Here is a 57,671-nt window from a genome sequence, read left to right on the forward strand (position 1 = left end):
GAAATGGTCAAAACCGATCCATAGTTGGAGAGCTGCCATGAATCGGTTTATAATAGAGTTTGAAGACCGCTTGAAAAAACATCTGTAAAAATGGTAATTACACAGAATTATTTACAGGGTCTATTCTCTAATAGAGTCGTCTGTCATACCATTTGCTTTTGCATCAGCTTCACACTCTTCTTCTGTTTCAAAGTTCTGTGTAGATGCACCTAACATACGACCACTTTTAGCCGTTTTATACCAACACCATTTGTTTCGAGAATCTTTATAGAGTTTCCATTTATCTGACATATTATTAAATCCTTTTTTTGAGAATAGCAGTCATATTATTAACCATAAAACTGATATAAATAAATTAGTAAAAATAATGATAGTCCAAAAAATGAATAATTTTTGGCTTCCCTATAAATAATATTAAATATTTCTTAAAACCAAACAAAACACACATTTTAAGTAGATTTATATTGCCAACCAGTCATGCAATATTATAGCTACCGGTTAAACCGAAGAAGTTATCAACTAAGTGTTTATTTAGCCTCACTCTCTAATATTTACTGTAGAATGTTATCTTCATAAAAAGCATAAAACGATAAATGCTTAAAAATAGGAATAAGATGAAATTAAGTTTTAACTTTGAAGATGCTAGCCAGATATTCGTCGGTGCTTTTGCGCTTGCAGTGCCCATTTCTTTTTCTGAAGAAGCTTGGCGCTTAGGAGAAACCTTACCCGTACAAAACTTATTAATGCTACTTACTCTTTCAGTAGTATTTTTGACTGTTTATACTTATCAAAGTGTTTTTCAAAAAGAAATTAAATCACGAAAAGTGGTTTTTGTTTCACGTATTGTCATTGCTTACTTAATGACAGCCTTGGTGGTTGCATTGGTACTTTTTTGTTTAGATAAACTTCCCTTCGCAGAAGACCCTTTTGTTGCGATAAAGCGAATTATTGTGATCACTATGCTGCATCAATGGGAGCAATTGTTGTAGATAGTTTTGATAAAGAATAATTAAACATATGTGCGACGAAAAGATAAAACTTATTTTATCCATTCCATGACATCAGGTTTTGTAGGAAAACTGATGTTAACAATTAAATCCCTTAGATTATAAATCAAGGGATTTAATATTAATTAACACAATTGCATGGCGGTATCTTAATAGGAGACGCCCTATTCCAATATATACACTGAAATAGCAATAATAGTGTCTAGTTTAATAAATGAGAGTTCTACTTTTTCTTTACCAGTTTTACTATGAGTAATACCTGTCTCTTCTTTTAAAATTAAGACTTCGTTAGTTTTTTGTACATATTCACCAACGATCGTACCATTCTCGGTAGTAACACTAATATCTTTATAACCAGATTCTTGTGCGGCTAAAATACTTTGCTCAATGGCATCGTTGAAATTTAAATCCGCAGCGTATTTTTTTGAAACTGTCATAATATTCCTTAATTGAACTTAGGTAACAAATACTATCGCATTGTTTTTTGCGCTAAATATTCTTGATAAAAAGCATTTGCATCAAAATCGTCAGGTCGGTCTGATTTTGTTAAGTTAGCGCGTTGATCAATACCAGGTGCAAATAAAGTTAGATTATCAAAATCACTCCATGAACTTGTGCTTTGAATTGTCCACCATTTAGCTTTTCCAGGTATTTCTTTAGTTTCCATTACATAGCTACTACAGCGAGTATCATGACACTTTGTTTCATGGAAATAAATTTGACCATCAAAGTCATTATCTACACCATCAACTTTAATTAAGAATGTTTTATCGTCCGCATCACCTATACGTAACATAGTTACTTTGTAATCGCTAGTTTTATATATTTGTGGATATTTACCTAATTTAACATCACTCACGCTTTATTCCTTTGCATCTATAAATTTATATTAGAACAAACTATCACATCATTAATACCATGTTCTAATACTTTTTGATTCGTTAATTAAAGAAGTTAAATGTAGTTTCAACTTTATATAAATTAATAACAGTGTATTGAGTCAATGAATAGATTAACTAGTTCACTTTGATTTAACTGTTAAGCAGATTGTGACCAAAGGAGCTTAACGCATAATGTCAAATGCATTATCCTTAAAAGTGCTATGATTGAAATTATATTTATTCAACTTTTCAAAGGTTTGCTATGCAAGCAAAAAATCAACACAGCAATCTCATCCCAGTATGGTTATTTGCCCAGTTTGAATTAACACGATTATTTTTCACTAAACGAGGTCTATTTTTAGTTGCCTCATTGGCTATTGTCTGGTTTTTCATTTTAGATTTTTTAATCTATGAATCAGTTCAATTACTGCGAGATCCTCTATTACGTGATCAAATTTCTTCGTGGTTTGGTGAGGTTCAATTAGATTACCTATTACAATGGCCCTATTCCGAATTAGCTGTTTATTGGATTATTAGTGTTTTTATCTTTCCATTTATTGCTATTTTAATCTCTTCAGATCAAATCGCTTCAGATATCAAACGTGGCACTGTTCGTTTTTTATTATTACGAAGTACACGTAGTCAATTGCTACTTGGCCGCTTCCTTGGTAAAACGTTAATCGTTACAATACTGATTTTTTTATCTATATTAGCAACTTTTCTAATGGGAATAAATCGCGATGCCACTCAAATAGTGAACTCAATTCCTCAGCTCATATTAATACTATTTAACTTAATACTATTATGTTTACCTTATATTGCATTGATGTCACTACTAAATGCACATTTTCAATCATCAAAAATAAGCCTCTTAATCGCGTTTATAATCGTCCCGGTAATATCAAGTTTGATTGGGTATATCGCAACCTATATTGAACCTGCTGACTATCTACTTTACGCGTTACCCGGTGTACAGTTAACCGATACATTACAATTAGCTGATTTTCAACTTTCTTCATTGTTAATTCCTTTGATTCAAACCATTGGCTATTTATTCTTAACGCAACAAGTACTAGTAAGGAAGTCACTATGAGTACATTAATTAGTTGCCAACAACTTAATAAATACTTCGGCAACAAACAGGTTTTAAAGGATATAAGCTTTGAAATACAAGCAGGTGAAATAACCGCTTTAGTAGGCCCTAACGGTGCAGGGAAAACGACTTTATTTAGCATTTTATGTAATTATCTTTATCCTACTTCAGGAAATGTCACTGTATTTGGCGAAAAACCAGGAAGTAGCCAATTATTTGGAAAAGTAGGAGCTTTGCCGCAGGATGCCCAACTAGATCCTAACTTTACTATTAAAACGCAACTTGAGATGTATGCCAAGCTACAAGGCTTTAATAACCAACAAGCAAAGAATGAATGTTTAAGGGTATTAGAATGTGTGGATTTGCTTGATGTCGTTAACCAAAGGCCATCAACATTAAGCCACGGTATGAGCAAACGAGTTTCCATTGCTCAAGCACTAATTGGTACGCCTAAGCTTGTTTTATTAGATGAGCCGACAGCAGGCTTAGATCCTGCTAATGCACGTAGTATTAGACAACTTGTTATGAACTTATCTGGTGAAACTAGTTTTATTATTAGCTCACATAATTTAGATGAGCTGGAACGACTTTGCTCTAGCGTCTTATTGCTTGATCATGGCGAACTATCGCAACAGGTTATCGGTAAACAAGCACAACAGAGCCAGCAAACCTTAACTTTATTACTTGAAAACTCAACAACATCAACCCTAGCGCTACTGAGTGAGCTACAAGGAATGACTAAGGTTGAAAATATTAACAAGCAAGAATTTATTTTAAAATACAATCTGCTACTGGCAGCTGACTTTGATATTAAACTGATTCAAACTCTGCAGCAGCATGGATTAGAGTATCGCCAAATAAGCAAAGGCTTATCCTTAGAGCAACAACTATTTTCTTAACAATCCACTTATTTTTGGCTCTTTATCCTTATCTTTTTTATTAAAAACAATGAAATAGATAAGGATGTTATTTACCAAGGAATTGATTTACCTTGCCAATCTAAAAAACTAGCTTCACCATCAACAGCTGTTTTATTAACTATTTGTAAAAGTTGAGAGGCAACAAACTCACTCGTAAATAACTTATGAGCAGGGACATTTTTTTGAAACGGTTTAGATAACGGCGTATCAGTGGTACCTGGATGAAATGAAATAAGCTTAATGTTTTTAGCTGATCGTTTAAATTCAATCGCCGCAGATTTAATTAACATATTAGCCGCTGCTTTCGACGTTCTATAGCTGTACCAACCACCAATTTCATTATCACTAATGCTGCCAACACGAGCTGTAAAAATGATCACTTTACAGTCGACTTTACTCTTTAATAGTGGCGTTAAATGTTTTAGCCATAATATAGGCGTCATCGCATTCGCTTTCATCACTTCTAAAAAAGCCTGCTCTGAAAATTCCTGTAAGCGTTTTTCCGGTGTAATATGAGCATTATGTAATAAACCATGGCACAAAAATACTGCTGATATAGCTGTTTGATTATTACTCTCAATATCTTTTACCACTAGGCTTATGGTTCTTTCTTGATAATCATCAACGGCAATGATCTGACATTTTTCAAATACGGCTTGTTGATAAAAACTGATATCTCTCGTTATCACGATCAACTGAGATTGCTCTTCTTCAACCACTTGTAAAGCTAACGCCTTTGCTATATCGCTATTGGCTCCGATGATTATCTTTGTCGTTTGACTGGTTGTTTGACTTAACATAGCAAGTTCCTTGTTCACAATAGTTGGCTTTGATGCCGAAACATTTAGCAATAAAAGAAGAAATAGGATAACGATACTTGGCTAACACTAAATAACATAAATGAGAGAGCTGCTTTATCACTGGCCATTGTAATGGCGCAACTAACCACCCTTTACCGACTAAAGTCCAAGCTCGATGCGTTACATCCAAACCTAATAAACGCTTTCCTTGGAAGGTTCCATGTAAAATCGCGAGGGCTTTATCGACATTAATATCTGGAAAATTTGTCTTAAAATCTGCTTGATGCAAGTCTATTAAGTTGATTTTATTGTGTGAGTCATGACGTTTCAGCTTTTGCATTTCTAAACTACATAATGGACATTTTCCGTCATAAAAAATAATCAGCTGTTCGCTATTAACCTGTTGCTGTAAAACCTCACTCATTATTAATCCCTCTATCGTCACTAAATGAATAGTTCTTTAGCTCAACGTTAGGTTTAGCATAATTTAAACGCGTTAAAGATTGAGTTCGATGATAACCATCCAAACCAGAAACACTGACTGTTTCTAATGCTTCAATGTCAATATAGCCATCACTTTTCATTGCTTCTTCTTCACACATAACATGTACAATTTCACCAATAATAAATTGCGTATTATTTAAAGAAATTGGCATAATTTGTTGAAGTTTTACCGCATATTTAAGCTGACTTTCTTTTACAAAGGGAACATTAAACCCATCTATATAAAAAGGAGATAAATTCGTTTCTTCAAATTCACTTTGGTGTTTTGAATAACGAGCAGATGTTTGATGTGCTTGCCTATAAAATTCACAAGAAACTTGATTAATTGAGTAATAGCCAGTTTCAATTATATTATTTAGCGTATGTCTTTGATCGTTATCAGGTCGCATAATAAATCCCACTAAAGCAGGTGACGCCCCTAAATGAACAACAGAACTAAACATAGCAAGATTGGTTTGCGCTTGTTTGTTTTGAGTTGCAATCAAGTTAGCGCTTTTAAAGCCTGACAAACTGTTAATAAACATGGCACGCTTTCGATCTGGCATTGCTTTGATTTCATTGAAGTCAACATGTTTTAAATTGATAACGATCTCCTTAATAAGCACAAACACATAGAAATTTTATTTACTAAAACTAATACGAGTCAACTTCAATTAAAGATCTTCAAAAAGTACATTAAAGAATCTATCAGTCAGTTTCTTAAAATAAAATGGAGATTCGATTTATGAATGAAGATGTTTAATAGTTGCGCAATTAAAGGAGTAAATAAATGAGTGATCCTCATGAAAAAGCTTATTTTCTAGTGTTTTATCTCTGACAATATTTACTCCATCAATATTTTCAGGGAAGTAATTGACTAGAAAAAAGCGTTCACAAATACGCGCAGAATCCTTAGCAGCAAACATAATTGAACGCCAAATAGATTGATATTGAGTTTGGTTCGCGTAGGAGGAGAAATCAGAAATTGAAAAAGCATCTATTGCGTTTTTATTACGATTCAAATAACTATCAATTGGCATTGTCACTATTTCAAGAATATCAAGTCGCTCCTTAATCATACTAAAATGTCTTTCTTGTAAATGTAACGGCAAGCAATCTTCAGTGTATTTACCAAAAATAATTAAATTCAAAAATGGATTATTTTTCGCTTTTTGATGGCTTATTACATGCGCTAATCGCTCATGAAGATAACGACCAATATGTAAATTAGAATCAATTAAATCAATTCCTGGTTCTTTGAGTAAAACCTTCCAGATCCAACGTACATTCAAGAGTTTGATAAACTGTTTCCAGAAAAAACCATTCCATTTTTTATCGAAAATAGTTTTTTGCTGTTCAATTGTTTCTGCATCAAACAGTTGTTTAACCACTTTAGTTCTAAATCGGGTTAAGCATGACAACTTTAATAGGTAGGTTTCCCATACTCCACAATATAAGATGCCAGATTTAATTTTATCAGCCTCTTGATCCCAATAATTTTTAGCTCTTTCGTTTAAATCTGATCTTAGTTTCTGATAAATTGATAACCGGTCATCGTAAGTGGTAATACCTAAGAATTGCTGAAATTCAGGGTAACTCAGATTTTTATAAGCACTGCATTTTAATGATAATAGGAAATTTTGCTTGTCGTTCATATCAATACTGATTACTTTTTTAGGGTTAGCAATCAATAGATCCAAGGCTCTTGCACCACTTCCTGTGATAGTTAACACAGTGTCATTAGGCGTTAACTTTAAAGCCGCCAGCTCTGAACTTGGATCTTCATTGGCGGCAGAGTAAATAATGGTAGAAAAAAAGTTCTTCATAAAATTAAAGCTTTAATGATGTGCGATGGACCGATGAAATTAAACCAAGGCTTGGTTGTTTCGTTTTTGCTTGTTCACGTAATAGTTTTACTTGATAGCTATAAAGGTCATAGTCAATAAAATCGCCTTTGAACTGGGATAGTTTTGACGGGTTGTTAAACTGTAAAGCAACTATATTCTTATCTTGCTTCAACACTAGCGGTAAAAACAGTTTAAGACCGAGGCGAATCAAAGGATTAAATAAGCGAAATTGACAACTTATTTTAAAAAATGCTCGCGTTTTATTGTGATCAATAGGACACATTATAATTTGAGTTCTAAAGTTAGTTTTATCCTTTTCAAATTGATATTGGATATCAACCTGTGAAGGTGCAATAAACATGTCTTGATGATGTGTTGGATTTTTACTTGGATTAATAAACCAATTAAAAGGCCCTAATGTTTCATCACTTGGTAAATGATCTACCATTAATTTTTGCTGCGCATCTAAATAAATGGCTATCTCTCGGGTTTTAAGTTGTTTAGGTTTTCGGATCAAACCTGAATGAATAAAATTGGTATGCGGCGAGTCCATAAAATTTTCTATCAATGCTTGTTCGTCGCAGTCAAACTCTTCTGTTTTAACAATATCGCCAGTTAACGTCTGCCAATCGTGATAAGTTGGTTTATCTTTTTCATTGTTCTCAAGCGCCTGATCACCAGGGAAAAACCAAATAATACCGCCGCTATTTTTGGAACCAAGCTTCACAAGGGATTTTTTATCGCAATCTGATGGCTCAGTACTATAAGGAATATTGGAACAGTCTCCTTGATGATCAAATTGCCAGCCATGATAAGGACAGCTTAATTGATTTTGCAATAATCGACCTTGACTTAATGGCGCTTGTTTATGGCAACAAGTATCCAAAAAAACGCTTACCTCACCTTGTTTATTTTTCCATACAAGGTAATTGAAATTAAAGGCTTTCACTTTAATCATAGCGTTTTTAGCTAAACAATTCGTTTCAACTAAAGGATACCAATAGTCAGCGAGATGTCCCCACTCAGCTTGTATTTGCTGCTGATAAGCTTTTTTAATGTCCATGCGCTTCAACCTGCGACGTTCCGTAGAGATTCACAACACGTCTTCTTTTACTATTTAAATCCCAGACAGGTGCCGGTTTTGTAATAAACAAGGTTTTTTCAATCCCCTGCTTACTTAACAGCTTTGATAACGCTTCTTTTATTTCAACAGGAAATTGATCGGTTTCTATTTCAATGGAGTTAGATGCCACCTGAGTGATCTTGTAATCAATTAATTGCTCACTGATATAACTTACGGTGCGATAAATTAAATCAGGTAATACACTTACCGTTTTATTTTCATAGGTTAAGCGCAACATATCTCCGCACCGACCACTGATACTTTTGATCGATTCATACAGTCCTTCTTCATTTCCCACTTCAATGATGTCATCGAGTAAATAACGAATAATTGGCTGCGTTTTACGTCGAAAATCAGTAATGATAGGAGAGAAATGAGTTTTCTCTTCGTTTAACCAATAATGCTCGATATAAACCGTATCTTCATTCCAACGCATTACGTTGTTGGTATCACTACAGGCTAAAAAACCTTCCGTGCATTGATAAACTTGTTTCACCGGTTGATTGAATGCCTGGGAAATGAAAGCGCTATCTTCTTCTGTTAATACTTCAGCAGCAGAAATTATTGTGTTCGGCGCTAAGCCTTGATGATGTTGAGCACAAAGGTGGATCGCTTGTGCACTACCAATAATAAGAGTTGGATTAAACTCCACCAATGACGCTAACCATTGTTCAACAGGTTGAGTGATATCGGCATAATGAAATTGAATACGCCCTTTATTAGCGGTTTGGTATAAAGGGCTATCAGCTCTTAGCAATAAAGCAATACGATGCTTTTGTTTGAGACTTGGCAGTAGTTTCGCAAAAATAGTCCCAGCCCAAATACTACGTTCTTTTTTCGATGCTAAAAATAAACCTCGTTGTCCCGATGTACCCGTTGATAAACCAACGGCGATATTGTTAATGATAGATTGGTCAAACTGCCTTGTTTCTTCTGCTGTTAAAGCCAATTTGAACAGTTCATCTTTATCTAATTGAGCGGTATTAAGTTGGTTGAATTTTTCCATCATGATTTTTTTATTCATGATTGGAAATTCACTTAATGGTTTGTTTTTATAGTCTTTATAAAAAGGAGAATGCTCACAAACCCATTGCAAATGGCGCTTAACTTGTTTCTCCTGCCATTTATTTAGTTGTTCTCGAGATGAAAATCGACGGCATTTAGTTTGCAAAAAATAAAATAAGATCCTTAGCTTTTCTAACGTTTTATCCATTAGCTCATCCAGCCTTTAGCCATTAAATTAGCAATCGTTTCTTCACAATGAGAGGGAACAAACTTAACTGAATCATCGCACAGTTCATAACAACGTCTTAGTTTTTGTAATGTGTCTTTATAGGCATGGTGATCATCACTTAAAATATTAGCTATCCAATGTTGGTCAATATGCTTGGCTAAACTGTCTTTTAACCAGCAGGCATCGGCGAGCAAAAAGACAAAACTATTTTCAAGACGAATTAAAAGTCCTATATGTCCTGCAGCATGACCGGGTAAATTTACGACGTAGAGTGATTGATCATGAAACCAGTCCTGCGCATATAAACCTATTTGTTCTTTTAAATCCAGTATATTCGCGATATCGATAGTGAAGGAATCAAAAAATGAAAACTGTTGATTAGCTTTTTCTGGAACAAGGTTTTTTAGGTACCCTTTTCTTACGCGATTAATGCGATTAGCTGTGTTGATATAATCTAAACCTGCTTGATGGCAGTGAATAGTTGCATCAGGAAAATCAACTAATCCTGCAATATGATCCGCATGAAAATGCGACAACAGTAAATGTTTAATGGCAGAGTGATGAATATCTAATGTTTGTAATTGCTCAGCAATATTTTCACCATGATCTAAATGGCAAGGTGTAACCATGGCATAAAAACGTTCAGGAAAGCTTCTTGTGCTTTTATGAAAATCAGGATGGTAGCCAGTATCAAATAAAACGTAGCCTGCTTTAGGATGTTCAATCAAAGCAATGCCTGCAGGAAATTTTTTAGGTTTAATACCGCTGCCCGGTAACACAATAAACCCAGGATGCGTGCAAAAACCAGCTTTAAATAGTCGGATTTTTATGCCAGTTTGCATAACGTTTTATCCCTTCCTTAATGCTAACTTTAGGTTGATAATCCAATATTTCCTGCGCTTTTGAAATATCTAAGGTCTGATCATAATGCAGTAAAGCAGCACTGTAATTGGTTAACCTAGGTTCTTTATGATTCAATAAATATTGATGAATCCATTGATTCCATTTTACCAGAATCCTAACCCATTTATAATTTAACCCTTTGATTTGAGTATTAGGCGCTAATTCACTTAGTAAGTCTGTCAGTAATGATTTGATATGTCCGGGTTGCCCGTTGCTAATATTAAATATATTGCCACTTTCACAATCCGACTCAACTGCCAATATAATCGCATCGGCGACATTATCCACATAGGTTAAATCAACGAGCGGATCTCTCGATGACGGTAGCAATAGATTTTTGTTTTTTATAAAACCTAATAACCTAGGCGCAATAGCTCGATCTTGAGGACCAAAAAGTCCACGTGGCCTTAAAATAAAACTATGCAAATTACTACTTAATACCAATTTTTCTGCTTGTGCTTTGGTTGTTGCGTATTCATTACAAAAAGAAGGCGGCAAAGGCGATGATTCTTTAATGTTTATTTGGCTTTTAAAATCAAAATATAAGCTTGGTGTTGAGATATGAACAAAACGCGGTACCTTAGCTTTTTCTGCCGCTAATAGAATATGTTCAGTCCCCTTTACATTTGCAGAGATAAAGTCAGATTCTTTCCCCCAAGGACTTGATAACGCAGCACAATGCACAACTGCATAAGCATCAGAACAAGCAAGATCTAAACTTTTTAATGAGTTAGAATTAGATAAATCAATTGGATGAAAAACAGCTTGGTACCGCTGAGCTATTTTATCACCTAAAGCTTGGTCTCTTCCAATAAAATGGATTTCATATTGTAGATGGTACAAACGGATCAGCGCTTGACCTAACATGCCCGTTCCACCAGTGATCAGTAATTTTTTCAAAGTGACAATACCGCCATCCCTAAAGAAAGTCCTGCGCCAGTGCCTAGTAACATGATTTTATCTTGTTTTTTAAGATCGTGATTTTTTAATAAATAATCTAAGGCGATGGGGGTTGATGCTGCTATTTGATTCCCCATGGTTGCGATAATATTAACCATATGACTATTATCAAAGCCTAATCGTGTTTCAATATGTTTAAGCCCTAAATGGCTGGCTTGATGTGGCACTATATATCGGATATCGCTTTTATTCACTTTAGCTTTATCTAACCCCTCTTCGACAAAACCTGCAATTAAAGAAGCCACTTGTTTGAATACCTTTTTGCCATCCATAGTAAAATAACTGCCAGCTAAGAAAGTTTCCATATCTGTTTTTGATGGGTGCAAAAAACTACCGCCCGAACGAATTTGGCAATGTTCATATCCTTTAGGGTAAGTTTTAAAAGAGCTTGAAATAAGCCCCAAAGAATCATTATCAGCTTCTAAAATAAAGGCTGCAGCACCATCTGCAAATAGCGAAGATATTTCAGGATTATCGTAAGTGATCCCAACACGAGAGACTTCACTAGAAACGATCAAAATACGTTGATAACGTCCGCTTGAAATAGCACAGTGAGCCATTTCTAATGCAGATAAAAAGGATAAGCAACTGCTATTAATATCCATACTAGCGATATGATGAGGGTCATCGAGCTCAGCTAATAAACTCGCCGCATTATAAGGTAAAACTTGATGACTAGTAGCGCTTGCACTGATTAATAAATCAATATCACTTAGTCCTAACTTTGCTTCTGTTAACGATTTTTTTATCGCTTCACAGCCCATAAAAACAGCCGTTTCTTTATCAGACGCAAAATGACGATACTCAACACCATAACGTTTAAAACAGGTGCCATGTTTAAGGTTAAGTCGATCATCTAATTGCGCCGCAGTGATCCTAGACTCAGGTAAATAAGTCGCACTAGACACTATTCTAAATGCCATAATCTTTCTCTTTATATCAAGTGATAGTAAATAGTATCAATCAGTTAACTAATATGGAACCACTTAAATCTAAGCTTGTTAACCATAATGCAGATTTACCATTGCTTAATAAATAGGTAGACTGCGCACAAATAATTTTTAGGAAAATTAATTACATGCCGATACTTATTGCAGTCACCCTACTTTGGGCTTTTTCATTTAGCTTAATTGGTGTTTATCTCGCCGGACAAGTTGATGCTTGGTTTTCGGTCTTAATGCGCGTTTCTTTAGCAACCTTGGTTTTTTTACCCTTTTTAAAACTTCGTCAGATTGAAGCTAGTGTCGCCTTTAAGTTAATGATTTGTGGTGCTCTGCAATTGGGTATTATGTATGGTTTTTACTATCAATCATTCTTATATTTATCGGTACCTGAAGTTTTATTATTCACAGTAATGACTCCTCTATATGTCACCTTGATAAACGACATGTTAGATTGCCGACTTAATATCGGCTTTGCAATTAGCTCACTTATTGCGATTTGTGGTGCTGTTGCAATACGTTATCAAGGAGTTGATGATGGTTTTATAAAAGGTTTGATCATCGTGCAATGCGCTAATGTTTGTTTTGCTGCTGGCCAAGTTGGTTATAAACGAGTTATCGAGAAAAACTATCCTGATATTGCACAACGTACCGTATTTGGCTGGTTCTTTCTTGGTGCGCTAGCTGTTGTTATCCCTTGTTATATCTTTATGGGAAATCCAGACAAATTACCAACAACGAACTTACAATGGGGAATTTTAATTTACCTCGGGTTAATTGCTTCAGGCTTAGGTTACTTTGCATGGAATAAAGGAGCGACTATGGTCAACATAGGTACTTTAGCCGTTGCTAATAATTTATTGATCCCTGCTGGTATTATAGTCAATGTTGTATTTTGGAACCGAGATGCAGATATTTTACGCTTAGCGATTGGTGGCGGTATTATCTTACTTGCGCTTTGGGTAAACGATAAATTCAACCAAAAATGGGCTAAAGCAAACCTTAATAAATAACTTTATCAATGATTTTATTACTGCCATATTAACCATGCAGTAATAAAATCATCAAGCATTTCAAACTTCCATATTTTTATATGTTCAATGCGATAACGTTCCGCAGCCTAAATATTCTTTCAGTTAGTTATAAATAGACAATTTAGCCCCTTTTGTAATTCTCGTTTAATCACCATTAAACTCGTATCGCTATCTACGTGATAGTTAACTCAATTTAAATAACATTGTGTGGGCTTAAACGGGTTGATAAATTATGCTTGTCATCATAAAAACTATCACCTCAACTTCTTAAATTGGTACTCAACATGATTAGAAAAATAGCGTTACTCTCAATGTTAACTGTTTTTAATAGCTTAAATAGTTCGCCAATCTATGCAGCTGACAATTTATTTTCTCAATCCCTTGATTATGCGCAAGTTGAACATGTGAATGGCAAACAAAGCAAGGATGGAAGCTGGTGTTTTAGTACGCAGGTTAGACATAATGACCAAGGTTGGGTGCATTATGCAGATGGCTGGCTGGTTCATGATTTAGAAGGTAACTTATTAGCAGAAAGAACGCTCTTGCACCCACACGATAATGAGCAGCCTTTCACACGTAGCCAATGCGGTATTAAAATACCTAAGTCATTAACTCATGTTGTTGTCAGTGCGAAGTGTAACCAACATGGTACGGGCGGCCATCCTGTAAAGTTAAACATGAATAAAACTAGTGGAGAAGGTTTTACTCTAACTCCCTATCAACTATAAAGTAGATTTTGTAAATATCGCCCCTATTTTAAAATAATCAAAAATCTTTGTCATTTAACAAGTTTATTCACCAACTATTACTTTAATTCCTTTCATACTAGGATAAAATGACGACCTAAAATTTATCAAGGAGTTATAGAATGAATATGCAGGATGAGGTGATAAGGATCCTTACGTTTTACCATGGGGATAACAACTTTAATATGAACCCTCATGTGCCGGCTGAAATCGAGCATTATGCCCGAGCTGCATTAGATATTGCAGATGATGATATTGTTCTAGCTGCGATACGTTTATCATTCACTAAATTTCATCGTGGATTGGTCATTACTCGTGATGGTCTTTTCTGGCGTAATGGACCTAAAATAGAAACAACAGTTAATCATTTAACTTGGCGAGAACTCAGTCTTCGTAAATCAAATTTCCGTCCGAAACCTAAATCAATTGATCTAGGTGATGGAGATGCGATCGATAATACTGGTTCAATTAATAAAAGTAGCGCCGTGATTAACTTACTTGATTTATTAATAGACAAATATAGCGAACAAGCATTAGAAAGTGATGGTTTTGTTTTTGAAAGTGGCAAAGACGAACTTGCTCGTAACATACCAACAAATAAAGCAGAATTAAAACAAGAGAATACGCAAAGTGCAGCTGAAGCCAATGATGGCAAAAGCTTTCTTGGCGATTGGTTTAAAAGCCTACTTAGTAAATAGAAACAGCAGCAAATGAATACAAAACCTAACGTTACTAGTTTTTGTATTCATTTTTCAAGCTACCTTCACCGCTTACTCTACTCTGTCATAAACACGTAATATAAAGTCACTATATTAACTAAACCTATTAAGATTAATATATGATTTTTTATGCTCAACTTAAAAGACTTGTCACTTAGCGTCATTATCGAAAACCAAAATCTATCCGTCGTTTTCCAACCTATAGTAGATAATAGTGAGCGAAACATACTAGGGTATGAAGCACTAATTCGAGGCCCCTTAAATAGCCCTTTGCACTCACCTATTGCCTTATTTTCAGAAGCTAAAAAACAAGGTCGTTTAGTTGAATTAGAATTCTTATGCCGAGAACTTTCCATATTAAAATTCAAAGCACTAAACCTACCGGGGAAACTGTTTTTAAACGCAAGCCCAGAGACTTTATTCCAACCTAATTTTCGCTCTGGTTACACATTAAAATTATTAGAGAAAATAGGCTTATCTCCCTGCCGAGTTGTTATTGAATTAACTGAGCATAGCCCATTAGAGAATTATGAATTAGTACGTGATGCCTTAAAGCATTACAAAGAAATGGGCTTTGAAATAGCGATGGACGATTTAGGCTCTGGTTATTCAGGTCTGCGTATGTGGTATGAACTACGCCCTGACTTTGTAAAAATTGATAGGCACTTTATCTGTAATATCCATAACGATAAAGTAAAACAGCAATTTGTACGCTCTATCAAAAACATCGCTAAAGAGCTTGACTGTAAGGTGATCGCCGAAGGAATAGAAACCCAAGATGAATATGAATTCATAGAAGAAATAGGCTTACAGTATTTCCAAGGTTATTACTTTGCCCACCCTCAGCAGAAACCATTAACCCAAGTAACAGATCATTTATTCGGTGATAAACGCTTAATTAAGCGACCAAAAATTCGCTTTCAGCCTTCTACAAAAATCAATGACTTATTGCAACCAATAGAGGCAATTGATGCTTCAGAAACCATTGAATATTGTGCTGATTTATTTAATAAAATCCCTGATTTAGATAGCATTCCCGTACTTGAAAATAATATTCCCATTGGTTTGATACTTAGAAACAGCTTAACCAATTTATTCTTTTCAAAATATGGACGCGAGTTATCAGGGCAAAATAAAATAGAATCACTTGTTGATCGTCAAATATTAGTTTTGGAGCATGATTTATCAATTGAACAAGCCAGTGCGTTGATAAGCAAAAAGGTAAGAAGTAAAAAAGCATTAGAATTTATTATTGTTAAGGATCAAAAATACCAAGGTGTAGGCTCAATTATTGATTTATTGACCGAAGTGAGTAACTTACAAATTGACAATGCCCGTTATGCCAACCCACTTACACTTCTGCCCGGCAATGTACCTATCAGTAAAAAATTAGACTTCTTATTAAAAACACAAAATCCTTTTACTGTTTGCTATATTGATTTAGATAACTTTAAACCCTATAACGATTGCTACGGTTATGAAAAAGGCGATCAAATTATTCTTGGTTTAGCTGACATTTTAAAAGAATGTATTACTGATAAAAGTGACTTTATAGGTCATATCGGTGGAGATGATTTTATTTTAATCTCCTCTTCTAAACACTGGAAGAAGCAGTGTGAAAAAATATTAGAAAAGTTCGCTGAGTGGGTACAGCATCGTTATTCACAAGAAGATCGTAATAAAGAAGGTATTTCTGCGGAAGATCGCACTGGTAATATGCAGTTTTATCCTTTACTTAGTTTATCTATTGGATGTATCTGTTTACCGCCGCCAATATGCACAAGCCATCATGATGTTGCCGTTTTAGCTACTTACGCAAAATCAATGGCGAAAAAAATGAAAGGAAATTCACTTTTCGTTTCCGATAAAAAGTAACACGCGAAGACAATATGCCTTCGCTTATTTTATAAAAATTAACCTTCGTATGTGCCACGAATAGGATAATTATTTTCAGGATCACGCACAAAAGCTAACCCTTGAGCAATCACAGCTAATTCAGGACGAACGGCTGGAGAGTTTGACGTGCTAGCAATTTGTACTTTACCTTCGCCATTTATAATGAACAGGCCTGGTTCAGCAAAAAGACTATCGGTTTCCGCTGCAGAGCGTGGCTCAGAAATATACAAACCTAACGCTTTCATTTGTTCAACACTTAAACCATAAGCCACTTCAAAATTTAATTTAAGTTCACTTAAATGTGCATCTGCTTTTTCTAATGTATCGGCAGAAACTGCAACTACATCTACTCCTAATTGATTAAAATCAGGCACTAAATCATTTAATGCATTAAGATATCTTGTACAAAGAGGACAATGTTTACCACGGTAAACAACGACCAAACGCCAATCGTTACCTTCTCCTTGTGGAGTTGATAAGGTAACTTCACTACCACTGATAGTAGGTAATGTAATAGTGGGAAAAATAGCACCTGCACTTAATTTAGTTGATTGCATAGTATTAACTCGACTTTTGTAATGAATGTTAATAAAGTATATGCACCTAATTTTTAACTTGCAATAGGTTTTGTAACAAATGACACAAAAAAAGATTGGACGCCCTCGTGCCTTTGATAAAAACGAAGCGCTAACAGCTGCGATGAAAGTTTTTTGGATCAAAGGTTATGATGGTGCCTCAATGAAAGATCTCACAAGCGCCATGAAGATTAATAGCCCAAGTCTCTATTCGGTTTTTGGGGATAAGCATGCGTTATATTTAGCCTCAATTGATAACTATACGAAAAATAATCCAGCATCACCTTTAGTGATATTTGAAAGTGAACCCAATATCGAAAAAGCAATTCGTGCTTTTATGAAAGCAGCATTAGATTCAGCAACCAAAAATGAGTTTGGCACACTTGGCTGCTTTCTAAGTTCAAGTGTTGCAACCACAGCAGGCGTTGTAGATGGCGTACAAGAAAAGTTAAAAACTGCGATTCTAGAAGCTGATGCTAGACTAGTAAAACGCTTTGAATTTGAAAAGCAAAATGGCGTATTAGCAAGCGACTTTCCATCGGAAGAGCGAGCTCGTTTAATGTTTGATCTTCGCCAAGGCTATACTTTTAGAGCAAGAGCAGGATTAAAAAGTGACAGTATGGAAAATGATCTTAGTTTTAGAGTAAAAATGGTGCTTGGTGAATAAAAATCTATTTAAAATCATGCTATAACATCATCTATTCATTAAAACGCTAAATAATAGTAATTCAGTATTTAAACGTTTATTTGATGTGATTATTGCAAACAAAAATAAACAACCTATAAGTGGAGCTTTACAATGAAAAGTCATAAAGAAATAGCATTAGACGCAATCGATTTAGTCACCCCTTCAATACTTAAGTTATTTGAACGCACAAATCGCAAAGAGCTACATATTGTTGTAATGGACCCAACTATCAAACCTTGGGAAGCAGATTTTAAAGATGCAATTTTAGTTGAACAATCTATGGGTAAACCAGATGAATGGACAATAAAATTTGATGATTTAGCTAGAAATAAAGCACAGCAAGCATGGCGTAGCGGCTCTGCAAATATGAATCACCAAACAGCCCATCCATCTTCATTAAGAGAAGGCGATGTTTTATTTTACGGTTCATTTGTTTATGGTGACATTGTCGTTGGTTGCAGCGGTGTTCAACCCTATTATGACATGTTGATCAGTAGCTGGGTTGCGCTTGCTTTTGAACAGTTATCCGTTGCAGAATATCAACGATCTAAAGATGAAACACCAACCAGAGCCTTCAGATAACATTAAATGATATTCGGTGTTAATAACTGATTTTTTTTCAAAAAACAGTCAGAATTGACATCGAATTTATTTACCCATTTCCTTTAAATCCATATACCTCTCCTCTAAATAATAAAAAAATTTAAAAATCTGAAATTAAATTAAAACAAGCTCGGTCTTGTTATATGCAATATTTTTTTAATCTATTGTATTTATTTAACTTATATTAATTTATCTAAGGAATTTTTAATGTCACAAGCTCTATCAGCAGACTTGAAGAACCGCCTTCAATGGTCACTTTTGTCGTTACGTGTAGGTGTATTCATTGTATTAGGTATGTGGGTACTAGATAAACTCGTTAACCCTTCACATACAGCGGCAGTGTTAAATGCCTTTTACGGTATTGGTGATGCGAGCACTTCAGTAGTCACTATTATGGGGGTTTTACAATTAGTATTAGTACTTGCATTCCTTGCTGGGATTAAAAAACGCATAACTTACGGACTTGTTTTCGTTATGCATGCCATTTCAACTTTTGCAACTTACGAAAGATATATTGACGGCTTAAATAACCTACTATTTTTTGCTGCTTGGCCTATGCTTGCTGCTTGTTTAGCACTTTATCTTCTTCGTGATGAAGATGTGAAATTTACAGTTAAGTAATATCAATCACAATAAGTAGATTATTTGTTTTATTTACTAAAACAGATAACATATTAATGTTATCGATATAATTGATATTATAAACCCTGCATGATAATCAATATTATGCAGGGTTCTTCATAAAAAATAATCTTATTGAGATTTATAACCGCCCGCCTTTCAAGGCTTGTTTGATGCAATATTTAGTCAACATTTGATGTAAAGGTTGAATGCATCTCATATATATTCTACCTTTCTTATTTTTAAAATTGGTCAACGTCGAAATAATAAATCGAGTATCAGTTACTCTTAATACAGAGACCCAAATGTCCATATTTTTCTCATAGGCAACAACAACTAATTCTGCTTCAGATATTTTATCGAAGGTTAATAATCCTATTTTCCTGCCTTGATAAATATCATTATATTGAAAATACACTGGAAAAGTTAACTCTGAAAAATTGAATCGTTTAGCAATATTATTTCTAAATTTGTAAAGGCGATAAATAAAGTTAGGTAAATAAGCAAAAACACTATGATAAACATATTTTGCAGCTAAATGTCTTCTGCTCGTATTCACAAGAAATGAGTCTCTATAATAGGATTCATTCTCTTTACCATTGAGTAACGTTTGAGGAGGAAAGTTTGCTTCTGAAACCATACTTAGTTTATCCTTTGTACACTTTAAATGCATAAAACCAATTAGTTAGCTTTATAAATTTATTTTAACACAGTAAATAATTAATTAATGCGATACAGGTTTTAGGGTCATTTAAAAGTTTTTCACTCAAATCTCTAAGTGCTTTTAGAGCCTAATATAATAACTAACATACCTAACAACACGATAAGCCCACCGATGATATCCGTACTGACAGGTTTGATACCATCTACAATCCAAAGCCACAATAATGAAACAAAAACATACATACCTCCATAGGCGGCATAAACACGACCAGATGCAGCTGGATGAAGTGATAACAACCAAACAAATAAGGTAAGGCTGATAGTTGCAGGAATAAGTAAGAAAATACTTTTGCCTTGTTTCAACCAAAGATAAGGCAAATAACAACCAATAATTTCTGCAAATGCTGTCAAAGCAAATAATGTAATCGTTTTTAGTTCAAACATTTGAATCCCAATTACATAGATATTTATTCAGGAAACTCGTTAAATTGTATTGCTTTTAACGCATCATCATACCATTTCGCTTTTTCAGAGCAGAATATATTGTCTTGGGGCATCAATGTTGCCGTTGAATCCAAGCTTCCAGCAGGAAAAATTAATGCTTCACCAGATAGAGAAAGATAAGGCACAGCACTGCCACATTCCGTACAAAAAGCTGTACTAATCGTTCTACCAGGTACATCGAAACGTTTAACAAATTCAAGGCCTGTTAGCCATTTTATATTTTGTGGAGAAGTAAATAAATTAGAAGCATGTGCAGAGCCCGTTACTTTTTGGCACTGAATGCAATGGCATAGATGAAACTGTTCAAATTCATCATTACATTCAAAAGAAACTTTACTACATAAGCAACTTCCTAATAATACTGACATTTACTTTCCTTTTTGTTTTACCCTACTTCATAACATTAACAAATTTTATATTAACAAGCAGATTATAAGTTTGAGTGGCTATTTTAACCATATAAAAGATGAATAAGATAACTATTCAACATAAATTTAATACCACTCCATATTTAGCAATGATAAAGTGCTAGAGCATCATAATCACTTTTTCGTTGAATATGATGATAAATATGCTTAAAAAGAAGCGTTATTGTTTGCTTTAGAAACAAAAAACGACAATTTTCCATTACTCTCGTTATGAGGAAAAAAAGATGCATAAAAGACTACCCGTAATAATCAGTTTAGCCTGTGCTTCAATTACAATAAATGCCGCACCACAAGTCACTGATTTTATTGCTCCAGAGCTCACTTCCAAAGTCGTTGATAAACAAAGTGTCGATGCACAAGAATTCATGGTCTCTGCAGCCACCCCCCTAGCCGTAAAGGCTGGTTACAATGTGCTAAAAAATGGCGGTAATGCAGTCGATGCATTAGTCGCAGTACAAACTATTTTAGGGCTAGTAGAGCCGCAATCATCTGGCTTAGGAGGCGGTGGTTTTCTTGTTTATTATGACGCTCAAGCTAAAAAATTAACCACCTTCGATTTTAGAGAAACCGCCCCATTGGCAGCAACGCCTGAGCTTTTCCAAGATGCACAAGGAAAACCCTTAAAGTTTTACGATGCAGTTGTGGGTGGCCGTTCAGTAGGGACACCGGGGACAGTTAAGCTACTTGATACCGTGCATCAAAAGTACGGTAATCAAGACTGGGCTCAATTACTTAACCCCGCTATTAAACTGGCTTCAAATGGTTTTAACGTATCAGAGCGCTTAGCTTCTGCAATCGCTAACGACAAAGAAAGGTTAGCTCGTTACCCGGGTACTAAAGCTTACTTCTTTACAAGTGAAGGAGAACCTCTTGCAGAAGGAACATTACTTAAAAACCAAGCCTATGCAGAAACATTAAAATTAATCGCCAAAGAAAGATCTGATGGATTTTATTTTGGAAAAATAGCTAAAAATATTGTTAATAAAGTTAATAATATTGAAGATAACCCAGGTGTTTTAAGCCTTAAAGATTTTGAAAACTATCAAGTAATAGAAAGAGATCCAGTCTGTGCACCTTATCATCAATATGATGTGTGTGGCATGGGTCCTCCAAGCTCAGGGGCTTTAACAGTTGGACAAATTCTAGGCATATCTTCTCACTTCGATCTCAAATCAATGGGCCCTAATGACCCAACGTCTTGGCAAGTTATTGGTGATGCATCTAGATTAGCCTTTGCTGATCGTGGTCGTTATATGGCAGATACAGACTTTGTACCTATGCCTCAAGGTCTATTAGATAAAGACTACCTGGCTTCACGTGCGGCATTAATAACCAAAGGAAAAGCATTAGAAAACGTGTCAGCAGGATCACCGCCATGGGATGGTAAAATTGCATTAGCAGATGATATTGCGATCGAATTCCCATCTACAAGTCATATTACCATTGTTGATAAAAGTGGGAATATCATTTCCATGACTACCACTGTTGAAAATGGATTTGGTTCACGCGTAATGAGTAATGGTTTCTTACTAAATAACGAATTGACTGATTTCTCGTTCGCTTCTGCTAAAGATGGTTACCCAATAGCGAATCGTGTTGAACCAGGAAAACGTCCTCGTTCTTCTATGTCACCGACCATTGTTATGAAAGATAACAAACCTTATATTGCGATTGGCTCACCTGGTGGTTCTCGTATTATCGGTTATGTTGCTCAAGCCATTATTGCCCAACTAGATTGGGGAATGGATATTCAAGATGCGATTTCAATGCCGCATTTAGTGAACCGTTTTGGGACTTTTGATTTAGAAGCAGGCACTGAAGCAGAAAAATTTAAAGCGCCACTTGAAGCAATGGGTTTTAAGGTATCAATAAGAGATTTAAACTCTGGTATTCACGGTATTATTTTAAACAACGGAAAATTAACCGGTGGTGCAGATCCTAGACGTGAAGGTATTGTTTTAGGCGATTAATAACTAATTTATTGATTAAATAAAAGCCCGTATTAACTGGTTTATAACCAAGTTAATACGGGCTTTATATTCGCTTTAAAATACTAAAAAGTGATTAAAATAGCGCTTTAATTGGCTCAACAAAGTCAGAAGCACTACGTGTCATTCTGTGGCCTGATTCAATCGTGATTTCAGTTCCATCAATAGAAAACTCGCTTTTTGAATCATCAAATTTTGCTTTAGGTTTAACAACAATTGAAGTGATATTAGCAAGCTCTTCTTTATAATCCGCATCGTCATTGCAAATAGTAGACATTGCTTCCAAAGCAGCGACTGTACGCTCACCTGTATGGCCAAGAACCCATACGTTTTCATAGCTATCAGATGCTAAAGCGTCAGTGTTTTCACTGATCATTTGGCCTACAGCATTCCAATCAACAGTAACGCTTAACTCTGTGCTACCTGCATCAGCTTTAAGTTTTTCAACTTGAGTTGCAATATTTTCATCAGCAGCTCGAATTGCTTTTTTTTCTACCATTGCGAATTTTACTTGTTCCATTGTCTTTCCTTAATTTATTACTTAATTGAGTTAATAGTGCCTAATTCATCTAACTAGGCATCAAATTTTTAAACAACGCTTGATTACAGATCATTTATAATCTGAACCAATGTTTTAAGCAGATTATTTGATAGGAATAACATTTTTTAAATTATATTTTAATAATGTTTAACGCAGTACTTCTATGTGATATTTAATCTAAATAGACAGGCATCTATATCTTATTAAATACTTAAACCGACAGAAGAGTACCGATCGGTTCAAAGGTATTCTAACAGGTATTTATTATTTTAAAACTCTTTTTAATATCAAAATTAATATTTATTGAGCATGATTAATAAATAAAGCTTCAAGACCTGGTTTATTAATGTCTGCACCAGGAATATACAAATAACAACTAATCCGTGCATAATTGTCTAAGTCACTACCCCATAAGCAAGATTCTTCATAGCGAATATTATTCTCTTGAAAACGAATACGCAGAGCCTTACTCTCACCACTTAAAACAGATTCGAAGCTAGCAACACCGACTATACTTTGACCATCAATTATTCTTTTTACTTTTAATTTTCTTTCTTCTAAATAAATAGAAACCTTGCCGCTATAAGTCTGCTGGGTATCTATTCCTTCTCCAATTAATAAATAATCTCCAACAACAAATTTTTCCACAAAATTATCTTCAGCTCTCACAGCCAATGAAAAAAAAGCAAATATAATAATGAAAACCCTACTCATATAAATAACGATCCTATGAATGAAATGATTTTAAGCGCTGGAGTAAAGTAAAAGTTATCATTAAAGCAGCTATTACAGATTTAAATAGCTGTCATTTAAGTCACTAATACGATTTGCATTAAATACAAACCATATAAATACTTTATATTTAATGCGTTAAGTTAAAAATAAAACCGAGGAGAGACAGTTAATCAACACGATATGACATTTTATCTAACTGAATACGATATGATTCGCTAAGAATGATAATGCCCCAAGCGATACCATAGGCGAGTAAATCAAACCAATCGAAGGTTGAACCTAAAACAATGCGAGCAATTTGATTATCTTGCAATCCTAATATATTGATCAGTTGATAAAACTGTCCAATTTCAACGGCAAATGCAAATAAAAGAACATAATGAGCAAGTTCGTAGTTTGACGCTTTAATAAAGATTTTAAGACCGAAATATACCCAGAAAACAGCTAAAACATCACCAACAAACGGTCTAATGAGCTCGTCGTTGACAAACATCGCAATAAATACGAGTACAGCAAGTAAAAGGAGATTTATAAAAAGATATTTTATATTAAACTGAAACATTTAACTTTTCCCTTAAGTCAGAAATAACTGATAATGCTTAGTATTCTTTATATCAACAAAAAATTAAAGCACTTTATGTTGAAAACACTTGATTAAGTTTAAAAATATTCTTGCAGTTAAAATTTCAAATGGATTATTAAAAACAGCCACAGCTCATTTGAAAGAGAACAAATAAACTAACCTTATAGGGTTAGTTTCGTTATTAATTTTGACTTTATCCCCTCTGCGAGGCTTCTACTAAGGTTAAATATTAGAAAAATAGAGCATAAATATCATCATTGAATTATAACCTTCTGTTACAATATTACTTAACTTAATACAAAGTGATTATCAGTCTCCTTCCCTTGAATAGGTTGAATAACTTTATTCTGTAATTGACTATAATATTGCGTACTTACTCTAAGTTACTTCAGCTGTGCTTTTATATTTCCGGATATAGCTTTAACTTTAACTAAAACTTTCATTAAGAGAATGTGGATTATGATTAAAAAACTACTAGTAGGTGTATTGGTTTTAACAACAACCGCCTGTACAACATTACAGCATGAACTAAAAAACTACCTCAACAAACCAGTAGTCAATTACAAATCAATTTCAGTTGGTAAATTAGCCATTGATGCAATCGAATTAAATCCAACTTTCAACGTACAAAATAAAAATGCTTTTCCTATACCTATTAATGAAGCAACTTATGAGCTGTATTTAAATAATGATAAAGTCTTAGATGGCACCACTAACGCGATTGGTACCTTGCCTGCAAACCAAGACAAAGATGTCACATTATCGCTTAACCTAACTCAAGAGACATTAATCTCATTACAACATATATTGCTAAGAGATAAACAACTTAATTATCGAGTTAAAGGTAATGTTAATGCAATGGGCCTAACCCTACCTTTTGAAAAATCAGATACGCTCTATGTTCCTGATTTAAAAGTGGTTGACATGCAAGTGGTCAACGCGAGTTTTACAAAATTAGATATTATGCTAAAACTCGAAGTCACTAATACGAATAACTTTAATTTACCGCTAGAAAATATTCATTATTCGGTATCTTCTAATCGTAACATTTTGTTTAACGGTGATCTTAAAGATCAAAACGTAGCAAAAGGCAGCAATACTATTCAACTCCCTTTAACCATTAAACCTAATACATTATTTACTAATATATTTGCACTATTGAATAATCCAGTATTACCGCTGCATTTTGAAATAAATACACCTTTGTTTAATAAATCTTATGATCACTCGTTAAATTTAAGCTCTTTCTTCTTTGCTAAAGAAAAGCTTAATACATTTAACCTATAGGGAAAACAGAATAACAATTCGGTTATGCTTAAAAATAAACGAATAGCCTAGCCGAATTGTTAACTAAATAGTTTGAGGAATTAAAAGAAATAGCGAACTGATAATTGTAATTGTTTTTCAACTAAATCAATATCTTGATTTTCATAAGCGCGAGCAGGTCTTGTACTATCGATAACGTTCGCTTCTGCTGCAACAAACCAATTTTTATTGACGCGATAAGTATGATTAAGCGTTAAAGCTATACCGTCCTCATTATTATCATCACCCACAGTATTATCATGATCGTCGACTGAAAATTCCTCAACGCGTACTGTACTCTTATGCTTTTTATTTCCTAATAGAGAGAACCAACGATAACTTAATGCGATGAAGCCACTTTGATAACTATTATTCACCACATCTTCTCTAGATGTATTTTGCATTAAGGTCTCACCCGCTAGATATTGTGCGACTAAGGATATATTTTGCGATAACCGCCATTTTGCCCCTAGATGATAAAACCGAGTATCCCAACCATATTGACCATTAACCACTTTATAAGGGGTCGCTCTATTATCATAATAACCAGCTGAAATTTCACCTTGATGATGTAATTTCCATTCAACATTTAAATGATAGCCAATATTATTATCCAGTTCCAAAAATGGGTCAGTGTCACGAGCTTGGTTTTCTAGCACTCCACCTTCATCGAGAGCATCAAACCAAGGGATTGTTCGTCTTTCTGTCCATAGCGTTTGTCTACTGCTACTTGTCCAACCATGCCAAGCAAGTAATGCCCCTGTCGGATCATTATTCACAAATGCCGATGCAGAAAACGAAAGGTCAAACTTATTATTATTGAGTCTACCTAACCGAGTGGCTTTAAAATCAGTCCCCAACACACGTACTTCTTCACCAATCCACGTATTAATCATTGATGAGTTCAATGTGTCCTTACTTGCCCAAGCAAAAGCATCATTTTCTAATGAAATTTCAGGGTAATAAATACCTGATTTAATTTGAAAACGATAACCTGCTTGATTTGGGATAGTTCGATATTTTAGATAGGTTTCGGTCATACCGATTTTACTATCATTATTACTTTCAGTATTGGCATAAGCATTAATAACAGAATGCAGGCTTAACCCATTATCCCAAGTTGCAGAGAGTTGAGTTGCAGCTTGCGCAATAGAAGCATGAGCGCCATTGTTAAGCCCAAATTTGCCTTGTCCTGCTGCGAGATAGCTTTTCTCCAAAGAGTCAACTGCATTCAATCTAAGGTCAGCAATACCATGTACGCCATATTCAACAGCCATCACATTAGGTAGGTAAGTAAACCCAGCCACTAATGAAAATGAAAGTAGAATATATTTAGGTTTCACTGCAATTCCTTTACTTTGTTTGATAAGCATTAAATTTTGGTGGGTTTAATAACCAAGGCGTTAATTCTGCCGCTGGTTTTGGTTTGCTTATAAAGTACCCTTGAGCTAATTCACACTTATGTTTTGCTAACCAAAATAGAGAAAACTCATCTTCAATACCTTCGGCAACTACAGATAATCCCATATTATGAGCAAGGTCGATAGTTGATCGAACAATGATTTGATCATCACTATCATGTTCGAGACGCTGTACAAAAGACTTATCTATTTTCAACTCATGTACAGGAAGTTGTTTTAATTGTGCTAATGCAGAGTAACCCGTTCCATAATCATCAATAGAGATTTTTAAACCATGTTTTTTAAATTTACCTAACAGAGAAATAGCTGATTCAGGATCTTCTACCACTGAACTTTCAGTGATTTCTAGTGTAATTTTTTCAGGCGCTATATTTAATTCAGTCATTGAACGGCAGATAAATTCATAGAAATCTGATTCTTTTAAATTCTCCGCTGAAATATTAATCGCAATATTAATATCTAACCCAAGCGCATCCCATTGTTTTGATTGAGCTAACGCCACTAAAAACACCCAACGTGTTAACGCTTTAATCTGCCCTGTTTGTTCGGCAATATGAATAAAATCATCAGGAGGAACCATACCTAAAGTAGGATGATGCCAACGTACTAACGCTTCTGCATGAGTAACTTGCCATGTTAATAAACATAACTTAGGTTGGAAGTGTAACTCTAACTGGTCAGCAGCAATTGCATTTTTTAAATCATTAATCAGATTCAATCTTTCAAAAGTATTCACATCTAATTCTGATTGATAAGTTTGTACTAATTCGTTTTTCTTTCTCGTATGGTGTAAAGCAGTATCTGCCATTTGCACTAGTTTAACAGCATCATTAGTATGTTCTGGATATAATGAAGCACCAATACGAACTTGTAATTGTAAGCTTAAACCTTGGAAGGAAAACATCGGCTCTATATTTTTATTGATTTCATCCACAACGTCACAAACTTTAACTTTGCCCTGCTCACCTCGATCAACTACTAAGATAAATTCATCAGCACCAAGATGTACTAATAATAAAACATCATCTTGCTTTGAAAGTAATTTTAAACGGCGAGCTAACTCTTTGATCACTTCATCACCAACGTCATGCCCTACTGTCGCATTAACATCTTTCACTCGACTCAAATTTAAGTGTAATAAAACAAAGTGTTTTTTTTGCTTCATTATTTCAGCAAGTTTGTTGTTGAGGCTATTACGGTTAGGTAAATCGGTTAGTGAATCATGGTTTGCAAAATGTGTGATCGCATTTTCACGTTGTAACACCGCCGATTGCATATGGTTAAATTCATCTGCAAGTTGTCCAATTTCATTTTGCTCTGCAAATTCAATCGTCTCTTTATAATTACCGTTCGCAATGGTTTTTGCCTGTTCCACTAAGCGTTTAATTGGCTTAGTGATTGATGCGGCAATTAAATAAGCGCCCATTAAAGAAACAAAAAGCGTTAAGAAAGCAAGAATTAAGAATTGTAGCCACTGTCTTTGTAACAAAGAAACAATATTCGCACGCAACCCATACATATAAACATCAAGCTCTTGTTCATCAAACTCAGTGATCGAAATATGCGTTGCAATATATTGCTCCGGCGTATTATCGTCCCTAACAAGCATAGATAATGCTAATTTTTGTTTTGCTGTAGATTGTTGGTCTGACGTTGCAATCAACTGCCATTGTTCACTGCCTTTTAAAATAAAGTCAGTTTGTAAATTCGTAATACTTTTAAATTCATCAGCTAAGCGATGATCAATTTGAAAACCAAAGGCAATCCAACCTATGGTTTGAGTACCCACATTTACTGGGGAAAGGCTTAATTGATATAAAGCATTGTCAATAATATACAAATGCGCTGTTTGATCTGAATGAAACCAGTGAACGTAACGAAACTCTTTACCTAATTCAGGCCCTTGCTTAACCTTACTTTTATAATATTCGGGAGCCGTTGAAGGATAACTATCATCCACAATAAAATTACGTTGCAATTGCCCTGTTATAATTCCATCCGCAGATATCGCCATGGCCAAGTCTGCATCAACGCGCTGTCTATGATTATTTAAAGCAACCAGTAAGCTTCTTGTATCTTCGTTAAAAACTTGTTTTAACCCATAATCTTTCGCTGCCGTTTCGGCAAAGGCAGACAAATAATCTAAACGTCGATCAAATAACTCAGTGAAAATAGTTTTTGCAGTAGTTAAACGCGTATTAATTTCGGCGACTTGTTGGTTTTTATTACCATAATATAAAGTCCAGAACGTAATAGCCTGAACTACAAGTAATAACAGCACAAATAATAAAAATATTTTATTCTTTAAACTCTTCATTCTATGTCTTTTCCACTGTATATCGCATATTAATAATCTGAGTCAAAATCAAAACCATCACTATTTTCTTGCGTAGGAATATTTTCTAGATCTTTTGGTAAAGTAAAACTTAATTGAGTATTTTCGATAATGTTCTGCTTTTGAAATAATCTGTGTTGCTCCGTTGGTAATTGAGGATGCCAAACGACAACATTGTAGTTTCCTAGTTCTTTAATCGCAAAAAAAGCTTCACCTTTTTCATTTGTTTTAGCAAAGTAAGGTGTATCAATGACTAATAAATACCCGCTCATCCAATCATGAATATTACAGGCCATTGCGATTTCAGCTTCTTTAGTGAAGTTTTCAACTAAATGTTCATCACCGGCTCTAATTTTGAAAGCAAATTTATTATCACTATCTGCAGAATAAATATGATGCGTAATATCATCTTGATTAACAAAATGAACTGTCTTTTTAATTTGGCTGACAGTTATATAAGGAGTAAAAGCTTTGTTTTGTTGAGCAACAGTAACGACATCAGAGGATTGAATAAGTTTTTGTCCATCTAATGGGGCTAAATAAACAACCATATCAGCAACAGCTTTGCCATTTTTATCTTGTACTGAAATTTGAGCACACTTTTCATCTTTAGCGTTGCTTTCACAAGTTGCAGCATGTGTTGTCGAGACAAAAACTGATGTTAATAAAGACAATAAAATAATAATGGCTTTATTCTTCATAGCTTACTCCTTGCTTGAAGCTAAACGTAATCAATAATATGAGTTAATAAAATTAACACAATAGTAGAAAGTTGTCAGATTAAAGAGCCATATTGAAATAAAAGTACAATAAAAAAGGGTATAAATTCGCGATATAACAGACCAAATAACCATTTTTTAAGCAAAAGAATGCTATTCGTACAATACTTTTGTATATTAATTCATATTATTAATAACTTAGTATGTATAAAGCAGTTCTATTAATTACTCACTTCGCTTATTTTTCACAACCTTTTACGGGATATAGACAATGATAAACCAACTCCAAGTATCTGTCGGACAGTATTCAGATAAAGGTTTAAAAGCAATCAATCAAGACTATTATGGCATCCATATTCCTAAGGAGCCACTGTTAACGTCAAAAGGAATAGCCATTGCGATTGCCGATGGTATCAGCAGTAGTGATGTAAGTCAGATTGCAAGCGAAGCAAGTGTAAAATCCCTATTAGATGATTATTTTAATACTTCTGAAACCTGGTCTGTTAATAAATCTGCACAGCAGGTTTTAGTTGCAAATAACTCATCATTGTATGCCAAAAGCCAACGTAGTGAACATCGTTTTAATAAAGATAAAGGTTACATTTGTACTTTTAGTGCCATGATCATTAAATCTACAACGGCACATATTTTCCATATTGGCGATTCGCGTATCTATCTATTACGTGATGACGAGCTGCAATTATTAACCGAAGATCATCGTCTTTGGGTTTCTGAAGATAAAAGCTATTTAAGTAGAGGAATGGGAATCAATCCCCAGCTGGAAATTGATCATAAAATACTGCCAGTGAAACAAGGCGACATATTCATGCTTACCACAGATGGTATTTATGAATTTAATGACCCTCAATTTATGATCAACACCATTAAAGCGAATAAAAATGAATTACAAAACGCGACTGAAATCATCGCTGCAAATGCATTACAAAATGGTTGTGACGATAACCTAACAATACAACTACTTAGTATCGATAATTTACCAATTCAAACTGCCGATGAAGCCTATCAACAATTAACTGTTTTACCTTTTCCGCCAATGCTTAGTCCTCGCATGGAATTTGACGGTTATAAAATCATTAAAACACTACACGATAGCAGTCGTAGCCATATTTACTTAGCAATAGATTTAGATACTAAAGAACAAGTTGTATTAAAAACCCCTTCTATTGATTTGTCCGATGATGCAGCTTACCTAGACAGGTTTTTAATGGAAGAATGGATAGCTCGACGCATCAACAATGCCCATGTACTAAAACCTTGTTTACAAACACGAAAACGTCATTATTTATATGTGGCCACTGAATATATTGAAGGACAAACTTTAACTCAATGGATGATTGATAATCCGAAGCCTGAATTAAATACAGTAAGGTCGATTGTTGAGCAAATAGCTAAAGGCTTAATGGCATTTCACCGACAAGAAATGATCCACCAAGATTTAAGACCTGAAAATATCATGATTGATAATAATGGTGTCGTTAAAATCATCGATTTCGGTTCAACTAAAGTTGCAGGTTTAATGGAAATTAGCTCACCTATCGCACATCAAGATAACTTAGGAACAGCTCAATATACCGCACCTGAATATTTCTTAGGTGAACAAGGGACAAACAATGCAGATATATTCTCACTAGGTGTGATCACTTATCAAATGCTCACTGGCTCTTTTCCATTTGGAGCAGAAGTCGCTCGTGCTACCACTAAAAATGCGCAAAAACGCTTACGTTATCGCTCTGTATTAGATGATGAAAGAGAAATACCAGTGTGGTTAGATGACACACTTTGGAAAGCCCTTAATCCTAACCCATACAAGCGCTATTATGAGTTGTCAGAATTCTTACATGATCTCAAAAATCCGAGTGAAGACTTTTTAAATAATATAAGACCGCCCTTATTAGAGCGAGATCCTCTATTATTTTGGAAAGGTTTATCTGGGATACTAGCTAGCATTATCGTTTTACTACTGATCAAGATGGCTTCTTAAGTAACCTCAATTCTGGATAAGCAAATCGATACAGCACCGTTATTTTCACGTATTTCAGCGTTAAATCATCTCCCAATAGCCAGCTATTGCTTCGATAATTTGCCTTGAACTACACAAAACTAACAGCACTGTATTGTATAAGTTTTTAACGTTTTGATATTAAAAAAATTTACGATTCCATTATCCAGAACTGAGGTTAAGTAATGTAATTAATCCTAGTTTTTACCTGCATCATTATCATTACGAGTAGTGTGAACACTTGATTGCTCTTCTAGCATGCTTTCTTCGCTATCGGCACACATATAAATACGACTAGAGCAAAATGGAGTTAATGGTAAAGCTGACGTTAAACTTGTTTCATCTTCATCATGAACGCTTTCGTGTTTTAATTCATTATTGCCTAATGTTTTCAGTATTTTTTGCGACCACAGGTAAGCCACTAACCCAAAAACAACCGAACCGATCGCTTGCCCTGTAACAATTCCCAATGCGCCAAACCATTGTCCACCGAAATAGACTAATGGGATTGTACCAATAGTCGCTTTACCAATATTCATCACAGTTGATGTTTTCGGGTAACCTAAATTATTAAATGTAGCATTGGCAATAAATAACAAAGCATTAAAAATAAAGACAGCAGATAACCAGGTACAGAAAAAGTACACCATGTTTGCAGCATCTCCTTGTAAACCAAACGCTGAAACGATATGTGCTTGTAATAAATAAAGAAAAAAAGCTAATACTGAAACATAGACTAAGGAGAATTGAACCGCTCGTTTACTGGATAAACGCACCCTATCAAACATTAAAGCCCCGTAATTTTGACCAATAATCGGCCCCACAGCCCCCGAGACAGCAAAAATCATCCCAAAAGCAACGGGAATCAATCGCCCAATAACAGCCCAGCCAGCGACATAACCATCACCAAAACCAGCAATCATTGCCGTGACATAAGCGTTACCAATAGGAGTCGCGATATTGGTACTCATTGCAGGTAAAGCAACATTAAAGACTTCCTTTTGATCCGCTAACCAAGCTTGATAATTAAATTTCCCCATTAACTGATGAATACGAACAACACCATATAAAGCAACACCTGCTACCGCAAAACGAGCAATAACCGAAGCAATAGCTGCGCCGTGTAATCCTAAGCCAAAAGCAAAAATAAACAGCGGATCTAATAAAGCATTAACACCACCTCCAGCTAATGTTGAATACATCGCTAGTTTTGCGTCACCTACTGCGCGTAATGCAGCACCTGCACTCATTGCAATACATAAAATAGGTAAAGAAGGTAAAAGAATACGTAAATATTCGACAGCAAGGTCATGGGTTACCCCCTCTGCGCCAATGAGATGAACTAATTCAGGCGCATAATACCAAGTTAACCCAGCCAGAAACGAGCTAATTAAAAAACCGGTGACTAAAATATTAATCACTAATCGACGTGCTTTTTGTTTGTTTTGCTGCCCAATTGCTTTAGAAACCAGAGCCGTCATGGAGATTGATAAACCGATACTGATTGAGGTTGTAAAAAAAGCGATGGTTCCTGCATAACCCACGGCAGCAGCCAGCTCGACTTCTCCTAATAGGCTAATAAAAAACAGGTCGGCAAGGTCGACTAAAAACAAAGCAGTTAAACCAATAGCATTAGTTGAAGACATCACAACGATATGTTGAAAAATGCTACCACTAACAAACTTGCCTTTGGACATAATAAATTTCCATAAAAAAGAGATTAAGAATCAGAAAAGGGAATGTAACAATAGCAGCAACAAAAAGAAACCAAAGTAAAAACAATAGATATAAATTAAAGTGTTTAAAAAAAAAAGCCAGCAAGAAGCTGGCTTTCATATTCTGACATTAAGTCATTATCAAACTAAGCGAATACTATTCTTTGTATTGACTATGTGATGTTTTGATTTTGTAGAATGTAGCTTGTACATAATCTTCAGGGTCACCAGAGTTATTCTGATTGTATACACCTGCTTTAAAGTACATGTAACGACCTTCACCAGCGTCATAACCACTTTCACTCATATCTACAACTTGTACAGAATCAGGTTTGCCTTCACGCATTAACGTTACTGTCATAGTGTTACCCACTACTTCAATACGGTAACTAAAGACTTCACCTAAAGCGATACCATCATCAGTTTGACCTGAGAAACCACCCGCTAATTCATACCAAATATCAGTACCTTTAGCGCTGTTTTCATGTGCAAAGTAAACAGTACCTGTGTCGCGGTTTGGTAGCTTGCGGTAGTACAAACGAATCGGTTCATCATTTTTGTCATGTATTTGACCAATAATGAAACGACCTACTTGGTTAGCTTCACCAGTAGTTGTTGTGTGGTCAATTTTAAGTGTTGCTTCTAACACACCATCAATTGCACCTGCTGCTTTTTGATCTTCAATTGGAGCAGAGCTAAATACCCAGTTGTTTTTAGTCACACCTTGAAGTGGGATTGATTGATCACCACGACGAAGCATTTCACGTAACTCAGTACGAACGTACTTAGTATTTTTAGACGTACGAACACCTTTGATGAAAGACTTAAACGTTAGGCCGCCATCTTTAGCAGTAAAGAAATGCTCAGGATGCTCATAACCTTGTGCTAAGAACCACTCATCAACATTATCAGGTTTGCCATCAGCATCATGATCAAATGGTTGTGATAAGTACCAAGTTGTTAAATCAAAGTTTTCAGATGGTTTGTTACCTGGTAATGGTTTAGCAGGGATAGTAGGCGATTTTAATGGAACATCCCACCAAACTGCTTTACTACAATCAGATACAGCAGAGTCACATTTCAATGGAACACGCGTACCAAAATCACCAAGGCGAGCCGTATGTTTTAGGCTGATCTTAGAGAAAGTAGCATCAAATGCACCACCAGATTTTGTGTAAACTTGTGGGTATAAACCCGCTTTGAAGTAGAATGTTTCTTTCTTCCAAGCATTATCAAGTTCTTTACCGAAGTAAAGCTTCTTCTTAACGCCACCTGCCGCAAGTTCAATACCATCATCAGTCATTTTAATGATGTAAGTCCAAGGTTTGCTAGGATCTGCAATTTTACCCAGTTTTACTGAGAAAGAACTTTTAGTCACTGTTTTGTTTAAAATGACACGAATTGGTTTATTAACACCTTCCCACAATAATTTCACTGTTGCAGCATTAACATCGTGTGCATGAATCTGACCTAAAACAACTTTAGGATCTGTTGGTGATACACCATCTTTTTTCAATGGTGCAGCAGGGAATTCATTTAACGTTAACGTAGAAGCTAAAGTATGAGTACCGCCGTAAGACCAGTTTGCTAAAGATGTTTCATCACAAGGCTTCCAACCATTTGCTAATTCACGTAATTCACTACGAATGTAGCTAGTGTTTGGCGTTGTTGGACCACCAACTAGAGGAGTACGGAAATGCCAGCCTTTTTTATCAGCAAAGAAGTAAGGATTTTTAGTTTTCTCATCAAGAGACGAACCGTCAACACTACATTTTGCAGGCATGATTTCAGCAGCAGTTGTTAATTCAGAACCAACAGGTGCTTTACCGTAAAAGCTTTGGTTAGTCACAGGAATAGTTAATTTCCAGTCACTCAATTTAGACGCAGGACCGTCATTTTTTTCCATTTTCGCTTTAACAGCTTCTGCTTTTACAATCGCAATTCTTTCAGGAGTGTAAATTTCTTCAATTGGACAGCTATTAACCGCACAATTTAAAGCTGCAAGTTCAGTCACACTGTTCCATGCGCTTGAAGTATTACCATGACCTAAATATTTAACATATTGTGCTTTAACAGCAGGGAATTTGAAAAGCTCATGCGTTAGTACCGCACCAGAACTTGTTTGATTCGTAATCACTTTAGTCCAATTTTGGCCATCAGTACTCACTTCAATATCGAAGATACTGCCACGTGCGTTACCCTTATGGAAAGCGGCACGCACTGCATCAAATTCAGCTACTTTACCGTAATCTAATACAGCCCATGAACCATCGCCACTTGCAGACCAACGGCTTTTAAGATCGCCATCAATTAGACGGTCGGGACCATTACCATCGTGCTCACTAGATGTGATAGCGACTGGCACTAATGGTTTTTGGATTTTAGAGCAGGCATCAACATTACAGTTAATACCTATAAATTCAGTGACACTCGTCCATGCATTAGAAGTATTACCATGGCCGACATATTTAATGTATTGTGCAGTGATTTCTTGAGGGAAGTCAAAACGTTCAAGTTCAATTGATTGACCGCTACTTTTCATATCGCTAAGGACTTTAGTCCAAGTTTGTCCATCTTCACTGACTTCGATATCGAATTTAGTTGAGCGAGCATCACCCTTATGGAAAGCAATTTTTACAGCATCAAATTTAACTTTTTGACCATAATCAAATGTAGCCCAAGCACCATCGCCACTTGCAGACCAGCGAGTTTTTAGATCGCCATCTAACGTACGCTCTGGACCATTACCATCATCAGAGCTAGCAACAACAGAAACAGGTAAAGGCGTTGGGCCACTACTTACTCCTGCACAGCCAGCTAACGCAAGTGCGATAGATGAACTTAAAAATAAACCTAATTTTCCATGTTTCATTAGAATCCCTATTTGTTTAGTTTATTGATTTATAACGTGGATCAAAGAAAGATAGTCAACCCCAACATAAAGCCTTGTTCATATTGATATTGATATCGATAAATCACAGCTATTAAATCTAGGTGGTGATTATCCTTAATCCTCACACCGTTAGATTACATTAATTATGTACGACAAATAACATTGATTATTAGGAAGTCTTAACTAGATCTCAATTTAGCGATCTAATTTAAGAATAAGTTTGAAGTCATGGGGGATTAATTAGCCAGAATGTTTAAATAATAAACATTCTGGCTAAGGTTAACATTCAAAAATCATTTGAGCCCTTTATTCTCGGGCATCAGAGAAACATCAAAAAAAGACTTTTAGTCTAAAGCTTCAATACTAGAAACTAAAATATTTAACTGTTCGTCACCTAAATCTGTTGTATAAGGTCTAATAACAGCAACCATTTGTAATACACCTTGGTACACAATTTTTTCGGTTACAGCTGAGTTTAATGACATAGATAACTGATAACTCAACCAACTAAACATGATCAATTGTAATGTGCTGACTAACGGCTCTATTTCTTGTTGTTCAATATCAAGGATATTAAGCTCAATGAAGGTATTAAATATACGATGAAGATTTACTTTAGACTTTTGTTGTAAATTAAGATAATTCTCATGTAGTTTTTGATCTTGCTGTAATATCTGAGGTAAGTTTGCATAGAAAAAACGATACTTCCACATCAGGGTAAAAACATTATCTAAATAACGTTTCAATTGCACTAATATATCTTCTTGCAAATCAACTGGCGCAAAACTATCAATTAGCTCGACAGAATAAGTTTCAAATATCTCACCAATAATTTCTTGTTTGTTTTTAAAATGATAATAAAGATTACCGGGGCTAATGCCTAACTCAGCAGCAATATGATTAGTGGTTATGTTTCTTTCACCCTTTTGGTTAAAAAGAAGCAATGCTGTTGATGCAATTTTATCTCGGGTTTTCATTTTACTTTCCTCTTCTAAGAAGCGCGAACTCTACCTTGAACATGAGAATAAGTAAAATATGCAACAGCGCCCCACCCTAAACTTTGTAACCAAAGTAATTTAGACTGTTGCATGACTTGCGATAAAGAAGCCCCCATTTGATTGACACTCAAAAAAGCTTGCATCGCTGGCGTACTAGGAAATAAGTTGCTTAACCAGATAATAGGCTGCGGGATACTTTGCAGCGGCCATATAAATCCAGCACTAAAAATAAGTGGCATCGAACTAATTAACACCACTAAAGTCACTAATTCACGTCTGGGTAATACAGCGCCTAAAACAATACCAATGAAACAACTCGTTAATAAAAAAGGGAATAATAAAAATAGCAAGTCAAAGGAAGAGGCAAGTAAATTAATTCCATAAAAATCAAAACTAAAACCAAAATAATAAAGCGCAAGCAGGTAATAAATGCTAACAAAAATAAAACAACGGACACTTAACAATTTAAACGTTGACGTCTGACTCCAATAACCTGAACTAGATTTCTCAGTTCCACCTAATAAACCAATGCCCATCACTAACGTTTGTTGCAGTATCAACACAAATACTGCTGGAACCACATAATTAATATATCCATTGGTCGGATTAAAAGTAGGTTTCATATTAATACTAGTTTGTACAAACTGTGTTTGAGCTAATGCCAACGCTTCCCCTTCAATCACAAGTTGAGACACTTTTACTTTAGCGGCCACCGTTCCTCCTACACTGGCTAATCCTTTAACAATAGTGCCGTAAACCAAAAAATAAGAAGCATCACCAGCGTAAGATAATGTCGGGCTTTTTCCCAACAATAAATCTCGGTAAAAATCATTTGGTATCACTAATATCCCACTTGCATTGCCCTGCATGACTTCTTGCTTTGCGGATTCAATAGAATGGGTGCGGCTAACTACATTAATTTCAGGTGTCGCATCTGCCATCCGCTCAAGTTGATAACTCAATAGACTATTATCTAAATTTACAACAGTCACTTTTTGCTCTCTTGGCGTTTGTGTAGCATAAGGTAAAGGATACAAAAAAGAATAAAACACAACGCCACCAAACACAGTCAATATAATCGCAGAATTACTGAATATTGCTTTAAGCTCTAGTTTAAATAAATTAAAGAGATTCATTATCTGTACCTAATTCTGGTTGTAATTGACGACGATGCTTTTTAATTAATAATAAAATTAAGCCTAGTGGCAACCCATACCACAACATGGTTGGCATAAATGAAGCAATAGTTTGCCAAGCACTTAATCCATAACTGACTTGATCTATTTGTGCTTCAATGTAATGGCTAATAGGTAATAAACTACGCCATACTTGTGCCGCAGTCCCCATGTCAGATGTTGGAAATGTAACTCCCATAAACGCAAAACTTGGAGCCGTAAAAGCCCCCGCTAAACTCATTGAACGAGCCGCATCTAAGGTTAAAAAATAAAAGAAACAGCCCATGATCACACAAGCGATGATAGTCACAAGCTGAATAAATAATAAGATTAAAAAATTGCCATTCATTGGCCACTGCAGCACCACATAAAAGCAATATAGAAAGGCCCCCCCTTGAGCAATAAAAAATGGTATATAGAAAGCAATGATTTTCACTAACTTCGCTAAAGGTTGCTTTAAAAGTAAAGAATGAGCGCCATAAAGTCGATGATTAGCCGCTAAAAGTAAAACACAAGAAACCACAATGGAAATTTGCCAAAGCGCAGGCACAATGGCAGACACAAGGAACTGACTGTAATCACTGTTTTTATTAAACAAAGGCGTAATTTGGCTTTGGATAGTAACCGATTTAGAGACAGCACTTTTTAACGTAGCATTGCCTTTTGTGAGTTGTTTAATGGCGCTTACTTGTACATTAAAAGTGCCAGCAGCTTGCAAAATCGCGCTATTAATCACCTTACCGACTAGAATAAACTGACTATTATAAAAAACGCTAACTTGTGGTGGAGTATTAAGATAAATATCACGATCAAAATGCTTTGGAATAATAACGTAAGCGTATATTTCATTGCCAACCAATGCATTTTTTGCTGACAAAACATCTCCGTAAGCATGGGTAACTTGTAACGCCGAAGTCGCATCAATATTATTAATTAACTTTCTTGATAAACTACTGTGCTGAAAATCAACCACAGCAATCGGTAAATCTCTGGCAATGCCCTGAGAAAAGATCCACCAAATAGACAACGCTAACACAATGGGCAGCCAAGTCAGACTCGACAATAACCACTTATCTTGACGTAATATTTTCCATTGAGAAACCATCGTTTTATTCATGCGCTACAACTCAACAGTGACACTCATACCAACACGAAATTCACTAGTAGAATTAACAGGTCTCGCTTCTACTTCAAAAGTTCTTAAATCAAAGCCCTGTGAAGCATCCGTGGTTCGCCACGTTGCAAAATCTCCCATCACGGCAACATGGGTCACTTCAAACTCAATACTTTTGTTAAGAGCAGGCAGGTAAGCTTTAAAGTGTCGTCCTTTGTTAAATTGACTTAATAAATCCTCTCGAACATTAAATACAGCCCACACATCTTGCATATCAACCACAGTGACCACAGGGAAGCCTTGTGGTGCTAGTTCTCCACTATTTAATAATACCTGTGACACTTCACCATTAAACCAGCTTGTTATTTTTGTATCCTGCGCATAGGCTCTAACTTCCGCAACAGCGCCTTCAGCCATTTTAACTTTTTCAGCAGCTGCTATCTTTGTTTCACTACGAGCCCCTTCTTCAGCCATTTTGTACATTTGCAGTGCCGCACTTTCAGTATATTTAGAGGCTTCCCATTGGGTTAATGCTTCATCTCGTTTTTGTTCCGCAACCACACCATCTTTATAAAGGCTTTCTACTCGCTGGAATGTTTTCTCCATTAATTCTGTAGCCGCTTGTGCTTTTTTCCATTGATCTCTCGCGGCATTAATTTCTTGTACACGCGTACCAGACTGACTTTGAAGCGCCATCGCACTCGCTGCATCTTTATTAGCAATCGCCTGCTCAAGTTTTGCTTCAATTTCAGGGCTAAGAATAGTGAAAATAGGGTCTCCTTTTTTAATAAGATCTCCTTTTTTCACCAACACTTGGTCGATACGTCCTGCAATCTTTGAAGATATGGTGTATTGCTGTGCTTCTATTTGTCCTTGCAAGCGAACTGGTTGCGGTAAGTAAGCAAGGTAAAAGCGATAGCCAATAAAACTAACGATAACGAGTACAATCAAAGAAATTAAAAACGGTTTAACAGACTTCATATTGGGTTCCTTGTGCTTCAAGCATTAAATAGCAGTTGTTTCATACTGGTTAAAAGTCGACATCTGACTACTTAATGAGAGTAATTTATTTAATGCAATCACATAATTAAATTTAGCTACTTGTTGTTGGATCTTAATATTAGCCAGAAACATTTCAGCATCCACCACATCAACTGAAGTTGAAAGCCCTTGATTAAATGCTTTTGCACGTAGCTTTAAATTTTCATCAGCAAGCGCCAAACTTGCCTCTAAACCTTGGGCTTCTTCAATAGCTTGCTGTGCTTCAAAATACGTTTTTTTAACCAATACCGTTAAATCTTGAATCGCTTGCTGATATAAATAGCGGACTTGAAGTACAGAACTTTGCGCTGCTTGCACTTTTTCTGAACGGCCACTGTTATCAAATAATGCGATACTCACACCAACACCAACAAACCAATCAGGAGTAATTTCACTGGTTAAGGTGTCGTCTTCATAGAGCGTATAATTACCATATAAAAAAACTTGCGGAAGATACTTGCTTTGTTCAGCTTTAATTGCGCTTTTAGCTTGATTTTGCTTTGCAGTTAATACCCCCAATCCAGGATAAGACACTAAGGTTTGCTCGGTAAAAGCAGACAAAGGAGGCAGTGAAGAGTTAATAAACAAATCACTTTCAGGGATAACTTCCACCTTTTGATTTAAAATTTCAGTTAATGCTGATCTTGCAATTTCAAGATCCATTTCTGCTTTTTTACGTTCAACAACGGCTTTAGCTAAAGAAGCATCAGCTTGTAAACGTTCAACTTTAGGGATTTGTCCTTGTTGCTCTAGCTTAACTGAAAAGTCTCTATGTTTAGTTAAACCTTGTTCAACCGCTCGGCGAGTATCAAGTACTGACTGAGCCAATACAACTGTGTAATAAAAACGACTTAAATCTTCGTAACGAGATTGTGTTTCCATGGCTAATTTAGCATCAGCCTCTTCACTTTTTGCTGCTGCGAAATTATGTGCCGCTGTGATTTTTCCTCCAGTGTAAATCGCCCATAACGCAGTAATTGATGAGTTTAAAATATCTTTTTCAGAAACAGTTGAATTACCTATATCAAGACCAAAGCCAGATAAAGCATCTACAGCCTCACTACCAAGTAATTGTTCACCAGAAATAGTGACATCGTCATCTAAACGAGTGTAATTTGCACCAAGCGTAACCGCTGGATAATTTAAAGACTGAGACGCTTCTTCTAACTTCTGATAATGATCAACATTGGCACGCTGAGCAGCAATGGAATTATTTTTAGCTTTAACAATACTCCATGCTTGCTCAAAATTAATAGGTTGAGCATAAAGAGAAAAAGTTCCCAACAATAATGGAGCCAATAACAAAGACCGATTTAATATTTTCAACATAATAAATAACCAATTCCCACAACACAATTAGAGTTTATACTCTAAACGAAAATAGTAAAGCCTGACGCAAATCAAATAAGCAGGACTTGATGAAAATATGATGATAACAATGTGAATAGTATAGGAATAGTTTAGGAATAAAATGAATAAACATTAATGTTGAAGTAACTACGGACTAATTTATCACTTAAAAAGTGAATAATGAGACTTCGGTAAAAAAGTCTCGTGTATCTGTTTCACTTTATTTTATTTCAAAAGTGCCTGTTTTAACCAAGCTTGGAATTGCGATTTTGGTAAAGCACCATTTAATGTATCCACCATTTTACCGTTTTTAAACACCATTAAGGTTGGAATACTACGGATTTGATATTGGGCGCCGAGCTGCTGTTGCGCTTCCGTATCAATTTTTACAAAACGAGCAGAGCTTTCCTGTGCAGCAACCTCTGAAAACGTAGGTGCGAAGCTCGTACAAGGCCCACACCACGGCGCCCAAAAATCCACAACAACAGGTTTATCACCATTTATCAACGCTTGTAAATTAGCACTAGTACCTTCAATCGGAGCACCTTCCAGCAGACTTTTTTTACATCGCCCACAAGTTGGTGCTTCAGTAATACGTTCCGTAGGTAAACGGTTCATCGATTGGCAATGTGGGCAACGAGTGGTCATGGTAGTCATAATTAATCCTTATTTTTTAAACGCTTAGTCAAATAGAGTAAACAGTGTAACTTTAATTTTCTTTGCCTTTAGAACTTTTAGAAACTAACTATTACTTAAAATTAACTTAACCACTTTTCAATATCTTGACGATTTGGAATAGATCCACTGTGAACCAGATTTTCATCAACCACTACCGCAGGTGTTCGCATAACACCATAAGACATAATCACTTCAGGATCGGTTTCTTTGCTAATATCCACTTCAATGTTTAATGCTTTAGCAATCTCGCTAACAACTTCTGCTGTTTTTGTACATTTAGCACAACCACTACCTAACACTTTAATAATTTTCATTTTAAATTCCTTAGAGTTATATACCCGTTATCATAAAGGGAGCTAGAAAATTAAATATCCAGCCAATGAATGTGAACGCAACTAATAACAATACAAAAAATACTGCTAACAAACGCCATTGCATCACTTGTTTTAATAAAATAAATTCAGGAAAACTGGCTGCGACTGTGCTCATACAAAAAGCAAGTGTCGTCCCGATAGGAAGTCCTTGTTTTATTAGACTTTCCATCACAGGGATCACACCTGTTGCGTTCGAATATAAAGGGATCCCTAACAATACTGCGGCAGGAACAGACCACCACTGACCATCGCCTAAATGCGTTTGTATCCAACCATCAGGCACAAAACCATGTAACGCCGCACCTAATCCAACGCCGATAATCACCCATTTCCACACGCGTCCAAAAATCTCTAACATTTCGCTCTTAGCAAAAGCATGGCGATCTTTAAATGACAAAGCCTCAACCTGATTAGATTCCGATGTTGATGATATTTTTTGTCCACGTTCTAATGCTTTAGCCGCAAAAGACTGCAACCAACGCTCCGCTTTAATCGCATCAAGAAATGCCCCACCTAATATCCCAACAAACATTCCCACCACAATATAAAGCAGCGTAAATTTCCAACCTAATAAACCAAGCAACAGCAACACAGCTACTTCATTAATAAGCGGAGAAGTAATAAGAAATGACATGGTAATACCAACGGGAATACCTGCTGACGTAAACCCCAAAAACACAGGAATACTAGAGCAGGAACAAAATGGCGTGATCGCACCAAAACTTGAACCTAATACATAGCCAACACCTTTATGCTTTCCAGCTAAATAATCACGTACCCGTTCAACATTCATTGAAGCTCTTATCAAAGCAATAACGTAAATCATCACCAATAATAAGAAAAATATTTTAGTCGTATCTTCAATAAAAAATTGCAGTGCATCGCCTAGCTTTGTCGCTTTGGATAAACCAAAAACATCAACCACCAACCAAGTCGCAAAATCAGTAAATATCTCAAACATGACGTCCTCCAAACCAGTTTTGTGACCGGTTAATAATATAAACTAAAGACAACATAACAGGCACTTCAACCAACACGCCCACAACCGTGGCGAGCGCTGCACCAGAATGCAAACCAAACAGTGAAATGGCAACGGCAACAGCGAGCTCAAAAAAGTTAGAGGTTCCAATTAAACAGGCTGGGCCTGCAATATTATGAGGCAGCTTCATCCACTTAGCCGCTAAGTAGGCAATAATAAAAATACCGTAGGTTTGGATCATCAACGGGATAGCAATCAAGCCGATGGTTTCAGGCTCAGATAAAATAGTCTTCGCTTGAAATCCAAACAATAAAACCACAGTCGCTAATAAACCGATCACAGACCAAGGTTTTAATCGCGATAAAAGATGCACTAACGCCCCTTCTTCATGACCATGATTTAAAACTTTTCGAGTGATTACCCCCGCAATTAAAGGCAACAACACATAAAGTACAACGGAGATAATTAAGGTTTCCCAAGGGACTTGAATATCACTCACACCCAATAAAAATGCAGAGATAGGGGCAAAAGCAAAAATCATGATCACATCATTAACGGAAACTTGGACTAACGTATAATTTGCATCGCCTTTGGTTAACTGCGACCAAACAAACACCATGGCAGTACAAGGCGCTACACCTAATAAAATCATACCTGCTATATATTCTTGCGCAGAAGTGGGATCCACAAAATCAATAAACAAATAATTAAAAAATAACCAGCCTAGCCCCGCCATAGTAAAAGGTTTAATCAACCAATTAACGACCACTGTTAGTATCAAACCTTTCGGGGTTTTCCCCACATCCTTAATGGCAGAAAAATCAATTTGCACCATCATTGGGTAAATCATTACCCAAATAAACACAGCAACCACAATATTAACGTGTGCAATTTCTAAATTAGCAATGGCTTGAAAAGCTTCAGGTTGCCATGAGCCAAGAATCACACCAAGCACAATGCTCAACGCAACCCATATCGATAAAAAACGTTCAAAAATACCCATGCTAAATTCCTTCAAATAATTATTTACAAAAGCTTGATCGATCCGGTCTATTTTTCATCTTGGCTAATCGTTGAAGCTCATCAGTGATCATTGGAATATTGTTTTCTGTGGTTTGAGCAATGACAGATTTTGCCCACAAAGGAAGTTCAGGGTTAATGCGATAAAACACCCACTGTCCATGCTTTCTATCTACAATCACTTTCGCTTTTTTAAGCACGGCTAAATTACGAGAAACTTTAGGTTGGCTGTCTTCATCCATCGCCGTCATTAATTCACAAACACAAAGTTCGCCGTGATAATGAGACAACATCAGTGTTTTTAATCGAATTTCATCGGTCAGTGTTTTATAAAAAGAGAGAGGTTCAACAGCATTGCTTTGTTCATTATTAATTTCGGTCGAAATACGATCAGTTTTATTAGTTGATGAGTTCTTTGTTTCTTCAATTAACAGAAACATGGATAAGCGATTGTTGATCTCATTGAAAGTCACAGTAAAGGGATCATTTCCACCGCGCTCTTTAGCATCGGGTAAATCCCATGAAAATTGTTTAATGGCATTTGGGTAACTTCTACATACATCATGAGTGGTGTCGCATAAGGTAATAACGTAATCAAACACTTCACCTTCAAAGCTGCTGACATTTTTAGCACTTAAAGTCTCAGTTGCTAAGCCAAACTTTTTTAATACATCAAGAGTGCGTTCGTCAACCCTATCAGGCTGCGTTCCTGCACTAAAAGCATCATACAATTCACCCGCTTTATTTTTTAACAACACTTCCGCAATTTGTGAACGCACTGAATTACCAGTAGAAAGAAACAGCACCTTTTTTTTATTTGAACTTGCCATGGAAAACCTCGACCAAAAACATACAAAATAGTGTATATATGATTTTTTACATATTCAAGATGTTTGTGTGAAATATGATTTATGAGTATCTTGATTTGACTAAATTAGCCTCAGATCTGAATAAGCAAAACGTTACAACACCACAATTAAATAAGCTCTAAAAACATATAACATCATGGCTTAATCATTAACTGGTATTGAGCTTATCTAGACTCACCAAAAAAAGGTGGCTTAAAGGCCACGTCTCGTAGTTCATATCACGCCATTAGCACTAATCTAGTTTTGGGACGTCGGATTCATCCGACTTTGACTCGCCTTCATGCTAAATATTGTATTTTAGAAAACACAGTGATAGGAATATACTGAGTAATATTTAGTTAGGAGGTTTATTTGTAGAGTTTTTAAAAATGTATTCAGAAAGCACGATCTATAAATTGATCCATTAACCGAATCTTTTCATCACATAAAGCTTTTAAGTGCGCACTTAATTCGTCGTGATCTTTAAAATTAGTATTATTTTCTCGGTTGTATTTTTCGACATTTTTTTTCATCTTATCTTTAAGTCTATTGATTTCTTTTTCATGGTTGATTGCTTGTTAGATTTTGCATTGTTCAATATAGTCAGAAAAATCATCTAGACCTTTTTCTATCTCTTTAGACACTTCTTTAGAGGCTTTATTACAAATTTTTAAGAACCTAAATATTGACTTTAAAAAACCCATTTATTACTCCTGACTAGATTAATAATTATGCTCTCGCAGCCTTAACTGCTTCAGCTTGTTCAAAGATCTCTTTATACACTTCATCACGGCTAATTGGTGGATAACCATATTTAGCTAACACTAAAATAAGCTCAACTCTTAAGGTCGATTTAATATCTTCACGATTGTTCCAATCAGGGAATTGCGCTTGATCGTCTACAATCACTTTTACTGCTTTGGCTAACTCTATTAGTTTTTCGTCAGGGTAATTAAAGTCATATCTCACTGCTAAGGTTTTTAGCGCGTCATAGAAAGCTTTTTCTTCGATATCAATGCCTAACTCATCACCGGCGTTCATCTCGTCACGCACGTTATAAATAAGGTCAACCATCTCTTCTGAGAAATCTTCTAACACATCACTCACTAATATATCTTCTTCACTGCGTTCGTTATAACGTTCAACTAACGCTTCAAATCGTTTAGTAAAATTGATGCCTTGAACGTTGTTTACCTTTTTCAACTCACCAATCGCTTTAGCGAGTAGTTTTTGTAATATGCTAATTTTAGTATTAGGTAGCTTTATCTTTTCAATTTTAGCGATGTAATCTTCATTGAAAATATCAATCTCACCGCCCTCTTCATTGCCTAATTTAAAGATCTCTTCAACACCATCACTTTGTAATGCTTCAGCGATCATATCGCGGACTTTGGCATTCATTTGCGCAGTATCAGGCGCATCACCTTTTGTTAACTTAAACACAATCGAGCGAATCGCTAAGTAAAAGTGTAGATGATTACGCTGCTCTTCACTTATTTTTTCACTACCACAACACACGTCATAAGCGGCTTTTAAGCGTTTAACTAAGTCCATAAAACGTTTTTTACGTTTCTCACTGGCTAACACAAACTCAGCAGCATAGTTAAGCGTATTTAATTGTGCGACGGCTTGGCCTGTAAAATAAGCTGAATAATCAAAATGATGGAAAAACTCTTTTAATAACTGAAGATGATTTTTAACTTCAATAATTGACGCTTCCACATCTTCAAAGTTTGTTTCATCACCCTTAGAAAATTGCGCTAAGGCTTTGTTCATCTCAGTTTTAATGCCGATATAATCAACCACTAAGCCTTTATCTTTACCTTCAAATTGGCGATTTACACGCGAAATGGTTTGAATCAAAGTATGTTTTTGAACAGGTTTATCGATATACATAGTATCTAAAAATGGCACATCAAAGCCCGTTAACCACATATCCACTACAATGGCGATTTTGAAGTTAGAGTTTTTATTTTTGAATTGTTTATCGAGCACTTTACGTTGATCTTTACTACCGAGTAAATAATACAAGCGTTCTTCATCATCTTTCCCGCGCGTCATTACCATCTTCACACGCTCAGAAGGTGCAGCAATGCGCCCTTCATTAATCGCGCGCTCTCGTTCAACGTCGGTTAATGCTGATGTATTGTCGGTATCAACTTTTTCAAACCAAGTAGGACGCAATACTTCTAATGCTTGATAAACTTGATAAGCGATTTGACGAGAACTACACACAAACATCGCTTTGCCTGCGACCGTAGAGCCTTCATCAACACGGTTCTCATAATGCTCTACAAAGTCTTTAGCTAATACATTAATACGGTCAGGATCGCCTAGAATCGAGTTCATATTCGCCGTGGCTTTTTTACTCTCTTCTATTTGTAACTCATTACTGCCTGCGTCTGCACATTCTTCGTAGTACTTTTCAATCTCTTTCAGCTTGGCATTATTTAAACAAACTCTAGCCGCGCGGCCTTCATACACAATACGCACTGTAATTTCGTCTTTTACCGATTCCGTCATGGTATAAGAATCAACAATTTCACCAAACACACTTAATGTGGCATCAACAGGTGTACCAGTAAAACCAACATAAGTTGCGTTCGGTAAAGAGTCATGCAGATATTTTGCAAAGCCATAGGTTTTCTTCACCGTGTGATTAGTTTGATCCACCAATATTTTTTGATCAAGATTCACTTGGCTTCGATGCGCTTCATCGGAAATACAAATCACATTACAGCGATCCGTTAGCAGCTGCGTATCTTCCGTAAACTTATGGATAGTCGTTAAAAATAAACCACCGCTTTTACGCGCTTTCAAAAGCGATCGCAAATGCGCTCGACTGGTCACCGTTTCAATTTTATCGTCACCAATATATTTTTTAGCATTACCAAACTGCTGCGATAATTGATCATCTAAGTCAGTACGGTCAGTAATTAATACAATCGTAGGGCTATTAAAAGCGACGCTTTTCATTAATAAGCGTGATAAAAACTGCATGGTAAAACTCTTACCACAACCCGTTGCACCAAAATAAGTTCCACCTTTACCATCTCTTAAGTTGTCAGCTTCTTTTAATGGCAACACACCAGCAGGTAATTTTTGATGTAACTTAATATTTTCATACAGTTTTTTAGCGGCATAATATTGTGGGTAACGTGGCACCACTTTAACTTCGGTATTGCCCGTATCAGGAAAGTAAATAAAGTGACGCATCACATCGCGTAACCTTGCTTTCTCAAACAAGCCTTGCAACATAGTGTGCAAAGAATTAATGCCTTCTTCCGCAACTAACTCTTGCCCAGTGACTTTGCGCCATGCATAAAAGAATTGGTAAGGTGAAAATAAATTCCCCATTTTATTATTAACACCATCACTGATAATACATAGCGTATTAAACACAAACAGCTGTGGAATATCGCGACGATAACGCACTGTCAATTGTTCATAAGCTTCAAAAATGGGCGCATTTTCACGAATCGCACTTTTAAATTCAAACACCACTAATGGCAAACCATTAATATACAAGATGCCATCGGGAATACGTTTTTCACCTTGGTTATGCGGTAAATTACCTTCAATTTCAAGCTGATTAACAAAGCGATAAATATTACTGTCTGACGTTAATGAATCATCAGCTATTGACGATGGCAAAGAAGATGGAGAATGAATCGCTGTATAAGGAGGAACCACTTCGGCTGCTTTTAATGGCAAGTTTTCTTGTTGCGCTTTTAAAGTCACGTTAGACGCAGAAGATAACAACGCTTGCTTTACCACGGCTTCAACATTGTCGTAATCAAGCAGTTGAATATACAAATCTTTTTGCGAAGCACTACCTGCTTTACTCGACGCTTCTCGCTTTAAAAGGAAGCCATCACTGAGCCAGCTACAAAAGGTTTTATTACTTTCATACAAGTCGCTCGCCGACAAAGCCTCTAATCGACGAATAATAGTTTCGATTTCATTATCGGTAATATCAGCATGCAGATAGCGTTGGCGTAGAAATTCACGTAAATCCGCTTTAATCAAGACTTCCGAATTATGGCGCGATCCATTAGCAGGTAATGAAAGCTCCGCACCGTTTAGATGCGGATAACCTTGCTCACCTAACAATTCAATAATTGCTTGTTCTAACTTGGCTTCAGTGAATTTCATTTAATACCCTTATCCATTTATGCTACCTAGTCATTTTACAACCTATGAATAACCTAACTACGCAACTAATCTAGATAATCATCTTCATCTAGATAATCATCTTCAACATCAACACCATCAAGCAGTGATAACATTGATTTTATCGGCCAAATTAACTCTTTTTTACTTTTTGCAGCGCCTTCGTCTTTGCACTTGACGGAGCATGGACGCTCTGCTAACCATGCGGCAGTTCTATATGTTGAAATATTCATCACATCAATATTTTCATGTACCAGCATGTGCTCAAGATCATTTTTCATTTGATTTGATGTACCTTTTACTGAGCTGCTATTCACCTTGTCATTGCTTGTCGCAATAAAACTCAATGGGGCAAGTAAGCATTCTGCCGCTTGCATTTGTTCCTCATCGGCTCCCACTTTGAGTAAAGTATTCATCAATGCATCACCGAATAAATAATCAAATGTTGCAAAGTCTTTTTTGGTTAACCCAACTAACAACACAGGAAACCGCGTTACACTATGTACCATCAACACACATTGCCTACGGCCAATGATGAATAAATTGCCATGCCAATGTGATAAAGGATTATCTTCAAGTATAAAATCCATACCTTCCAATAATTTATTACCCTCTGGCAATAAACCATTTTCTTCAATCGATAATTTGCTCAGTAATTTTTGTGTACTATAACAAGTCAGCATAATGTTTTAGTCTCTATTGTTAATGGTGTTAGTTGAGTTAGTTATACATTAATCTCTAAGTGTAGCGTAAATACCATCAGTCAAAACAAGATGGAAAATACGTTTTAAACAATTTCATCAAATTTCGTTTTGCTTTCTGTTTTTGAATTATTTTATCGATCATTGAATATAAAATGCCACCATCAATATTATGCTCATTAAAGCTTTTTTCTAATGTCAGTAAGCGGTCTGCCGCTTCTTGATAGGCGGTATTATTGGCTTGATTAATGAGAGGAACAACCACTCGATAATATAAATCAACGGCATCTTGAGCATGTTTAACTACTAATAAATCAGCTAACTGAAGTAAATTATAGGGATCAGCCATATGTTCTAACGCCCATTTCCGGGCTTTTTCTAACTCATTTTGGTGAATATAAAGCGCTAACAACGCATCACTATTCCTCGCTACATTTTGCCTAGTTTGTTGTTCGCTAATTTTTACACCACAACCTATGAATATTTTTTCGACTTTTTCCATAAAATTGGAGTCCATCACGCCTATTTGTTGCTGTAATTTTTCAAGCGCTTCAAACCGATTAAAACTTGGCTGTTCAATAAACATTTGCCAGCTTAGCTCCCATGCCTGTTTAAAGCTTGATGATGCAATGCGAAGACTAACCTCAAAGCGCTGACATTCAATTTTTTCATAAGGAGTGGTTGCTTGTTGGTATGCTTTTTTAAGATAAAATTCGGCTTTCAGTTCATCGCCATTGTCTAAACATATTTTACCAATATCTAAAAAGTCAGTATTACGCCATGCGCTTTTAGCCATCAAATCACATTGCCTTTGCCAATCACCTACGCGTTCAGCCTGTTCAATAAGCGGTTGTGTTAAACGTTTAACTTCCCACTTTTTATTATGATCACTTAAATCTATCGTTGATGGATTTAGTTTTTCAATTTGGGCATGACACGCCGACATAAATAATGCATTAACGCTGTCTGACAAGTTAAAATCTTCAGGTACCGCTGGGAAAACGTCGTATTTATACTCAGTAAAATGTTGCATGATCCACTGGGCTTTTTTCTCATCAGACCAACTTAGTTGATTAAATAATGAGGTAAGTCGGTCTTTAAGTTGCTCTTCAATGCCAAAACGAAAGCCACCGGAATCATCAATGGTTTCTAACACTTTATTTAAACGCTCAAACGCTTTTAAAATAAGTAGCCATTGTTTCTCAACGGCTAACTTGTCAATGGCAATAAATATGTCGTCAAACAAGGCATCGGCACCATGAAAATAAGCACTGACTTTATTCCATTCCCAGATTTTTTTAGCGGGTAAAGCCTTGGTTATTAGCTTGCTAATTTGAGCAGGAGTTATGCTTCCTTGTTCATTCATCATGGCTAACTCCCATTTCGTTTTTTCATTGGTTGACTGTTCTACATATTGCATAACAATATCGGTGAGTTCACTCGCGCTTTTTTGATTAAACCATGTTTTTAAATTTTTATTCATTGTTGGAGCCTAAAGCAGTTATTGAATTTTCTGCTGTTTCCAACCCATCAGGGATTTGTAATTCGCCTGAGATGAGTTTGGGAAGAAGCGTGTCGCGGAGTTTGGTTAAAATTGCTATATTTTCTGAAATAGCATGTATTTGATTGTGAATAGGTATAATGAACGATTCAAAATTAACCAAAATATCTTTATTTGGTACAATTAAGTTATGATTTTTTAGAATATCAGTTTTTAAATTAGTAAACACACTACCATTACCTTGTTGAACTAACTCTTTCCTTACAACCAAAAACAATTGATACAAATATAAATCTGAAAAAATTTCTTTAGTTGGAAAATGTAACCAACCATCGTGTATACAAGCATCGGTATCTAAAAACTTAGGTAGACCAGGAGTTGCACTATTGGATAAAATTAATGCCCCTTTTTTTAATAAAGTGGTTTTTGATAGACCTTCTGGTTTTATAAATTCTTTCGTTTTCTTAATAAAACGTGATTGACTAGCCGTAGCATCACTAATTTTTGTCCAGGGTAAGCCTTTCGTATCAATGAAGTCTTTTATTGGTCGAGGTGAGCCACCTCTTTTAACAGCAATTTTATCTCCTAACGCCGCAACATCCCACCCTTTAGGAATCCAGCCGTTGATGCCGATGGATGGATCGTCGGTTAATTCAAATTCACTTGGGAAGTGCTGGTGTGTATTTTTTGTTTGTGATGTTTGCGCTTGTGATTGTTGATTTGATGTAACCGATAAATTTTGTGTTAGTTGAGCTTGTAATGTTGGGTTTTGTTGCAATACTTGCAGGCGTAATTTTGCACGTTGCAGCAATGTTTCAGGCCATTCATTCGGTAGATTGTCTAGATTAAAGCCAGCTTTAGCTAACGCGTTATCAAACACAGGATCAAAATCAACAAACCAGCTTTTAAATAATGTCTGCGCCATTTTTTCAAGCGTTTGGTTGGTTTTTTGGTTGAGTTCGATTTTTTGGTCAAAATCGTTAACCAATTTAGCAATTTGATGTCTGATTTTTAAAGGTGGAGCTATAACAGGTATTTTTTTCAAATCACCTTGAGTAATTTTAGGTCTTGTAGATCCCGATATATAACTATCAATTTCTGCATGCTGAAGTGCATAACAAATGTATTGAGTATCTAGATCATCTACTCCTTTTAAAACATGCGCATGGTTATTAACCCAAAACTTTCCTTTTGCGGTAAATGCAATTGGTGTATTTCTTGTTCTTAAGTTATCCCCGTCCTCTGCTAGTAAAACGAACAATCCATCAAAAACATAACTTTCTACATAATCAGTAATACCAGAAGCTCCATAATAAGGATATACGCCAGAGATTCGTTTTGATTTCGTAATAGGCTTTCTTTTTGTATCGTGAATTGTAACTAAATCAACCAAAGGCAATATTGGATACTTATTCTCCATAACCCAACGCCTCCAAGTTGTTACGGATCGCTTTATCTAGCTCTTCAGCTTGGCTCATTGTTTTGCTTAAGGCTTTTCTATCAAACTTATTCATCATTTTCCTTACTCGCACTACTGAGCTGTTGCGCTATTTGTGCTTGTACTTGTGCGCGCTCTTTTTGAAGCTCTATGCGTAATTCTTCTTCGGTGGGCAGATGCGCTAAATATTTGGCGGCAAAGAGTTGTTTTTGTTCGCTGAGTATGGAGTATTTAACGACTGCTTCGCTTTTTTCACTGCACAGGACTAAGCCAATGGTGGGGTTGTCGTCTTCACTGATGTATTGATCATCGTAAAGGCGAATGTAGGTATCCATCTGCCCGATGTCTTGGTGTTTTAGTTTGCCAATTTTTAAGTCAATGAGTAAAAAACATTTGAGTTTAAAATTGTAAAAAACAAGGTCAATGTAAAAGTCTTCATCGTCAAATCGAATACGTTTTTGGCGTTCAACAAACGCAAACCCTTTGCCTAATTCGAGCAGAAATTGTTGTAGGTTGTTAATAATGCCCTGCTCTAGTTCATTTTCTTGATAGCTTTTATCTTGCAAGTTTAAAAAATCTAAAATATACGGATCACGTAAATAATCTTGCGCCGTTTCTGTTAAGGCTTGGGTGTTGATGGCGGCCTCATTTTCGACTGGCGCTTTGTCTTTACTTGAGATTAGTCGTTCATAATAAAGCGTACCTATTTGGCGCTCTAATGCTCTCACACTCCAATGTTGTTGTGCTGCTTCTTGCATATACCATAGGCGTGCATTGATGTTATCTATTCGAGCGAGCACATTATAATGCGACCAACTTAATTCGAGAGACAGTGTCTCTCGTTTTTCAAACGCGAGGTAAAAACGGCGCATATTACGTAAGTTAGTAATATCAAACCCTTTACCAAATTCTTGAGTGAGCTGGCTAGACAACATTTTTAATTGTGCTTTACCGTATTGAGCGCGGTTTTTACCCTGTTGTTCGTCCTCAACAATTAAGTGACCAATTTGCCAATAGGCAATGACCATCGCGCTGTTAACTGTTTGTTTAACTTGCGTTCTAGCTTGTTCAATTATTTGTTTAATGTCGTTAAGCATGACTTGCGTGCTTATTTCATGAGGTGCTGTTTCATTTGCCATAACCCAATGCCTCCAAGTTTTTACGGATTGCTTTGTCTAGCTCCGTCGCTTGGTTCATTTGGCTATAAAGGGTTTGGCTGAGTTCGGTCATTTTAGTTTCAAAGGGAATACCATCGTCAATAAGTTCGGCTGCGCCAACATAACGACCAGGTGTTAACACATAATCGTTGGCTTTCATATCCGCTAAGGTGGCTGATTTACAGTAACCTGCGATGTCTTGGTATGCGTTGCTTGTTTCTAACTCTTCACCGCGCCAAATATGATAAGTCTCGGTGATTTTCGCAATATCGTCGTTAGTGAGTTCTTTTAAGGTACGGTTAACCATCGAGCCCATTTCACGCGCATCAATAAATAGCGTTTCACCTTGGCGATCACGACGTTTTAATAAGCCTTTCTCGTCGTTGCCCTTTTTGTCTTTACTGATAAACCATAAACACACGGGAATTTGTGTGGTGTAAAACAGTTGCCCCGGTAAGGCGATCATACAATCTACTAGATCGTTTTCGATAATTTTCTGGCGAATATCCCCTTCACCGCTAGTATTTGAACTCATTGAGCCATTAGCTAATACAAAACCTGCGGTACCATGTTCGCTGAGTTTGGAAATGATATGCATGATCCACGCATAGTTAGCATTGCCTGTTGGCGGTGTTGGATAACCTTCCCAACGCACATCGTCTACTAATTCGTTATCTGCACGCCATTGTTTTTGGTTGAACGGCGGATTAGCCATAATGTAATCGGCTTTTAAATCGGGGTGTTGATCTTTAAAAAAGCTATCGCCAGCGACATCACCTAAATTGCCTGAAATACCGCGTACGGCTAAATTCATTTTTGCCAGTTTGTAAGTCGTGTTGGTGTATTCCTGACCATAAATGGCAATATTTTTTTGGTTACCGTTATGGCTATTCACAAATTTAAGCGATTGCACAAACATACCGCCCGAGCCACAACATGGGTCGTAAATTTTACCTTGGAACGGTTCAATCATATCGGCAATCAAGGTAACAATAGATTTTGGCGTGTAGAACTCACCACCGCCTTTACCTTCAGATGCCGCAAATTTACCTAAGAAGTATTCATAAACGCGTCCGACTATATCTTCTTGACTACGACTGGCACTTTCTTGATTTTCGCTTGTGCCATCATTCGCAATGGTGTCGATATTATTAATGGTATCAACGAGCGCAGACAGCTTGCTTGATTCTAACCCTAAGCGAGAAAAGTAGTTATCGGGTAATGCACCAGCTAACGCTTTGTTATTTTTTTCAACGGCATGTAACGCAGTATCAATTTTGACAGCAATATCATCTTGCTTTGCATTGCTTTGAATAAATGACCAACGGGCATCTTCAGGTAAATAAAACACATTATCCATGGTGTAAAACTCAACCATATCAATGTATTCAGCACCATGTTCAGTAGTAATGGCATTTTTACGCGCTTCAAACTTATCGCTGATAAATTTAAGGAAAATAAGACTTAATACTATGTGTTTGTATTCTGCTGATTCAACGCTACCACGCAGTTTGTTAGCCGCATCCCAAAGTGATTCTTCAAAACCGATGTTAGACTTTTTACTTTCGGTGCTTTTTTTTGCCGTTGCCATGAAGTTCTCTTATTGATGAAATTGAATAAAATAATAATGTAAGTAACTATATCAAATGATGATGATTTTATTGAGTTTAAAATCATTTTTTTACTGATTGTTTTTAATGTGGTCGAAGATAAACGGAGTAGCGAAAAAGCGAAGCTTTATATATGAGCAATGTGTTCAAGCGACAGCTTTGTTTCTGAACGATCTTTTCCGCGAACCTCTGCCCCTCTGGTCCAACTCTTACAAAAAACACTGGAGATGCGCTACCAAGCTGCGCTAATCATCGAGTATTTTTATTTGTATTTTAGAATCAAGGGGCAGAGGTTCTCTAAAACGAAAAAATCCGCTTAACTCTAACAGCTAAGCGGATTATTCAAATGTGGTCGGTTATAGACGGAGCGAAAAAGCGACAGCTTTGTGTCTGAACGATCTTTTCCGCGAACCTCTGCCCCTCTGGTCCAACTCTTACAAAAAACACTGGAGATGCGCTACCAAGCTGCGTTAATCATCGAGTATTTTTATTTGTATTTTAGAATCAAGGGGCAGAGGTTCTCTAAAACGAAAAAATCCGCTTAACTCTAACAGCTAAGCGGATTATTCAAATGTGGTCGGTGATAGAGG

At 36.0% G+C, this 57,671-nt stretch carries 52 protein-coding genes, 1 tRNA gene and 1 pseudogene (1 of these 54 running past the window's edge); 13 read left to right on the forward strand and 41 right to left on the reverse strand.

The genetic code is table 11. From position 1 onward, the window contains the following. Positions 1-120 precede the first annotated feature (120 nt). On the reverse strand, positions 121-291 hold the full coding sequence (locus tag E2R67_RS06875; RefSeq protein WP_134290196.1) for a DUF1508 domain-containing protein: 171 nt from the start codon (positions 289-291) through the stop codon (positions 121-123). A 323-nt stretch (positions 292-614) separates the two neighbouring features. On the opposite strand from E2R67_RS06875, the pseudogene E2R67_RS06880 reads away from it, so the two are divergent. After that, positions 615-1,009, forward strand: a pseudogene (locus E2R67_RS06880) (DUF2391 family protein). A 162-nt stretch (positions 1,010-1,171) separates the two neighbouring features. Here E2R67_RS06880 and E2R67_RS06885 read toward each other — a convergent pair. Next, positions 1,172-1,444 carry a hypothetical protein gene (locus E2R67_RS06885; protein WP_134290197.1) on the reverse strand — a complete coding sequence of 91 codons (273 nt, stop codon included), beginning with the start codon at positions 1,442-1,444 and terminating at the stop codon, positions 1,172-1,174. A 32-nt stretch (positions 1,445-1,476) separates the two neighbouring features. Further along, a complete protein-coding gene (locus tag E2R67_RS06890; RefSeq protein ID WP_134290198.1) occupies positions 1,477-1,866 on the reverse strand; it encodes a hypothetical protein in 390 nt (129 codons plus the stop codon). A 257-nt stretch (positions 1,867-2,123) separates the two neighbouring features. Between E2R67_RS06890 and E2R67_RS06895 the strand changes: the two genes are divergently transcribed. After that, the gene (locus E2R67_RS06895; protein WP_445177032.1) at positions 2,124-2,981 is read left to right on the forward strand and encodes an ABC transporter permease subunit; all 858 of its coding nucleotides are present in this window, start codon (positions 2,124-2,126) and stop codon (positions 2,979-2,981) included. Further along, on the forward strand, positions 2,978-3,880 hold the full coding sequence (locus tag E2R67_RS06900; protein WP_134290200.1) for an ABC transporter ATP-binding protein: 903 nt from the start codon (positions 2,978-2,980) through the stop codon (positions 3,878-3,880). Before E2R67_RS06895 ends, E2R67_RS06900 begins: the two co-directional genes overlap by 4 nt. 71 nt (positions 3,881-3,951) lie before the next feature. On the opposite strand, the gene E2R67_RS06905 is transcribed toward E2R67_RS06900, so the two are convergent. The 9 genes from E2R67_RS06905 to E2R67_RS06945 all read right to left on the reverse strand — a co-directional run bounded on the left by E2R67_RS06905 (position 3,952) and on the right by E2R67_RS06945 (position 12,174). After that, positions 3,952-4,701, reverse strand: a complete 750-nt coding sequence (locus tag E2R67_RS06905; protein WP_134290201.1) for an SDR family NAD(P)-dependent oxidoreductase — start codon at positions 4,699-4,701, stop codon at positions 3,952-3,954. Then, positions 4,649-5,125 (reverse strand): thiol-disulfide oxidoreductase DCC family protein, encoded by a 477-nt coding sequence (locus E2R67_RS06910; protein ID WP_134290202.1) that lies wholly within the window; start codon positions 5,123-5,125, stop codon positions 4,649-4,651. Before E2R67_RS06910 ends, E2R67_RS06905 begins: the two co-directional genes overlap by 53 nt. After that, a complete protein-coding gene (locus E2R67_RS06915; protein WP_134290203.1) occupies positions 5,118-5,750 on the reverse strand; it encodes a flavin reductase family protein in 633 nt (210 codons plus the stop codon). The genes E2R67_RS06910 and E2R67_RS06915 overlap by 8 nt, the downstream gene beginning before the upstream one ends. A gap of 177 nt (positions 5,751-5,927) precedes the next feature. Continuing rightward, positions 5,928-7,010, reverse strand: coding sequence for a DUF3419 family protein (locus E2R67_RS06920; RefSeq protein ID WP_134290204.1), 1,083 nt, complete (start codon positions 7,008-7,010; stop codon positions 5,928-5,930). Positions 7,011-7,014: 4 nt separating this feature from the next. Further along, complete coding sequence (locus tag E2R67_RS06925) at positions 7,015-8,094, reverse strand: Rieske 2Fe-2S domain-containing protein (RefSeq protein WP_134290205.1); 1,080 nt, start codon at positions 8,092-8,094, stop codon at positions 7,015-7,017. Continuing rightward, positions 8,084-9,367 carry a F390 synthetase-related protein gene (locus E2R67_RS06930; protein ID WP_134290206.1) on the reverse strand — a complete coding sequence of 428 codons (1,284 nt, stop codon included), beginning with the start codon at positions 9,365-9,367 and terminating at the stop codon, positions 8,084-8,086. The genes E2R67_RS06925 and E2R67_RS06930 overlap by 11 nt, the downstream gene beginning before the upstream one ends. Then, positions 9,367-10,230 (reverse strand): MBL fold metallo-hydrolase, encoded by an 864-nt coding sequence (locus E2R67_RS06935; RefSeq protein ID WP_134290207.1) that lies wholly within the window; start codon positions 10,228-10,230, stop codon positions 9,367-9,369. The genes E2R67_RS06930 and E2R67_RS06935 overlap by 1 nt, the downstream gene beginning before the upstream one ends. Beyond that, positions 10,199-11,191, reverse strand: a complete 993-nt coding sequence (locus tag E2R67_RS06940) for an NAD-dependent epimerase/dehydratase family protein (RefSeq protein ID WP_208379482.1) — start codon at positions 11,189-11,191, stop codon at positions 10,199-10,201. Before E2R67_RS06940 ends, E2R67_RS06935 begins: the two co-directional genes overlap by 32 nt. Next, positions 11,188-12,174, reverse strand: coding sequence for a 3-oxoacyl-[acyl-carrier-protein] synthase III C-terminal domain-containing protein (locus tag E2R67_RS06945; protein WP_134290208.1), 987 nt, complete (start codon positions 12,172-12,174; stop codon positions 11,188-11,190). Before E2R67_RS06945 ends, E2R67_RS06940 begins: the two co-directional genes overlap by 4 nt. 155 nt (positions 12,175-12,329) lie before the next feature. On the opposite strand from E2R67_RS06945, the gene E2R67_RS06950 reads away from it, so the two are divergent. The 4 genes from E2R67_RS06950 (at position 12,330) to E2R67_RS06965 (ending at position 16,566) form a co-directional block, all read left to right on the forward strand. Then, positions 12,330-13,205, forward strand: a complete 876-nt coding sequence (locus E2R67_RS06950; RefSeq protein ID WP_134290209.1) for a carboxylate/amino acid/amine transporter — start codon at positions 12,330-12,332, stop codon at positions 13,203-13,205. A gap of 305 nt (positions 13,206-13,510) precedes the next feature. Beyond that, the gene (locus tag E2R67_RS06955) at positions 13,511-13,954 is read left to right on the forward strand and encodes a hypothetical protein (RefSeq protein ID WP_208379483.1); all 444 of its coding nucleotides are present in this window, start codon (positions 13,511-13,513) and stop codon (positions 13,952-13,954) included. Between the two features lie 140 nt (positions 13,955-14,094). Beyond that, the gene (locus E2R67_RS06960) at positions 14,095-14,670 is read left to right on the forward strand and encodes a hypothetical protein (RefSeq protein ID WP_134290210.1); all 576 of its coding nucleotides are present in this window, start codon (positions 14,095-14,097) and stop codon (positions 14,668-14,670) included. Positions 14,671-14,820: 150 nt separating this feature from the next. Continuing rightward, complete coding sequence (locus E2R67_RS06965) at positions 14,821-16,566, forward strand: GGDEF domain-containing protein (protein WP_134290211.1); 1,746 nt, start codon at positions 14,821-14,823, stop codon at positions 16,564-16,566. A gap of 38 nt (positions 16,567-16,604) precedes the next feature. On the opposite strand, the gene E2R67_RS06970 is transcribed toward E2R67_RS06965, so the two are convergent. Further along, positions 16,605-17,144, reverse strand: a complete 540-nt coding sequence (locus E2R67_RS06970; protein ID WP_134290212.1) for a peroxiredoxin-like family protein — start codon at positions 17,142-17,144, stop codon at positions 16,605-16,607. A gap of 79 nt (positions 17,145-17,223) precedes the next feature. On the opposite strand from E2R67_RS06970, the gene E2R67_RS06975 reads away from it, so the two are divergent. The 3 genes from E2R67_RS06975 to E2R67_RS06985 all read left to right on the forward strand — a co-directional run bounded on the left by E2R67_RS06975 (position 17,224) and on the right by E2R67_RS06985 (position 19,074). Then, entirely contained in the window at positions 17,224-17,829 is a 606-nt protein-coding gene (locus tag E2R67_RS06975; RefSeq protein ID WP_208379484.1) for a TetR/AcrR family transcriptional regulator, read from the forward strand. Positions 17,830-17,961: 132 nt separating this feature from the next. After that, entirely contained in the window at positions 17,962-18,432 is a 471-nt protein-coding gene (locus E2R67_RS06980; protein WP_134290213.1) for a hypothetical protein, read from the forward strand. 228 nt (positions 18,433-18,660) lie between these two features. Beyond that, entirely contained in the window at positions 18,661-19,074 is a 414-nt protein-coding gene (locus E2R67_RS06985) for a hypothetical protein (RefSeq protein WP_134290214.1), read from the forward strand. Between the two features lie 142 nt (positions 19,075-19,216). On the opposite strand, the gene E2R67_RS06990 is transcribed toward E2R67_RS06985, so the two are convergent. From E2R67_RS06990 to E2R67_RS07000, 3 genes are all read right to left on the reverse strand, one after another. Then, a complete protein-coding gene (locus tag E2R67_RS06990) occupies positions 19,217-19,714 on the reverse strand; it encodes a DUF2867 domain-containing protein (protein WP_166739334.1) in 498 nt (165 codons plus the stop codon). Between the two features lie 134 nt (positions 19,715-19,848). Continuing rightward, entirely contained in the window at positions 19,849-20,181 is a 333-nt protein-coding gene (locus E2R67_RS06995) for a YnfA family protein (protein WP_134290216.1), read from the reverse strand. Positions 20,182-20,204: 23 nt separating this feature from the next. Further along, positions 20,205-20,609 carry a GFA family protein gene (locus E2R67_RS07000; protein WP_134290217.1) on the reverse strand — a complete coding sequence of 135 codons (405 nt, stop codon included), beginning with the start codon at positions 20,607-20,609 and terminating at the stop codon, positions 20,205-20,207. 284 nt (positions 20,610-20,893) lie between these two features. On the opposite strand from E2R67_RS07000, the gene ggt reads away from it, so the two are divergent. Next, complete coding sequence (gene ggt, locus E2R67_RS07005) at positions 20,894-22,639, forward strand: gamma-glutamyltransferase (protein ID WP_134290218.1); 1,746 nt, start codon at positions 20,894-20,896, stop codon at positions 22,637-22,639. Positions 22,640-22,733: 94 nt separating this feature from the next. Here the strand turns inward: ggt and E2R67_RS07010 are convergent, their stop codons facing one another. The 3 genes from E2R67_RS07010 to E2R67_RS07020 all read right to left on the reverse strand — a co-directional run bounded on the left by E2R67_RS07010 (position 22,734) and on the right by E2R67_RS07020 (position 24,495). Then, on the reverse strand, positions 22,734-23,177 hold the full coding sequence (locus tag E2R67_RS07010) for a hypothetical protein (RefSeq protein WP_134290219.1): 444 nt from the start codon (positions 23,175-23,177) through the stop codon (positions 22,734-22,736). A 321-nt stretch (positions 23,178-23,498) separates the two neighbouring features. Then, the gene (locus tag E2R67_RS07015; protein WP_134290220.1) at positions 23,499-23,912 is read right to left on the reverse strand and encodes a hypothetical protein; all 414 of its coding nucleotides are present in this window, start codon (positions 23,910-23,912) and stop codon (positions 23,499-23,501) included. Between the two features lie 187 nt (positions 23,913-24,099). Continuing rightward, a complete protein-coding gene (locus E2R67_RS07020; protein WP_134290221.1) occupies positions 24,100-24,495 on the reverse strand; it encodes a ribosomal maturation YjgA family protein in 396 nt (131 codons plus the stop codon). A gap of 480 nt (positions 24,496-24,975) precedes the next feature. On the opposite strand from E2R67_RS07020, the gene E2R67_RS07025 reads away from it, so the two are divergent. After that, positions 24,976-25,803 carry an LEA/WHy family protein gene (locus E2R67_RS07025; protein WP_166739335.1) on the forward strand — a complete coding sequence of 276 codons (828 nt, stop codon included), beginning with the start codon at positions 24,976-24,978 and terminating at the stop codon, positions 25,801-25,803. Between the two features lie 80 nt (positions 25,804-25,883). Here E2R67_RS07025 and E2R67_RS07030 read toward each other — a convergent pair whose 3' ends face one another. The 3 genes from E2R67_RS07030 to E2R67_RS07040 are packed head-to-tail and all read right to left on the reverse strand — an operon-like array spanning position 25,884 to position 30,278. Beyond that, a complete protein-coding gene (locus E2R67_RS07030; protein WP_243836975.1) occupies positions 25,884-27,164 on the reverse strand; it encodes a hypothetical protein in 1,281 nt (426 codons plus the stop codon). A 10-nt stretch (positions 27,165-27,174) separates the two neighbouring features. Next, positions 27,175-29,559, reverse strand: coding sequence for a bifunctional diguanylate cyclase/phosphodiesterase (locus E2R67_RS07035; RefSeq protein ID WP_134290223.1), 2,385 nt, complete (start codon positions 29,557-29,559; stop codon positions 27,175-27,177). A gap of 29 nt (positions 29,560-29,588) precedes the next feature. Then, a complete protein-coding gene (locus E2R67_RS07040) occupies positions 29,589-30,278 on the reverse strand; it encodes a cupredoxin domain-containing protein (protein WP_134290224.1) in 690 nt (229 codons plus the stop codon). A gap of 289 nt (positions 30,279-30,567) precedes the next feature. On the opposite strand from E2R67_RS07040, the gene E2R67_RS07045 reads away from it, so the two are divergent. Then, positions 30,568-32,298 (forward strand): bifunctional protein-serine/threonine kinase/phosphatase, encoded by a 1,731-nt coding sequence (locus tag E2R67_RS07045; RefSeq protein ID WP_134290225.1) that lies wholly within the window; start codon positions 30,568-30,570, stop codon positions 32,296-32,298. Positions 32,299-32,513: 215 nt separating this feature from the next. On the opposite strand, the gene E2R67_RS07050 is transcribed toward E2R67_RS07045, so the two are convergent. The 19 genes from E2R67_RS07050 to E2R67_RS07145 form a co-directional block, all read right to left on the reverse strand. Then, the gene (locus E2R67_RS07050; RefSeq protein WP_134290226.1) at positions 32,514-34,013 is read right to left on the reverse strand and encodes an MATE family efflux transporter; all 1,500 of its coding nucleotides are present in this window, start codon (positions 34,011-34,013) and stop codon (positions 32,514-32,516) included. 175 nt (positions 34,014-34,188) lie between these two features. Continuing rightward, positions 34,189-36,903, reverse strand: a complete 2,715-nt coding sequence (locus E2R67_RS16855) for a polysaccharide lyase family 7 protein (RefSeq protein WP_166739336.1) — start codon at positions 36,901-36,903, stop codon at positions 34,189-34,191. A 365-nt stretch (positions 36,904-37,268) separates the two neighbouring features. Further along, positions 37,269-37,901 carry a TetR/AcrR family transcriptional regulator gene (locus tag E2R67_RS07065; protein WP_134290227.1) on the reverse strand — a complete coding sequence of 211 codons (633 nt, stop codon included), beginning with the start codon at positions 37,899-37,901 and terminating at the stop codon, positions 37,269-37,271. A 14-nt stretch (positions 37,902-37,915) separates the two neighbouring features. After that, on the reverse strand, positions 37,916-39,058 hold the full coding sequence (locus tag E2R67_RS07070; RefSeq protein WP_134290228.1) for an ABC transporter permease: 1,143 nt from the start codon (positions 39,056-39,058) through the stop codon (positions 37,916-37,918). Beyond that, the gene (locus tag E2R67_RS07075) at positions 39,045-40,214 is read right to left on the reverse strand and encodes an ABC transporter permease (protein ID WP_134290229.1); all 1,170 of its coding nucleotides are present in this window, start codon (positions 40,212-40,214) and stop codon (positions 39,045-39,047) included. The genes E2R67_RS07070 and E2R67_RS07075 overlap by 14 nt, the downstream gene beginning before the upstream one ends. A gap of 3 nt (positions 40,215-40,217) precedes the next feature. Beyond that, entirely contained in the window at positions 40,218-41,192 is a 975-nt protein-coding gene (locus tag E2R67_RS07080; RefSeq protein WP_134290230.1) for an HlyD family secretion protein, read from the reverse strand. A gap of 24 nt (positions 41,193-41,216) precedes the next feature. After that, positions 41,217-42,581 carry a TolC family protein gene (locus E2R67_RS07085; RefSeq protein WP_134290231.1) on the reverse strand — a complete coding sequence of 455 codons (1,365 nt, stop codon included), beginning with the start codon at positions 42,579-42,581 and terminating at the stop codon, positions 41,217-41,219. Between the two features lie 246 nt (positions 42,582-42,827). Continuing rightward, positions 42,828-43,259: a thioredoxin TrxC gene (trxC, locus tag E2R67_RS07090; RefSeq protein ID WP_134290232.1), complete on the reverse strand. Its 432-nt coding sequence runs from the start codon at positions 43,257-43,259 to the stop codon at positions 42,828-42,830. Positions 43,260-43,360: 101 nt separating this feature from the next. Continuing rightward, positions 43,361-43,594, reverse strand: coding sequence for a thioredoxin family protein (locus E2R67_RS07095; protein ID WP_134290233.1), 234 nt, complete (start codon positions 43,592-43,594; stop codon positions 43,361-43,363). 16 nt (positions 43,595-43,610) lie between these two features. Next, positions 43,611-44,615 (reverse strand): permease, encoded by a 1,005-nt coding sequence (locus E2R67_RS07100; RefSeq protein WP_134290234.1) that lies wholly within the window; start codon positions 44,613-44,615, stop codon positions 43,611-43,613. Further along, complete coding sequence (gene arsB / locus E2R67_RS07105; RefSeq protein ID WP_134290235.1) at positions 44,608-45,636, reverse strand: ACR3 family arsenite efflux transporter; 1,029 nt, start codon at positions 45,634-45,636, stop codon at positions 44,608-44,610. Before arsB ends, E2R67_RS07100 begins: the two co-directional genes overlap by 8 nt. Positions 45,637-45,655: 19 nt before the next feature. Next, complete coding sequence (locus E2R67_RS07110) at positions 45,656-46,483, reverse strand: metalloregulator ArsR/SmtB family transcription factor (RefSeq protein ID WP_134290236.1); 828 nt, start codon at positions 46,481-46,483, stop codon at positions 45,656-45,658. Between the two features lie 747 nt (positions 46,484-47,230). After that, entirely contained in the window at positions 47,231-50,656 is a 3,426-nt protein-coding gene (locus tag E2R67_RS07115) for a type I restriction endonuclease subunit R (RefSeq protein WP_134290237.1), read from the reverse strand. A gap of 65 nt (positions 50,657-50,721) precedes the next feature. Continuing rightward, positions 50,722-51,357: a DUF6933 domain-containing protein gene (locus E2R67_RS07120; RefSeq protein ID WP_208379485.1), complete on the reverse strand. Its 636-nt coding sequence runs from the start codon at positions 51,355-51,357 to the stop codon at positions 50,722-50,724. Positions 51,358-51,433: 76 nt separating this feature from the next. Then, positions 51,434-52,858 (reverse strand): hypothetical protein, encoded by a 1,425-nt coding sequence (locus E2R67_RS07125; RefSeq protein WP_134290238.1) that lies wholly within the window; start codon positions 52,856-52,858, stop codon positions 51,434-51,436. Then, entirely contained in the window at positions 52,851-54,296 is a 1,446-nt protein-coding gene (locus tag E2R67_RS07130; RefSeq protein ID WP_134290239.1) for a restriction endonuclease subunit S, read from the reverse strand. The genes E2R67_RS07125 and E2R67_RS07130 overlap by 8 nt, the downstream gene beginning before the upstream one ends. 86 nt (positions 54,297-54,382) lie before the next feature. Next, complete coding sequence (locus E2R67_RS07135; protein ID WP_134290240.1) at positions 54,383-55,453, reverse strand: PDDEXK nuclease domain-containing protein; 1,071 nt, start codon at positions 55,451-55,453, stop codon at positions 54,383-54,385. Further along, positions 55,443-57,062 (reverse strand): type I restriction-modification system subunit M, encoded by a 1,620-nt coding sequence (locus tag E2R67_RS07140; protein WP_134290241.1) that lies wholly within the window; start codon positions 57,060-57,062, stop codon positions 55,443-55,445. The genes E2R67_RS07135 and E2R67_RS07140 overlap by 11 nt, the downstream gene beginning before the upstream one ends. Before the next feature lie 593 nt (positions 57,063-57,655). After that, positions 57,656-57,671 (reverse strand) — tRNA-Pro (locus tag E2R67_RS07145) (it continues 61 nt past the right edge of the window).

Source organism: Psychromonas algicola, from assembly GCF_004378355.1.
Taxonomy (GTDB): domain Bacteria; phylum Pseudomonadota; class Gammaproteobacteria; order Enterobacterales; family Psychromonadaceae; genus Psychromonas.

What these genes read in the sequence shown, in the direction of transcription:
- E2R67_RS06875 (WP_134290196.1), bottom strand. Translation starts at nt 291, where the DNA reads ATGTCAGATAAATGGAAACTCTATAAAGATTCTCGAAACAAATGGTGT.
- E2R67_RS06885 (WP_134290197.1), bottom strand. Translation starts at nt 1,444, where the DNA reads ATGACAGTTTCAAAAAAATACGCTGCGGATTTAAATTTCAACGATGCC.
- E2R67_RS06900 (WP_134290200.1), top strand. Translation starts at nt 2,978, where the DNA reads ATGAGTACATTAATTAGTTGCCAACAACTTAATAAATACTTCGGCAAC.
- E2R67_RS06905 (WP_134290201.1), bottom strand. Translation starts at nt 4,701, where the DNA reads ATGTTAAGTCAAACAACCAGTCAAACGACAAAGATAATCATCGGAGCC.
- E2R67_RS06910 (WP_134290202.1), bottom strand. Translation starts at nt 5,125, where the DNA reads ATGAGTGAGGTTTTACAGCAACAGGTTAATAGCGAACAGCTGATTATT.
- E2R67_RS06915 (WP_134290203.1), bottom strand. Translation starts at nt 5,750, where the DNA reads ATGCCAGATCGAAAGCGTGCCATGTTTATTAACAGTTTGTCAGGCTTT.
- E2R67_RS06920 (WP_134290204.1), bottom strand. Translation starts at nt 7,010, where the DNA reads ATGAAGAACTTTTTTTCTACCATTATTTACTCTGCCGCCAATGAAGAT.
- E2R67_RS06925 (WP_134290205.1), bottom strand. Translation starts at nt 8,094, where the DNA reads ATGGACATTAAAAAAGCTTATCAGCAGCAAATACAAGCTGAGTGGGGA.
- E2R67_RS06930 (WP_134290206.1), bottom strand. Translation starts at nt 9,367, where the DNA reads ATGGATAAAACGTTAGAAAAGCTAAGGATCTTATTTTATTTTTTGCAA.
- E2R67_RS06935 (WP_134290207.1), bottom strand. Translation starts at nt 10,230, where the DNA reads ATGCAAACTGGCATAAAAATCCGACTATTTAAAGCTGGTTTTTGCACG.
- E2R67_RS06945 (WP_134290208.1), bottom strand. Translation starts at nt 12,174, where the DNA reads ATGGCATTTAGAATAGTGTCTAGTGCGACTTATTTACCTGAGTCTAGG.
- E2R67_RS06950 (WP_134290209.1), top strand. Translation starts at nt 12,330, where the DNA reads ATGCCGATACTTATTGCAGTCACCCTACTTTGGGCTTTTTCATTTAGC.
- E2R67_RS06955 (WP_208379483.1), top strand. Translation starts at nt 13,511, where the DNA reads ATGATTAGAAAAATAGCGTTACTCTCAATGTTAACTGTTTTTAATAGC.
- E2R67_RS06960 (WP_134290210.1), top strand. Translation starts at nt 14,095, where the DNA reads ATGAATATGCAGGATGAGGTGATAAGGATCCTTACGTTTTACCATGGG.
- E2R67_RS06965 (WP_134290211.1), top strand. Translation starts at nt 14,821, where the DNA reads ATGCTCAACTTAAAAGACTTGTCACTTAGCGTCATTATCGAAAACCAA.
- E2R67_RS06970 (WP_134290212.1), bottom strand. Translation starts at nt 17,144, where the DNA reads ATGCAATCAACTAAATTAAGTGCAGGTGCTATTTTTCCCACTATTACA.
- E2R67_RS06975 (WP_208379484.1), top strand. Translation starts at nt 17,224, where the DNA reads ATGACACAAAAAAAGATTGGACGCCCTCGTGCCTTTGATAAAAACGAA.
- E2R67_RS06980 (WP_134290213.1), top strand. Translation starts at nt 17,962, where the DNA reads ATGAAAAGTCATAAAGAAATAGCATTAGACGCAATCGATTTAGTCACC.
- E2R67_RS06985 (WP_134290214.1), top strand. Translation starts at nt 18,661, where the DNA reads ATGTCACAAGCTCTATCAGCAGACTTGAAGAACCGCCTTCAATGGTCA.
- E2R67_RS06990 (WP_166739334.1), bottom strand. Translation starts at nt 19,714, where the DNA reads ATGGTTTCAGAAGCAAACTTTCCTCCTCAAACGTTACTCAATGGTAAA.
- E2R67_RS06995 (WP_134290216.1), bottom strand. Translation starts at nt 20,181, where the DNA reads ATGTTTGAACTAAAAACGATTACATTATTTGCTTTGACAGCATTTGCA.
- E2R67_RS07000 (WP_134290217.1), bottom strand. Translation starts at nt 20,609, where the DNA reads ATGTCAGTATTATTAGGAAGTTGCTTATGTAGTAAAGTTTCTTTTGAA.
- ggt (WP_134290218.1), top strand. Translation starts at nt 20,894, where the DNA reads ATGCATAAAAGACTACCCGTAATAATCAGTTTAGCCTGTGCTTCAATT.
- E2R67_RS07010 (WP_134290219.1), bottom strand. Translation starts at nt 23,177, where the DNA reads ATGGAACAAGTAAAATTCGCAATGGTAGAAAAAAAAGCAATTCGAGCT.
- E2R67_RS07015 (WP_134290220.1), bottom strand. Translation starts at nt 23,912, where the DNA reads ATGAGTAGGGTTTTCATTATTATATTTGCTTTTTTTTCATTGGCTGTG.
- E2R67_RS07020 (WP_134290221.1), bottom strand. Translation starts at nt 24,495, where the DNA reads ATGTTTCAGTTTAATATAAAATATCTTTTTATAAATCTCCTTTTACTT.
- E2R67_RS07025 (WP_166739335.1), top strand. Translation starts at nt 24,976, where the DNA reads ATGATTAAAAAACTACTAGTAGGTGTATTGGTTTTAACAACAACCGCC.
- E2R67_RS07035 (WP_134290223.1), bottom strand. Translation starts at nt 29,559, where the DNA reads ATGAAGAGTTTAAAGAATAAAATATTTTTATTATTTGTGCTGTTATTA.
- E2R67_RS07040 (WP_134290224.1), bottom strand. Translation starts at nt 30,278, where the DNA reads ATGAAGAATAAAGCCATTATTATTTTATTGTCTTTATTAACATCAGTT.
- E2R67_RS07045 (WP_134290225.1), top strand. Translation starts at nt 30,568, where the DNA reads ATGATAAACCAACTCCAAGTATCTGTCGGACAGTATTCAGATAAAGGT.
- E2R67_RS07050 (WP_134290226.1), bottom strand. Translation starts at nt 34,013, where the DNA reads ATGTCCAAAGGCAAGTTTGTTAGTGGTAGCATTTTTCAACATATCGTT.
- E2R67_RS16855 (WP_166739336.1), bottom strand. Translation starts at nt 36,903, where the DNA reads ATGAAACATGGAAAATTAGGTTTATTTTTAAGTTCATCTATCGCACTT.
- E2R67_RS07065 (WP_134290227.1), bottom strand. Translation starts at nt 37,901, where the DNA reads ATGAAAACCCGAGATAAAATTGCATCAACAGCATTGCTTCTTTTTAAC.
- E2R67_RS07070 (WP_134290228.1), bottom strand. Translation starts at nt 39,058, where the DNA reads ATGAATCTCTTTAATTTATTTAAACTAGAGCTTAAAGCAATATTCAGT.
- E2R67_RS07075 (WP_134290229.1), bottom strand. Translation starts at nt 40,214, where the DNA reads ATGAATAAAACGATGGTTTCTCAATGGAAAATATTACGTCAAGATAAG.
- E2R67_RS07080 (WP_134290230.1), bottom strand. Translation starts at nt 41,192, where the DNA reads ATGAAGTCTGTTAAACCGTTTTTAATTTCTTTGATTGTACTCGTTATC.
- E2R67_RS07085 (WP_134290231.1), bottom strand. Translation starts at nt 42,581, where the DNA reads ATGTTGAAAATATTAAATCGGTCTTTGTTATTGGCTCCATTATTGTTG.
- trxC (WP_134290232.1), bottom strand. Translation starts at nt 43,259, where the DNA reads ATGACTACCATGACCACTCGTTGCCCACATTGCCAATCGATGAACCGT.
- E2R67_RS07095 (WP_134290233.1), bottom strand. Translation starts at nt 43,594, where the DNA reads ATGAAAATTATTAAAGTGTTAGGTAGTGGTTGTGCTAAATGTACAAAA.
- E2R67_RS07100 (WP_134290234.1), bottom strand. Translation starts at nt 44,615, where the DNA reads ATGTTTGAGATATTTACTGATTTTGCGACTTGGTTGGTGGTTGATGTT.
- arsB (WP_134290235.1), bottom strand. Translation starts at nt 45,636, where the DNA reads ATGGGTATTTTTGAACGTTTTTTATCGATATGGGTTGCGTTGAGCATT.
- E2R67_RS07110 (WP_134290236.1), bottom strand. Translation starts at nt 46,483, where the DNA reads ATGGCAAGTTCAAATAAAAAAAAGGTGCTGTTTCTTTCTACTGGTAAT.
- E2R67_RS07115 (WP_134290237.1), bottom strand. Translation starts at nt 50,656, where the DNA reads ATGAAATTCACTGAAGCCAAGTTAGAACAAGCAATTATTGAATTGTTA.
- E2R67_RS07120 (WP_208379485.1), bottom strand. Translation starts at nt 51,357, where the DNA reads ATGCTGACTTGTTATAGTACACAAAAATTACTGAGCAAATTATCGATT.
- E2R67_RS07125 (WP_134290238.1), bottom strand. Translation starts at nt 52,858, where the DNA reads ATGAATAAAAATTTAAAAACATGGTTTAATCAAAAAAGCGCGAGTGAA.
- E2R67_RS07130 (WP_134290239.1), bottom strand. Translation starts at nt 54,296, where the DNA reads ATGGAGAATAAGTATCCAATATTGCCTTTGGTTGATTTAGTTACAATT.
- E2R67_RS07135 (WP_134290240.1), bottom strand. Translation starts at nt 55,453, where the DNA reads ATGGCAAATGAAACAGCACCTCATGAAATAAGCACGCAAGTCATGCTT.
- E2R67_RS07140 (WP_134290241.1), bottom strand. Translation starts at nt 57,062, where the DNA reads ATGGCAACGGCAAAAAAAAGCACCGAAAGTAAAAAGTCTAACATCGGT.